This is a genomic window from Marinomonas profundimaris (assembly GCF_000508165.1).
Classification (GTDB): Bacteria; Pseudomonadota; Gammaproteobacteria; order Pseudomonadales; family Marinomonadaceae; genus Marinomonas; species Marinomonas profundimaris.
Genome location: NZ_AYOZ01000013.1, coordinates 1 through 53,328 on the forward strand (window position 1 = coordinate 1; position 53,328 = coordinate 53,328).

Here is a 53,328-nt window from a genome sequence, read left to right on the forward strand (position 1 = left end):
CGTAGGTTCGAATCCTGCTCCCGCAACCAATTAGAATCAGTCTAGTTTGGTTACATGATTTTATCTTATATTTCTGAAAATAAACTATATAAATCAATAGTTTAACTTGTCGCGGGACGGAGCAGTCTGGTAGCTCGTCGGGCTCATAACCCGAAGGTCGTAGGTTCGAATCCTGCTCCCGCAACCATTTCAGTTAAGATCGTAGGTTCACTTTTAAATTAAGATAAGTGCTCCCGCAACCAAATATTCAGAAATACATTACTAAAAAGTAAGCTATATCAATAGTTTAACTTGTCGCGGGGTGGAGCAGTCTGGTAGCTCGTCGGGCTCATAACCCGAAGGGCGTAGGTTCGAATCCTGCTCCCGCAACCATCTCAGTTAAGGTCGTAGGTTCACTTTTAACTTAAGATAAGTGCTCCCGCAACCATTTCAGTTAAGGTCGTAGGTTCACTTTTAAATTAAGATAAGTGCTCTCGCAACCATCTCAGTAAAGGTCGTAGGTTCACTTTTAAATTAAGATACGTGCTCCCGCAACCATCTCAGTAAAGTTCGTAGGTTCACTTTTAACTTAAGATAAATGCTCCCGCAACCATTTCAGTTAAGGTCGTAGGTTCCCTTTTAAATTAAGATAAGTGCTCCCGCAACCATCTCAGTAAAGATCGTAGGTTCATTTTTAAGTTACGATATACGTCCCTGAAACTACCTTTCAAAATTTCTTCTAGATCAATTCTAAGATCGTGGATTCACTGTTTAATTAAGATAAGTGCCGCCTCTACGGATTCTTATTTCTATCTCACTCAACACTCCGAAACTTTCCAGTCATTTTTAACGTTTGTTTTATGCTTTTACGGCTTTTACGGCTTTTACGGCCTTTTGCTTATATATCTCTCTCTTTTACTCGAAAAAACGGTGTCGTGAATCTTCTGCTAGGTTGTCCTATTTTCAGGTTTTAGGCCTATCTAGGCTTTACTAAACACCGATTAGTATTAAAATCTGCTTCTATAGAAAGTTATGACGCGTAGTAGTGGTTATATTTGTAGTGCTTGGCTATATTGAAAAAGATTTTTTTTACGCGTAAGGAAATCATGACGTTAATTGTGAAGTTGAGAGCTTATTTCGATGATAGAAGTAGTGACGAAAAATAATGAAATATTGAGAGTAGACAGTATTGATGGGCTCATGAAAGATGCTCATGATTTTAATTTTATGCATTTTATTGACTACAAGCCCAATGAGCTAAAGTGGATTACGGACGAATTTGGCATAGACTTTGAAATTATGAATCATTATAAAGATATTGAGATTAGTTCTCATTTTTTGGAAGATGATACACAAGCTGCTCTGCATATATCTCTGCCTTTTTACAATAGCGGTATGAAGTTTACAGAAGAACCAATATTTTTCGTTTTATCTGAGAAAACGGTATTTATGTTTACGAGTTCTGAATCAGATAAGTTCTTTGGGAAAAACTATAAAAACAAATCAACTATTATTAAAAACCTTTCAGACCCATGTTTGATATTTAAAGCGCTTATTGAATTTATTTCTGATTTGTACGCGGACATAACTGAAAATATAACCAAAAAAATCAAAATTCTTGCCAATAGAATATTAATAGAAAAACAGTACTTAAACTCTGATACGGATGTGACGACAGGGCTTAAGTTCAATAATTTATTACTTAAAGAGTCACTGATGGAAACAAGGCGCGTTTTTTCCATGTATAAAAAAAGTAGGATGGAGCGCATTTACAAAATCAAAGAGACGGTTGAAACTGAGCTAAGTGATCTTAATGTTGTTTCTGAACATATTCAGTTCAATTTTGATCGACTTGACGACTTAAAAGAAAATATTTCAAATAAAATTGAAATAGAGCAAAATCATATTTTTAAAATACTGACAATCACGACGATGTCTATATCTGTACCTACGCTTGTCGCTGCAATATACGGTATGAATTTTGAAAACATGCCTGAACTAAAAGCTGTTTATGGTTATCCTATTGTGATTGTGGTCATGCTTATTAGTATTTTATGTCCGCTTATATTTTTCAAAGTGAAGAAATGGTTTTAATCATATTGGTCCTAAATTCAGATGATAAATAATAAAGTGATAGGCTTGTTGTTTATACTTGGTAAGCAGTGCGAATCTTGCTGTCACTAGTATTTATTAAAGCCTGATTACCATGCCTTGTTACGAAATCTCTATCCGGTCTTAAGTGAAAAAATTCCTAATAGGCCTAGGGGGTGAAGTAAAAGAAAATACGGAAGACATGGAATTACAGGATTTTTTTGGCAGTCTTAGCCGTGTAGTAAATGGTTGAAGATAAAAAAGCCACCCGTATTTAATATGGATGGCTTTTGTTATTTTCTTGCTCAGGCTGTATTAGAACGGGTAGTGTTGGCTCGGATCTTCAATGGTGATCCAGCGTAAATCCGTGAACTCAGCGATTCCTGCTTTGCCTCCAAAGCGGCCGTAACCGGAATCCCCAACGCCACCAAAAGGCATGTGTGGTTCATCCGCTAAAGTGGGGCCATTGATATGGCAAATGCCACTTTTAATTGCGTTGGCGCAGGCCAAAGCACGATTGATATCTTGAGAGAATACCGCGGCAGACAACCCGTATTCGCTGTCGTTGGCGACCTGAATGGCTTCTTCATCACCATTCACTCGAATAATAGACTTAACAGGACCAAAGCTTTCTTCGTTGTAAATACGCATGTTGTTAGTAACGCCGTCGAGTAGTGTGGCAGAAAATATTGAACCATCATTGTCACCGCCGCAGGCAAGTTTTGCCCCCTTGCTTACCGCATCATTGATCAGCTCATGCATTTTTTCTGAGACTTGAGGGTTCACTAACGACCCCAATACCACAGCATCACGAGGATTTCCCCAAGGCAGCTTAGATGCTCTGGCCACTAGTTTTTCTACAAATTCATCGGCAATTTTTTCATCGACGATGACGCGTTCGGTCGACATGCATATTTGTCCTTGGTTCATAAAGGCGCCAAAAACAGCGGCGTTCACGGCGCCCTCAATATCCGCATCGGACAAGATAACCAACGGTGCTTTACCGCCAAGTTCCAATAAGGCAGGTTTTAAATTTTCACCCGCTAGACGACCGATAATACGTCCTACAGGGCTGGACCCTGTGAAGTTTACATGACGCACTTCTGGAGCTTCAATTAAAGCTTTCACGACACTTGGTGCGTCACTTGGGTCATTTGAAATTAGGTTGATCACACCTGCTGGAAAACCGGCTTCTAGGAAACAATCGATAATTAATCGATGAGTCAGAGGGCAAAATTCCGAGCTTTTAAAAATCACGGTATTGCCACACGCCAGCGGCGTAGCAATGGCTCGAGCCCCTAAAATGATAGGCGCGTTCCATGGTGCAATCGCCAAACAAACGCCTTTTGGTTTGTTCACTGACATTGCCAACGTGCCTGGTTTATTGGAAGGAATCACTTCACCGCCAATTTGGGTTGTCAGAGCCGCGGCTTCACGAATGTGACCTGCAGCCAGCATCACGTTAAACCCTGCCCAAGGACCTGTTGCACCGGTTTCGGTAATCATCGCGGCGATGAAATCGTCTTGCTTGGATTCCATGATGTCGGCGGTTTTATTTAATAAATTGCGACGTTCTATTGGACCTGTTTGCGCCCAAGCAGGAAAAGCGTTTTGCGCCGCTGTCGTGGCCGAGACAACATCGTCTAGTGTGGCAGCCGCGGAAACTGAGGCGACAGCGCCAGTGACTGGGTCTAAACGAGAATATTCTTTGTGGTTACTGGCTTTTAGGTCAAGACCACCGATGCTTAATAAAACCGTCATAATGTGTTTCCTTATTTTAAAAGTTACGTTTCTATACGTTATATTTTTTAAACTATGCTTGTTATAAGTTACGTTTTTGATAAACCAAGCGCTTCGACTGTCACGGAAGCTTCCAGTCCACCATCCGCTGCGATGTTGTTGCCATTTACCCAGCGAGCGGCGTCTGAGCAGAGGAATAAAATAACCGGCGCGATGTCCGCCGGTGTGCCCGCACGACCGACTCGATCCACATCAGAATTGACGCGCTGATCGCCAAGTACTTGGCGAAATTGTGTCAGAATTGGTGTTTCGACTGGACCCGGTGAGACGGCATTCACTCGGATGTTTCGTGATTTAAACATCGGTTGATGAGCGGCCAGCATGGTCCAAACTAAGAGTATTTCTTTTGAAATGGGGTAACCGAGTTCATTGGGAATCGCAAAATCTTCCATCAGTTTGCTAGGCTCTGGAAAGCCACTTAATTTCGCCATCACTGAGGCGCGCTGTGTGTTTTCACGCCAGCCGTATCCCGCCATTGACGCCACGTTAATAATGCTGCCGCCCGTTCGAATTTTGGTGGCCAACCCTTCTGAGAGCGCTTTTAAACCAAAGAAGTTAATCGCTAACGTCAGCGCCGCGCCACCGGTCCCAGAAACACCAGCGACATTACACAGTGCATCAATTCCGTCAGGAAGTGCATTGACGATTTCATCCACGCCTGCTTGAGTCGAAATATCACCCTGCAAAAACGTACCGATCGAATGACTCGGTTTGACAACATCGATGCCGATAACATCCGCCCCCATATGCGCAGCAAGTTCTGCGGTATGTTGGCCAATGCCGCTTGCAACGCCCGTCACAACGATTATTTTTCCGAATAACATCATGATCTCCTTATGTGTTTTTAGATTTTGTATCAACAATCAATCCGGTGACTTGATAGCCGACCGGAATCAAGGTGATACCCAAGCGGTTTTCAATGGCGCCCCAAAGGCCTTTCGGCAAAAATAGAGAGCAAAACATAGCCACAGCACCCAAACCGACGAGATACCAAACGCCCGTACTGGCAAACCATGTTTCTACCGCAAAGAACAACAGCGCGCCCAAAATGGCGCCTTCAAATCGACCTAATCCACCCACAAGCACCATGAAAATCATGTACGCCGTCCATTGAACCGAGAAGTAGGTTTTAGGTTGGAAGGACGATGCTTGGGCAAGCCACAATGCGCCCGCTAATGCCGTACCAAAGGCAGCAAAAATGAAGAACCATTTTTTGACTTTTTCCGCATCCACGCCGATAGAGTCGGCGGCTTCTTCGTTGTCTCGAATAGCTTGCATAGCAATGCCAGCGCGCGATCGAAGAATAAAGAACAAGCCCAGCAACAAACCTGACATGCCTAGCAGCGCAGAGAGGTAAATCAGCGTGCGACGGGTCTCTATGTCAAATTGGTTGAGCGCGATTAATGAAATGCCGGTTTCACCTTGAATCAAGGGGTCAAGGTTCACCAATAAGTGACCGATCGACGCGAGTACCCACATGCCAATGGCAAACTCGCCCGCTTTTAACCGCAACATGAAGGTGGAAATCGGCCAACTAAGCAATCCCACTAAACACGCCGCCATTAACAAAGCCGCAAAAGGGGAAACACCCAAATTAGTAATACGAATCGTGGCGTATGCCCCTAAGCCAAAAAACAATTGCTGACCAATGGAAATTAAGCCACCAAAGCCCGCCAGCGTATTCCACATTGCCGCCATGATGATGTAAATGAAGAGCACCGTTAGGCGTTCCATGACGTTATTAGACGCCAGCATAGGCATCATGATCAGGACAATAAACAACACAACGATGATGAAAATAGTCGCCTTAGAATAGGCATTAGAGCGTTTTATTTTCATAGAGAGTCTCCCTTATGACGACGTTTAATCAGCCAGTGTTTGAGAGAGAAAACATTGCTATTGAGATAAATACGGGCAAACAAAAACATCAGAAAGACCAAATGCCCACCTAATAAAAAACCTTGCGGGTGAATGAGTGCACCGACACTCTGTGCAATCGCCAGAATAATGCCGCCCATGAACACGCCCCACAAAGAGCCTGCACCACCAATGATGGTTGCTTCAAAAGCAAACAAGAGTTGAGGGCCGCCAGCATACGCATCGAACGTGCCACGCAAGCCAAGCGCGGTACCAGAAATGGCCACCGTCATCATGGCAATGGCGGCGGATATACCGGCAATTTTTCGAGAGTCGATACCAACCAGCCCTGCGGTTTCCGGGTCAAATGCGGTGGCGCGTATTTGTCGTCCTAGTGGTGTAAAACGCAGCACCAGATCCAACCCGCCGATCACCACAATAGCAGTGAGCAAAACGATGACAGGGAGCTTACCTACCCATAACCCAAAAATTTCATAAGAATCCCAGCTTAAATCGCCAAGATAAGGCGCCAGCGAACGGGTATTGGCACCAAATTGTTGGAACAACAAATTGTCGATCACAATGGCGAGGCCAAAGGTGGTTAGAACGGGTAACAGTTCTCCGCCTTTTGTTGCTCGCTCTAAGATGACGCGTTGCAGTAACAATCCCACCACCGCCATGATGGGAAGTACCATAAGTACCGAAATAAAAGGCGACAGCGCGAGTGCATCGGTGATTTCCCAAACTAAATACGCGCTTAAAATGGCCAGCGAGCCATGAGCCAGGTTGATGATTCGCATGACTTGAAACATAAAGGCTAGGCCGCAGGCGACCAAAGCGTAATAGCCGCCGAGCAAGATGGCTTGTACCAGACTATTGATCATGACGCCTCCTGTTGAGTGGCTTTATTCAGGCCAAAATAAGCTTGAGTGATTTCATCGCGATGGGTATCGGCGGTTAGCTTATCGAGCACGATACGACCTTCAAGCATGCAAATTGCTCGCTGAGAGAAGGTGATGGCACGTTCTAGGTCTTGTTCGACTAACAAAATAGTCGTGCCAGCGTCGCGTAAACTTTCGATCGAGGCATACACTTGATCGACCACCAGTGGCGATAATCCCAAGCTTACTTCGTCTAAAATCAGCAGTTCGGGATTCGCCATGAGTGCGCGGCCAATGGCCGTGGCTTGTTGCTCGCCACCGGATAAACTCCCCGTTTTAGAATGGCGACGTTTCACCAAATTGGGAAAAGTGGTAAAAATGCGTTCAATATCCCAATCGCCCTGTCGCTGAACGGTCTTGCCCAGCAACAGGTTCTCTTCCACCGTCATCTCGCTAAACAAACGACGGCCTTCTGGCACGAGTGATAAGCCTTGTTGAACGCGCGTGCTTGACGAGGTGTCGGTAATGTCTTGGTCTTTAAAAGACACGCGGCCCGAATAAATGGGCAAGGCACCGGCAATGGCTTTGAGAAAAGTGGATTTGCCTGCGCCATTGGCGCCAATTAGTGAAACAATGTCGCCTTGAGTGATCTCGATGGAAACGCCCTGTACCGCGCGGAACTGTCCATAACGTACGTCTAAATTATGCACTGACAGCATGGCTGGCTCCTCCCATATACGCTTTCATGACCTGTTGATTCGACATGACATCGTCAGGCGTGCCTTGGGCAATAATACGACCGCTGTCCATGCAAATAAGTGTTTTGGCCACGCGTAATAAGATGTGTACGATGTGTTCAATCCACACGATACCAATGCCACGCTCACGCAGCGTCAGAATGGTATCCACCAGTTGCAGGGCTTCCGCGTCGGTTAAACCGCCGCCAATTTCGTCTAAAAACAGCAGCTTTGGTTGGGTCGCGAGCGCCCGAGCCAGTTCTAAGCGCTTGCGATCGAGAAGGCCAATGCTGTCGGCTTCCCGATTTGCCAACGGCAACATGCCGCACAGTTTGATCGATTCAAGGGCGATGTCGTAGGCTTCTTCACGGTTACTGGTGGCAGAATGAATGGCCGCCACAAAGACATTTTCAAACACGCTAATACCTGAAAAAGGCTTCGGGATTTGGTGTGTTCTCACTAAACCTTGCTTGGCACGTTGTCGTGCGGGTTGATGAGTAATGTCTTGATCATTGAGTTTTATCTGTCCACTGGTGGGCGGTTGAGCACCAGACAGCACGCTTAATAGGGTGGATTTTCCGGCACCATTAGGTCCAACGATGCCAATGGCATCGTTGGTGTCCATGGTGAAATCAATTCCATTCAGCACTTGCACGCGACCAAAAGACTTATGAATGCCCGTCGCTTGAAGTTGTGAGTATGGCGTTATTATCACGATAGAATTCCTATTAACGGTTGTACTGAAGTAACGTGTGAGTCACAGGAACATTCGTGTCTGTGACGTTTTCAGTAATCACGTAATCGAGCTTAAATTTGCCGGTGCCTTTTACCCATTGCGCGCCAATGATGGGGCCGGAGGCAACATTGGGAACAGGGCCCGAGGTGAAGTCAACTTGGCCGCCAATTGTTGTGACATTGAGCTTTGCGATGGCATCCCGCACGGAAGTACGAGACATAGGGTTTTTGGACTGCTTCAGCGCTTCTGTACCAGCATCAAATAACGACAATGTGGCACCCAGTTGCTGAGTCCATTGCTCGCCGGTTTGCTTTTCCCACAGCGCGGCTAATTCTTCACCATTTTGACCCGTTAATGGGGACGTATAAGGGAAGGTTTTGTGCCAATAAGCGGCAGACGCAATCTTTGGTCCTAACGACCCTAATACTTCAATATCGGAAGGAAAAAGTCCGGTTTTGGCGATTTGGATGATTTTGATTTGACGATGCAAACCCTGTTGCGCGGCTTGTCGCCAGAAGGCTGCGAAATCCGGTGGAATAGGGAAAGAGTTGATGATCTCAACACCTTCGGATTTAAACAGCGCGATTTGGCTGGAAAAATCTGACGTACCGGTTTCGTAAGCGCCCGGATCAATCACCGTATAACCTGCTTTTTCAATACGCGGCTTAAGCACAGCGCGAATGGCGTTGCCATCGGCATCGTTCGGGTACATTACGCCGACTTTTTTGTTGGTATCGATCAAAGACCATTGAGAAAGGTAAGTGCGATAAAACTCGTCTGTGCCAAAACCAAAATGGTACGTCCATTTGAATGGGCTGGCTTCGCCGGGTTTTGCACCGCGCCCATAATACCAAGCTTCCCAAGGCATCACGGTTGAGATAAAAGGAATACCTGCGGCTTCACTGGCGTCGGCAACGGGGTTGATTACTTCCGGTGTTGAAATTGCCAACATCAAGTCCACATCTTGGTTAATCAACTCTTTGGCAAGTTGCGACGCTCGTGCTGGATCCGACTGGCTATCACGATCGATGATTTCCACCTGATAATGTTTGCCCGCTACCGTCATACCATTCGCTAACGCGAGGCGCGCTTGCTCTAAAATAAAACCATCTGTTTTACCAAAACTGGCCAAAGGGCCGGTTCTTGGACTGATAAAACCGATGCGAATGGTGTCGTCATCTTGCGCTGCGAGCATCTGACCGGTCCACATCAAGCTGCCGGCGGTGACGGCGCATAACATGAGTTTGGTTAAATTTGGCGCAAAGGGGGCCAATAGACGTGCTTTCATAAGAACCTCTTTTTATTTTTGTTGTTTGAATGGTTTGTCTTGAACCGCGTTATTTAGAACGGTTTAAGTCTGATGAGAAACATCAAGGGGGAGCGACGGTAATCCATCGCACTTCAGTGAATTCGTCCACACAAGCGTTACCGCCGAAACGACCATAGCCGCTCGACTTGAGCCCACCAAAAGGCATGGCAGGATCGTCTTTTACGGTAGATGAATTAATGTGGCACATGCCGGATTCAATACGGTTCGCCATGTCTTTGGCGAGCGTGAGATCGTTGGTGAAGATGGACGCGGCCAGCCCATATTCACAATTGTTGGCGACGGTAATGGCTTCTTCTGGGGAATCAACTCGATAAATACCGGCGATTGGTCCAAAGCATTCTTCTGAGTAAATGCGCATCATCGGCGTAATGTGATCCAGCAAAGTGGCATCAATAAATTGCCCTCTACGTGGTGTGCCAGCAAGCAGTGTGGCGCCTTTGTCTAGAGCGTCTTCGATGAGCGCAGATAAACGAGAAGCAATAGAAGGGCTGGCAACAGGTCCAAGCTTAACGCCGTTACGTCGAGGGTCGCCAGCAACGAGATCAACCATCATGCTTTTAAGAATGTCAATAAACTCATCCGCAATGGCTTGCTCAACAATAATTCGATCTGTCGCCATACAGATTTGGCCCTGATTTAAAAAAGCGCCATAAACGGCTTCTTTTGCGGCCAATTGTAGGTTGGCGTCTTTCAACACAATAAGAGGCGATTTTCCGCCTAGCTCTAAAAGGCAGCGTTTTAGGTGTTGGGCGGCAAGTCCCGCAATGATTTTTCCAATGCGCGTCGACCCGGTAAAGTTAACCCGTCTTACAGATGGGTTCGCGATCAGACTTGCAATCACTTCTTCTGAATGCTCTGGCGCATTGGTCATCACGGAAATAACGCCGTTCGGAACGCCTGCTTCATGCAGTAATTCGGCGATGAGTGAGTGTGTCGCAGGGGACAATTCAGACGCTTTTAAAATGACACAGTTGCCAAAGGCCAAGGGGAATACAACGGCGCGCATCGCCAGTACAATCGGAGCATTCCAAGGCGCAATGGCAAGACAAACACCAACGGGTTGGCGCACAGTGTATGAATCCAACGCATCCATTTTTGAGGGTACGAAAGGGTATCTGAGCGCCAGCTCCACGGCGGCCTCAATGGCTTCTGCCGCTACTTTTATATTGAAATCGACCCATTCATGAATGGCCCCAATTTCTTTTAACATCAATTGAGCAAAGCGATCTCGATATTTCGGCATTAGGGCTTTTGCGTGACGAAGAATGCGCGCTCGTTCAGTAACGTCGGTTGTCGACCATGTATGAAAGTTAGCCACCGCAACGGACGCCATGTGTTCTGCGTCTTCGCGTCGACCGCATGCCGCACGAGAAGCGACGAGGTCGGTACTTGGGTCTAACCTGTCAAAATAACCGCCTGCAATAGCAGGAGTCGAGCGACCGTCAATGAATAAATTGATGTCAGGCTCGGTTGTCAGGTCAATATTGTTGTACTCAATACTCAATTTTTCACCCTTACCATTATTAGATTTTTTGTCGGTAGCTGAGGAATTTTTAAAAGATTAACAGCTATCCACGCTACCAACATGTCAAATTATGGATTAATCTTGTCAATTTCTGGTTTATTCTAATAAATTAACCGAGGAGGATGCTTATGCTGACCAATATTATTGGTTCTATGGTGCGCTTTGAATCGATTCAGCCGGGTTTACAATCTCGAATATTCAGCACGGGAAATGATAATTTCACCGACTTTAATTTGCTCGGCATTGTTCAGCGTGGCGACGTGTCGGTTTCGATGGAAGAAATGCATCAGGTGACGGAATCTTCCATTTTTTGTCTTCCTCATAAGAAACAAGCCAAAGTGTTGGTGCCGCCAGGCAGTCAAATGTGGCTGTTAGGTTACAGTGATGAATTGATTTCCTTGGTGACAGGATCCGATCTCGACAGCGCGAAATTGGAAGTCTTAATGCGACAGTTCACCATCACGAATTGCGATAAAAAAGACATTGATGAAGCGTTTTTGCCGCTTTTACGTTTATTAAGTGCAGAAATAGCGGTAACGAAGAAGCGCTCACGAACGGTAATTTGCTCGATTATTCGTATCTTACTTATCAGTATTTATCGACTGAGCAACATTGAATCCATGCGATTAACGCATTCACCAGATGAACTAATATTGCAGCAATTTCGTCAGCTGGTGGAAGTCGAATATCGTAATAGAAGGGCAGTGTCTTACTATTGTCAGGAACTGATTATGACCTACGATCGCTTGCACGCTATTTGTCAGCGCAACCTCAAAAAGTCCCCTTTGCAGCTGATTAATAACCGCGTTTTGATAGAAGCGACTCTGAGATTGAAAAAGTCATCGGATTCGGTGCAAGCGATTGCCAATAGCTTGGGTTACAACGACGCGAGCCAATTTAGCCACTTTTTTAAAAAAGAAACAGGGCTCTCTCCTAGCCAATTTAAACGGAATTATGCAGAAAAAGGCGGTGGTCACACGGAACATGTCATGCAAGATTTTTCCGATTGGCCTTAAGAGGTAACATCCGTTATAGCGCAGGGTAAGAGGGTGTTGGTAGCCAACTTTCGGAACAATTAAAATATTAGGGCATGGTCTTTTATTGACACGTGTGGCAGGATTTTACGATGGTTTTTCATTTTATATTTCAAGTTGCAATACGCCATTTACTTGCCTATAGTCTTGCTTATTCGAAGTAGAGAACCTTGTTCATGCCACCATTTGTTTTAAATAACGTCAGTCTTTCAGCGAGAAAACACGGTATCGTGTGTTTGTTGCTGTTTGTGCTATCGCTATTTTCGATGGCAATGGCAACGAACAGTATGATGTCATCGGCTTCGAATATGATGTCTATGGAAACACACCAAATGTCGGACATGTCGGCCCATGATATGTCTTCTAATAGTGATTCTAGCTGCATGTCTGCTGCGGTTGACGACTGTTCCAGCCTGACATCGGAACACAATCACCAAAATTGCATGGACAATCATTGCAGTAGCTTTTCAAGCTTACTGGTCAGCTATCATTCGGATTCCGACAATATTTCGTCTGTTCACACGACGTTACCGTCTGAATCCTACGTTTCTACCCACCCAAATACGCCTTATTTCCCTCCGATAGTCCTTTCTTAAATTCGCTGTTTCACTCACCGCGGTTATTCGCGTTGAGGTTTTATGAATTTAACAATGAGTACTCGAGCCAATGGCCAAAAACAATCTTTTGGCATTCTGTCATGTATTACAGAGTGTCTATAGCCGTGATTTTTTCATCGGTAAAACGCATCGTATTGCCTCCGTTTCCTTATTATCGTTATTGCCGCTTGCTGTTAACGCAGAAGCGCTAAGCCTTCAGCAAGCGGTAGAAAAAGCCGTCTCACAAGATGATTGGTTGGTGTCCAGTCAGCAAAAAGAAAACGCCATGCGTGTGTTAAGCCAAGGCATGACGGCGCTGCCAGACCCAAAAATCAATGTTGGTTTATTGAATATGCCAACCGACAGTTTTGATGTAAACCAAGAAGCGATGACGCAATTTAATGTGTCGGTATCGCAGATGTTTCCAGCCGGAGATACCTTGCGTTTAGCAGGGGAAAAGTACACTGCACAAGGCGATCAGATGCCGTTGATGCGGGACAATCGTCGCGCAATGTTAGCGATGGAAGTGTCGAATATATGGCTAACGGCCTACCGATACGAAGAGAGCATCAAGCTTGTGAAGCAAAATAGAACCCTGTTTGAACAGCTTCATGAAGTAGTTGAAAGTGGGTATAGCTCGGCGTATGGGCGAGCCAAACAGCAAGATTTAGTACGCTCTGAATTGGAGTTGATTAAGTTAGATCATCGCCTTACGCAGCTTCGCCAAGCGAAAGAAAGTGCACTGAAAAAGCTGTCCCAATATATTCTTCCAACAATGATGAATCAGAACACAGCGGATCAAAACATCACGCTGAAAACAACGCGTGAACCCATCAAGTTAACCTCGTCGAATACGCTTACATCAAATGCCTTAGCGGCTCGTTTGAGTCAGCATCCATTGGTTCGTCTCGTAGACGTTCAATCCAATACCGCGCAGATAGACAAAGCGATGGCCGAGCAAAAATACAAACCAGAATGGGGCGTTACGCTGGGCTACGGTTATCGCGGTGATGACCTGAGCGGCAAAGACAGAGCGGATTTAGCGTCGATTGCCGTGAGTGTCAGTGTGCCGATTTTTTCGTCTCGTCGACAGGATGCTCAGGTGAAAGCCGCGTCCTTGCAAGTCGAATCCTTTCTTTCTGAAAAGCAATTGGTGCTGAATGAACTCATGGCCAAATACCGTGTTCTGACGTCTGATATTCGTCTGTTGGATCAACGCATCCGTCTTTATCAAACCAAGTTAATTCCCAGTTATCGAGAAAGTGCTCAAGCTATGTTAAATGCGTATACCAGCAACGATGGCGGTTTTTCGGATGTGGTTCAGGCGCGTATCGCGACATTGAATGCACACATCGAATTACTGGATATTCGTATCGAACGTTTCAAGCGTTTGGCAGAACTGAATTACGTGATGACACAAGGTGAAGAGGTAAAAAACACATGAAAGTAATCGGATATATCGGGGTGTTTGTATTAGGTGGTGTGCTTTCGGCTACGAGTTATCACTTTGGTCTTCAAGCATTTAATGTCATGAATGATGATATGAATAGCGAGATGAGCAGTGACATGAATGCGGGCTCATCAAACGCGAAAGGTGAAAAAACGCCTTTGTATTGGGTGGCACCAATGGACCCAAATTATCGCCGCGACAAACCGGGTCAATCGCCCATGGGCATGGATCTTATCCCTTTTTATGGCGCCGCTCAGGGTTCTGATAATGCTGGCGTTGGCACGGTGAGTATTTCGCCCGAAGTGGTGAATAACCTTGGTGTGCGAACAGGGAAAGTGTTTGAAGGCATGTTGAAACCTGACATTCGAACCGTGGGCTATTTGGCTTACAACGAAGACAAGATTGTTCATATTCATCCTCGCGTTGAAGGCTGGATCGAAAAGAGTTTTATAAAATCCAATGGCGACTCGGTTGAAAAAGGTCAGCCTTTGTTCGACCTGTATTCACCGACCTTGGTCAATGCGCAGGAAGAATTTGTCTTTGCGTTAGCGCGGAAAGACAAGCGCATGATCAACGCGGGCGAGGAGCGACTAAAAGCCTTGCAGGTGCCGAGCGATTTCATTCAAACGCTAAGAGCGAAGCGAAAAGTGTCTCAAACGGTACGATTCTTTGCGCCACAAAGTGGGGTGATTGATAACCTTGGGATTCAAGACGGTTTTTACATTAAACCAGGCACTACCTTGATGTCGATCGCGGATCTGAGTGAAGTCTGGCTGGACGCCGAAGTATTTGAACGCCAAGCGCATCGCGTTGCAGTGGGTCAAACTGTTGACGCCGTCATGGACTTCCTACCAGGGAAAACCTTCACCAGTAACGTGGACTTTATTTATCCGACGCTGAATGCCAAAAACCGAACCTTACGCGTTCGTATTCGTTTGGATAATTCAGAACAACTCTTGAAACCAGATATGTTTGCCCATGTGCGGATTGAAACCACAGAACCGGGTCAAAAACGCTTGATTCCAAAAGAAGCCCTGATACGTGGCGGCGAGCAAAATCGCGTGGTACTGGCATTGGGTGAAGGGCGTTATAAATCGATTGCTGTCGAAACCGGTGCTTTCGGTGATGATTACGTAGAAATCTTAGACGGCTTGGTATTAGGTGATGAGGTGGTGACATCAGCGCAGTTCTTGTTGGATTCTGAGTCCAGTAAAAGCTCCGATTTCAAGCGCATGAACGTAGACAGTCACCAGACGCCAATGTCTACCAGTGCTTTGTCTACCAGTGCTTTGTCTGTCAGTGATATGTCGGACAATGACATGTCAGAGCAAGCAGAACCAGAACCCGCTAACAATGTTTGGGTGGCCGCACGCATTAATCGTCTTGATGCGACAACGCGCATGGTGAATGTAAATCACGAAGCGATCTCAGATTGGCATTGGCCAAAAATGACGATGGACTTTGTGTTAGCGGATTGGTTGGAGTTGGATGAATTGCCAATAGGTAAAAATATTCAGCTTGAGATTACGCGTGAAAGCAGCGTGAAGTTTATTGTCACTGATTATTTTGACGCCGACACGGAGTAGGAGAGCATCATGATTGAAGCGATCATTCGTTGGTCCATTAACAACCGATTCATGGTGTTGTTGGCCAGTATTATTCTCGTTGGCGCCGGTTTGTATTCGTTAAAGAATACGCCAGTTGATGCGATTCCTGACTTGTCGGATGTGCAAGTCATTATTAAAACCAGCTATCCGGGGCAAGCGCCGCAAGTTGTCGAAGACCAAGTAACGTATCCGCTTACCACGGCGATGCTGTCTGTACCGGGTGCTCAAACGGTGCGTGGTTATTCTTTCTTTGGGGATTCATATGTCTATGTGATTTTTGATGAAGACACCGACATGTACTGGGCGCGAAGCCGAGTGTTGGAGTATTTGAGTCAAGTTGCGCCGTCCTTACCCAGCAACGCGAGGGCACAATTAGGACCAGACGCAACGGGCGTTGGCTGGGTGTATTTGTACGCTTTGGTGGATAAAACCGGTCAAAATGATTTGAGCCAGCTGCGTTCACTGCAAGACTGGTTCTTGAAGTATGAATTACAAACCGTGCCCGGCGTATCGGAAGTCGCGCCCATTGGCGGCATGGTGAAGCAATATCAGGTGAGTGTGAATCCCGACAAATTACGCGCGTTGAACATGCCATTGAGCCATATTCAAAATGCGATTAAACGCGGCAATCAGGAAGTCGGTGCGTCGGTCATTGAAATGGCCGAAGCCGAATACATGGTTCGAGCGTCGGGTTATATTCAGAGCATCGAAGACATCGAAATGATTCCGCTTGGCGTCAGTGAAAGTGGTACACCGGTGACAATCAAAGATGTGGCAGACGTCGGTGTTGGTCCACAAATGCGCCGAGGTTTGGCGGAACTAAATGGCGAAGGCGAAACCGTCGGCGGCGTGGTGGTCATGCGGTTTGGTGAAAATGCACAGAAGACCATCGAAGGCGTCAAGGCGAAACTGGAAACCCTGAAATCCAGCCTGCCAAAAGGGGTTGAAGTGGTGACGGTTTATGATCGTTCCGGTTTGATTGACCGCGCCGTGGAAAATTTATGGACCAAACTACTGGAAGAATTCCTTGTGGTGGCGCTGGTCTGTGTGGTGTTTCTTTTTCATGTGCGTTCTTCTTTGGTGGCGATCATCAGTTTACCCGTGGGGATTCTAACCGCTTTCATTGTAATGCATTGGCAAGGCATTAACGCCAACATCATGTCGCTTGGTGGTATCGCGATTGCCATTGGCGCCATGATAGACGGTGCTATTGTGATGATCGAAAACCTCCATAAGCACATGGAAAAGGTCGAAATGACCAAGGAAAACCGCTGGCAAATTGTCACCGCTGCGGCCACTGAAGTGGGTCCTGCTCTCTTCTTTAGTCTGCTGATTATCACCGTCAGTTTTGTGCCTGTGTTTACCTTGGAATCCCAAGAAGGACGGATGTTTGGACCCTTGGCGTACACAAAAACCTACGCCATGGCCGCGTCGGCGGCATTAGCCATCACACTCGTACCGGTTTTAATGGGCTATTTTGTACGGGGTAAAGTGTTACCCGAGCATAAAAACCCAATCAATCGCGCTTTGGTCGCGGTGTACATGCCGGCGTTAAAAGCGGTGTTAAGCTTTCCAAAAACAACCATCGTGGTGGCGATTGCTATTTTTGCTTTTGGTATGTGGCCGTTAAATAAATTGGGCAGCGAGTTTATTCCAAATCTAGACGAAGGCGATTTAATGTACATGCCAACGGCGTATCCGGGCATTTCCATCGGACAAGCCCGTCAGGTATTGCAGCAAACCAATAAATTGATTGCGACCTTGCCTGAGGTAGAAACTGTCTTTGGTAAAGTGGGTCGCGCGGAAACGGCGACTGATCCTGCGCCGCTGACCATGATTGAAACCTTCATACAGTTTAAGCCTCAGTCTGAATGGCGTGACGGCATGACCAGCGACAAAATCAAGCAAGAGCTGGATCAGATGGTGAAAATCCCAGGCATTACCAACGCCTGGGTGATGCCGATCAAAACGCGTATCGACATGCTTGCAACGGGCATCAAAACCCCTGTGGGCATTAAGATCGCAGGGCCGGATTTGAAAGTGATTCAAGGTATTGGTTTGCAGTTAGAAAAAATCCTGAAACCAGTCGAAGGCACGGCATCGGTGTATTCTGAACGTGTGGCGGGCGGTCGTTATGTCAACATCGATATTGATCGAGCAAAAGCTTCCCGATATGGAATGAACATTCAAGATGTTCAAGAGCTGATCTCATCAGCGGTGGGCGGTATGAATGTCACTAATACTATAGAAGGGCTGGAGCGCTACCCAATTAACGTGCGTTATCCGCAGGAATATCGAGATTCCCCCGAGCAGTTAGCCCTTTTGCCGATTGTGACGCCGACTGGTTTGCGAATCGCTTTGGGTGATATTGCTGATGTGTATGTGGAAGAAGGGCCGCCGGGACTAAAAAGCGAAAATGCTCGTTTGAATGGCTGGACTTTCGTGGACATTGAGGGTGTGGATATTGGCCGTTATGTTGAAAACGCGCAGAAAATCGTGGCAGAGCAAGTGCAATTGCCAGCCGGATATTCGTTAAATTGGTCTGGCCAATACGAATACATGCAACGAGCAAAAGAAAAACTCACGTATGTGGTGCCGCTGACATTGGCCATCATTATTGTCCTCTTATATATTAATTTTCGTAATTTTTCCGAGGTCGCCATCATTATGGGTACCTTGCCTTTTGCCATGGTGGGCAGTATTTGGCTGATGTATTTGTCTGGCTTCAACTTCTCGGTTGCGGTGGGCGTTGGTTTTATTGCGCTGGCTGGGGTCGCGGTGGAAATTGGTGTCATTATGCTGGTGTATTTGAATCAAGCGTGGTCTGAAACGCAGCGTAAATGCGCTGAAAAAGGCGTTTCACCGCGTGTAGACACGCTTTATCACGCGGTGCTTCACGGCGCTGGTATGCGAGTTCGTCCTGTGATGATGACGGCAGCAGCGATCATTATCGGTTTACTGCCGATTTTGTATGGCACGGGCACAGGTTCCGAAGTGATGAGCCGGATTGCAGCACCCATGGTTGGCGGTATGGTGAGCGCCGTCGTGCTGACGTTATTGGTCTTGCCAGCGGTGTATTTTCTCTGGAAAAAATCGTCGCTAAAGTAAGTGTGTTTTAACCGTAAATGAAAGCGCTGCAAAGGAAAAATGCCTCTGCACCGGGATCAAAAAAGTAATAATAAGCAATGAATTTCACATTAATCGATTTAACATGAATCAAACCATAAAAGGGCAATATTATGAGCAAACTAAAATTCGTACTTTCTGCGTTGGCAATGACCGCGTCTGTTAGCGTATTTGCACACGGTAAGATGATGGAAACTTACCCACAAGATGGCGCGATGCTAATGGATCAAGCACAGCGAGTCGAAATGCATTTTCAAAAGCCAATGCGCGTGGTGAGCTTGAAAGTCGTTGGGTCGGACAATAAACCGGTCGCGATTCAATACGACCGAAAAGCCAAAGCCACAGACAACTTTAAAGCGATGTTGCCTGAGTTAGCACCCGATAGTTATTCTGTTCAATGGAAGGCGATGGGAGACGATGGTCACATGATGAAAGGGTCTTATCATTTCATGCAGCATTAATGGTTTTCGACCCTGTATTTGACCCATAAAACGTAAGATAACGGAGGCTGTATGGCGTTAACGAATTGGGAAATTGCGCAATTACTAACACGTTGGTTGTTGTATTTTGGTGTATCAAGCGTGGTGGGTGGTTTGTTTGCGTTCAATTTGTTGCGCCATCAGCCTGAGTTTTTGCGTCGTATCAAAGGGTATGTTGTGACCGGTGTGCTGGTGGGGAGTGCGGCCACGGTGGCGTATTTCTTTATCTTAGTGGGTGCGACGATGGAGGAAGGGCTTTGGTCCATGTTTGATCCAGATATGGTCTCCATCTTTTGGGATTCTGCTGCAGGTAGCATTGTATTGGTCCGTTTGTCAGGCTACGCACTCGTGGCCCTGTCGTTGATTGTTCTTGGTAAGGCTTGCACACAAAATGCTTGGCCGTATTCGCCCCTGTCGTTGCTGATTGCACCGTTAGGTATTATCAGCTTGGTGTATTCCTTCTCCCTTTCTGGGCACGCGACGGAGCAAGCTTGGTATTACCAGTTAATATTTTTTATGCACATTTTAATTGCAGCTTGGTGGTTAGGATTGTTGTTTCCATTGTGGCTGGGGGGGCGCAATGCGACGGCGGATGCATCTAATAACGTGCTGGAATACTTCGGTCATTGGGCCGTGGTTGCGGTGTCGATCTTGTTGCTTTGTGGTGTTTGGATGAGCTATGAACTGACCGGATGGCAAGGTTTGCTGTCATCGGATTATGGCTTTTGGTTGTTCGTGAAGCTTGCTCTGGTTGCGGTGATTCTTGCGATGGCGGCGTATCATAAATTGCGTCTTGTACCGCTCATTTTAGAGCGTGGCAATGCGAATGTTATTCAAAAATCCATCTTAACCGAAAAGATTGTCGCGTCTGCGATCCTGGCGGTCACTGCCGTGTTTACCACCTTTGTTGGGCCGCCAATGCATTGAAGCCAAATGACGAGCCGAAGGTATTATCTAATCGACTCGTCAGGTGGCAAACGTTTACTGGGTTTTAAAAATATTTGCTTTGGTTTCGTAGGCTTTAGTGACGGAAGTGATGTTTTTACTGCTTTGTTGAAGGTTGATCATTAGATTGGACAGCGATTCAATGGATTTGGCGTTTTCGCCAATTTGATCGTTAATAAGCGAAATGACTTTTTCTTGTTCATGAGATTCTTTGGCAATCGTTTTACTGGCTGTCGCCACACTGCTTACCGATTGGGCTCTTTCGAACAAGGCTTTGGATATCTTATCGGCGTGCTCAACGCTGATCGACGTTCTTTCTTTGCTGGATTCCATTGAGTTGACAGTATTGTTGACGCTTCTGTTTAGGTTCTTTAGTACTTTTTCTATGTCATCTGTTGAATCGCTAGAGCGTTGCGCCAGCGTTCTTACTTCGTCGGCAACCACCGCAAAACCTCGACCTGTTTCACCTGCTCTGGCGGCTTCAATGGCGGCGTTCAATGCCAATAGGTTGGTCTGTTCTGAAATACTTCGAATGGAGCTAAGCAATTTTGTAATGGCTTCTACGTCAGATGTTAATGAGTTGAGTGAGTCTGCAACCGTCGATGTATTTTGTGACAATAGCGCCATATCTTCCATAATTTCTTGTGTTTTACTGCTGTCGCTTAAGATCCCTTGTTCTAACTCGCCAATAAGGTCTGCAGACTTTGAACTGCTGTGGGTGATTGATTTCATTGAGTGAGAAACATCTTCTGTTGAGGTGGCGACCAATTGCGCGCGTTGGTTACTCGTTACAACATGTCCGGTGACTTCTTCGCTGATTTTTTGAATCTTACCGCTGCTGGCAACCAAATCGTTCGCGATGCCTTTGTAGTCAGTGAACAAATTACCCAGCTTATCGAGGAGTAGATTAAACGCAATTTCAGCGTTTGATATAGGCTTGTCTAAGCGGATGGACAAATCATTGTTACTTGAGATGCGTTGAATCGCATTGGCAATTTTGATGTTTGAAGTTGATTCCTTTTTCATAATAAACGCCATGAAAATTAATAGACTTGCTTCTGAAATAGCAAACACACAATGAACCACCATCACCCATAGATTATGGGGTCCAGCAAAAATCATGACGGGTATCTCACCGATATGAACGCCAGCCATTTGAATAAACATAAAACCGATGTGATACACCGCAGTTGTTAGCAGCGCCGCAATGATTGGCTTCCAGCTTTGATAGATTAGAAAAACCACCATAGATGCAAAAATATGGAAGTGCATTTCAATCATGCCGAGTTGAGTTTGAATCAGCGCGGATGACGTTAGCATCATTAAAATGCCAGCTGAGATAGAAAAGGCGGTGTGGCCTTTGAAAAAAGTATAAGCAAGCTGAGTCAACGCAAATAGAGCGATTGAGCTCATCAATGCAAATGAAAATAACTTAGGTCCAACCAAACCGCTGATCAGTAAAATAGGAATTTGTACGAGTAGAAAACGATAAATGAGTAGATCGTTTTTTAGAGAGCTTTCAAGTGAGATGGTCATTATGAGTATTCCGGTTAATTTAATGCTGGTTTCATGTGTTTTTGATAGCAAGAATTTGAATAAGTTCCTAACGTGCGTAGGGCGTCTGTATCGATACGTTACAAAGCGGTATTTAGATTAAAAATAAGCCAAACATAAAAGGCTTTTTCACTTCATGGTGCTTGAAACAATCTAACACGACCCCCCCCCAAAAAAAACAGCATTAAGGTGGTGTTTTGAATCACAAAAAGACACAGGAAAAACAGCTGATTTGAATAAACAGGCGACTATTATTTAAATAAGCATTTTATGGTTTGGTTGGCGTTGCGAATGCATACATAGGTTTTTTTGTATGTTATTGTTTTATATAAATAATAATTATAATAGCTATGAGGTATCAATAAATACCATGTACAAACACTCAAAAATATTAAGCGGTTCATGGCGGCTACACTGGACTCATTGGGTTGTTATTGCATTGTCTCTGCTGCTTACTTTCAGTGCCTGGTTTATCACTTCTCAGCAAGTTCAACAGAAAACCAAGGCCCAATTTGATTTCCAAGCGGATCAAATAATTGAGTTAGTCCAAGAGCGGATGGCTAAGTACGAAGAAGCATTGTGGGCAGGCGTCGCCTTGCTACACGCTATGCCAAACAAGACGTCCCGAGATGACTGGAGAGTATTCGCCACCAGGTTAAAAATAGAGAGTCGATTCCCAGGGATTAATGGTTTAGGGGTTATTCACTACGTTTCAGAAGCATCTATGCCAGACTATCTGAATTGGCAGCGAGAAAGCATGCCAAATTACGCACTTCACCCGAAACATAATGAAGGCGAATATTGGCCAATTACCTATATTGAACCACTGGCCAGCAATCAAAAAGCCGTTGGATTAGACATGGCGCATGAAAAAAATCGATACAATGCGGCCAAAAAAGCGCGCGATACTGGTGAAGCAAATATTACCGGCCCTATCACCTTGGTTCAGGATGCTAAAAAAACGCCCGGTTTTCTCTTTTATGCTCCGTGGTATGGCGATGATCGATCTCCTATTCACGCTGTTAGCCAAGAAACGACCTTTTTAGGGTTGGTTTATGCTCAGTTTATTATGCATAAACTGATGGACGGTGCTTTAGCCAACACGAATCGTCAAGTGAACTTCAGTATTGATGACGGCGAAGAGGCGCTCTACAGTGAACTGAATGCAAACTCTGAAAACTATGATTCAAAACCGTTGTTTTTAGAAAAAATAGCCGTCGACATGTACGGTCGCCATTGGGTCTTTACAGTGCAATCCTCCAAGCTTTTCCGCGAACAACATTCACAAACGCAACCGATTATGATTCTGATCGGTGGCATTGTCATCGATGCATTACTTTTCTTTATATTTATACTCTTATCGCGAGCCAACCGACGTGCCGTCGCGTATGCAGATAAAGTAACTGAGGATTTAAAACAAAGTAATCAGGCGTTGATGGCTGCGCACAGTGATATTCAAATGCGTAATACCGAGCTGGTTGAAGCGAACAAAGACCTGGACCAATTCGCGTTTGTTGCCTCTCACGATTTGAAGGCCCCTTTACGAGGGATTAGCCAATTAGCGCAATGGATAGAAGAAGATTTGAAAGACAGTTTGACACCTCAAACGAGTGAATTTATGACTCTGTTGCAGGGTCGTGTTTCGCGTCTGGATAAGCTGTTAGACGCGTTGCTTAGTTATTCACGTATTGGCCGAGAAAAAGCCACATTCGAAACGTTTAATCTAGGCGGACGCGCCACAGAACTGTTTTCGTTTTTGAGTCCAGACCAGACCTTCGAGTTTCGTTGTGACGATGAAGTGGGAGACATTACAACAGTGGTTGTGCCACTTGAAATCGTCCTTAGAAATCTGATTGCCAATGCGTACAAACATCACCACAAAGACGCTGGGATCATCACATTTACCGCGAAGGTCAAAGACGATCATTATGTTATGACAATTGAAGACAACGGCCCAGGTATACCGCAAGAGCATCAACAAAAAATATTTGAATTGTTTCGGACACTCAAACCAAGAGATGAAGTAGAAGGCAGTGGTTTAGGCTTGTCGATGGTGAAAAAAATCTTAGAGCGTTATGGCTGCGAGTATCAGGTTGTATCTGATGGTAAAAATGGCACCACTTTCTGTTTTGATTGGCCTTCAGAGCAACAGTTGAAAGATATGTTAAGCAAACAATAATGCGCACATCGAAAATTAATAGGACTAGGTTGATAGCCTGAGTAGATTTATCAGAGGGAAATATGAATTTATTAATTATAGATGACGATGCAGTCGATCGAATGTCGGCTATCAGAACATTAAAAGATTCCGAGTTACAGCTAGAAACGGTCGATCAAGCCGTTTCAGCAGAAGAAGGGATAAGCCTAGCGTCGATGACGCGCTACGACATCATTTTGCTAGATTATCAGCTCCCAACTCAGAATGGCATTGAAGTGCTGCGTGAATTACGAGGCATTAAAGACTTTGCATCGGCCATCGTGATGTTAAGTCATAGCAGTGATGATGAGCTTGCGCTGATGTGTGTTGAAGCTGGCGCACAAGACTTCATTATGAAGAGTGAAATTACAGCACCTCGGTTGAAAAGAGCGATCCTTATCTCTGCCGAGCGATGTCAGTTAGAAAGACAGGTACGTGAAAGTCATGAAAAATTACGATACTTAGCAGAACAAGACAGTTTGACCGGACTGAGTAATCGTTATTTTTTTGATGTGGCGTTAAAAGACGCACTAATTCAAGCCTGTCGGGATAAAAGTCCACTGGCTTTACTGCTTGTGGATTTGGATAAGTTTAAGCACATCAACGACACTTTTGGTCATGTAGTGGGTGATGACGTGCTTAAAGAAATCGCACGACGACTTAAAGGCGTTATTGATGTTGGCGATAAAATATGTCGATTAGGCGGTGATGAATTTTCAATATTGGTTCATACGTTGGAAAATCCTAATCAAATTCGCTTGATGGTCGATCGTATTATTCAAGCGGTTTCTGCCCCGATGGAAATACAAGGTAAAACGGTACAACTGTCTATGAGTGTTGGGGTGGCAACGTACCCAGAATGCGCGACGGGTGCGGCAGAGTTGATGAAGTGTGCAGATGTGGCAATGTATCGTTCGAAAGGGTTGGGTGGAAAACAAGCTCAGTACTATTCCAAACGTTTCCATAAGCAAGTAGAAAGCCGGATACGCATTGAAAATGACTTAAAAACCGCCATCGAAAAAGATCAATTCATATTATATTACCAACCGCAAGTAGATGCAGAGACCTTTGATATAGTTGGTGTTGAAGCCTTAATTCGATGGGAGCACCCAGAGTTAGGTTTGATTCCTCCTGATGACTTTATTCCCATTGCCGAAGAGTCGGATTACATAAACGAATTAGGACGTTGGGTTCTGCATAAAGCCTGTGAGCAGTTTGGTCAGTGGATGAAATATCCTAACGTGGAGAAAATGACCTTCACCATTGCCGTCAATCTTTCTGCGCGCCAATTAAAAGACACTGGATTAGTCAAATATTTACTGGAATGCATAGAACGCTACCAAATCCCGCCAGAAAAGTTGGAACTCGAATTAACAGAAAGCAGCTTAGAAAGCAGTTTGGTCGCCTTGGCAATGCTTAAAAGCCTATCGGACCTTGGTGTTAAGTTGGCCTTGGACGACTTTGGTACAGGCTATTCGTCTTTATCGCACTTGAATAAATACCCATTCAATATTCTGAAAATTGATAAAAGCTTTGTACAGCACATTGAAAGCGAAGAGGAGGCAAGTCTATTGAAAGCGATTAGTTCGTTTGCTCATTCGTTGAATTACGAAACGGTTGCTGAGGGGGTTGAAACAGAGCTGCAGCGAGATATTTGTTGTCGACTTGGTGTTAAGCGTTTACAAGGCTATCTCTTCTCTCGACCTATTCCACCGGAAGATCTTGAGCGGAATTGGATTAAATAATTCCTCAATCATACTGAGCTAAGTTCTTTGCAGATCTTGGTTGAGTCGTGGTTTGATTTGAATTTTTAACCCAAAGAACCAGTGTCTTTAATAAGATACTGGTTTTTTTGTAGTTGGTTTTTTTGTAGTGAAAAGACAGGCGTAGGTTAACGCTACAGAAAGACGCCATTGACCAAAGAGCAAAGCAACCACATGAAAAGGGCATAATGGGCGCTGTTGGCAACAATGGTTCTTGTGGGAATGTGATAACGGCTGGTCATCAATAAACCGAGTCCGGTTAAGCCGCTGCTGCCTGCCGAAATGGCCCACGCGCTTAAAAACAAAAAGCCCAGTTGAGTCGTATCTGGGTTCAATGGCAATAACATGGGACTGGCGATGGCGATGCTCACCACAGGATGAATGCCAATCACCCCAGCCAAAATCATGCAGGCAAGAACGACTGAAAACAACAGCGCACTAAAAGTGAAATTGTCTAAATTGAAGTATTCCGGATAACTTAGAATGATTGCGCTAATGCCATTTGAAAAAATACCTGCGGCCAAAAATAAAGCAAATTGGCTGCCGATTTGGGGAAGTTTGTGGTTTACAAAGTGCGCTAAACTTTTGCGTCTTGAGTCGGTGCGCATTAACAAAATAGTGGCGCTGGGGGCGAGAATACAAATGAGCACGAGTATGCTGATATCTTGCCAAATGAAATGAAAAAGAATGACCGCTAACGCCAGAAAAAGTGGAATGAACAAACTTTCACGACGAATGGGGAAACCGTGAAAATCGCCTTTTGTTCGATAATAGGCTTCGGCAGTGGTGAAAATAACCGCAATAAATGCCATCGCAAGGCCAGGTACAAGTGTTTTTTGCCATTGCAATCCTGGCGCGTAAATCAAGGCGACGCCTGTGGCGACAAAAAATGGTGACCACCACGCCGCGGCGGCAAAGCTGCGAGTCAGGATCAGTTGTTGAACAGGTGTTAATTTAATGGCGGCTTTCATGCGATCGGCAAACACCATGATCACCGATAAATTAATCACCGCGCCTAACACCTGAACGCTCAGCGTGGTATTAAAAATGGCGCTCAACCCTTTGGGCAACGGTCGGTTTTTATCGGTCGAACTCGTGAGGTCTAAAAAGGACACCGCAACAAACATCGCCAACATGGGCACGTTCACGGCAAACACCTGTTGCCAAGACATCCAGATTCCTTTTGATCCGGCAAACAGTAGTGTCGCGATTCCAATGCCCATTAACCAAGACACTTGGCGTTTTGCGCTGGGTGCTAATGTGTGCCACATCGCAATGTTAGCGGCCCATGCTAGTAGCGTTGGTAGCAACACAGAAATACTTTGCGTAACGGACAGTAAATAAAAGATCAGCGTGCCAAGTACGAACCAACCAGTACACTTTTTAATGGAATCCATGGCGCGAGGTGAATCCTTTCCCAAAGAAGACGATGCTTGTGAGCCGATATACTAAGCCAAATAGCACCTAAAGTAAGTTCTCGCTGAAAAATAAAGTGAGCTTATTCATGGTTTTATCAAGGTGTTGTGACGCGGCACTGTCCTCGATATTTTCTGTGCTTGTGGTCACATGAATGGTTTTATTATGTGTTGTATGAGTTGAGAGATAAGGCAGAATCGTTGCGGAATAGGTGTTTATGTTTCTGTCGGATATTGGTCGAATCCGCAATACGCCAATCGAGTTGTGATCTTCTCCCAAATATTCACGAATAATACTGGCCATGGCACGAATGTCTTCCGAGCGATTAATATCAAGGCTTTTCAGTGCTGCCATGTTCTGACTCGATTCGGACGATGTGCTTTTCGTTTGAATGGCTGTCTTATTCGTCGTTATGATGGTGATGTAGCCGCGTTCTGCGAATCGTCTAGCATACAAAGTTTCTAATGAAAGCGCGTTTTGGTGACTCAGTTGGACAATCACAATGGTCGGATAATGCTGCATTTTATCGACGTTTTCTGGTGTAAAAATAGTAGCGGTGACGTCATTTCCCAAGAAACGATAAGTGACGGGGAAGGCGTGAATTTCGTCATTGATGCTCACCGTTATTTTGTGTTTCGGCGCAAGAGGGTCAGCCGATCGATGGTTCTCTAACAAGTCTGCGCTAACGACATACAGACAAACAAACAGAAAGACAAAGAAAAGAGAGATGGAAATAAAGTGTTTCAAAGACATTTTCTATTTCCTATAGAAAATAAGGACGACGCGTTCGTTGTGATAATTCCTGTACAGATCGCCCTATTCATGCTGATTAGCGGAGGAATAGGGCGAGAATTTTGGTCAATTAATCATTGTATTTTTTTAGGATATCACCAACGCGATCAATGGCATCGATGGCTTTTTCACTGTTGTTTGGTAGCGCTTCTGCCCAACGGCGTTGGTGCGATGCAAAGTCAGACGTGGTGGCCCACGCTTGAATTTCAGCGTCGGTTAGCTCTCTTGCAGAGTTGCCTTCCGCTTCGATGGTGCTAACCATGTCTGCATAGCTTTTATCCATCACATCGCCCAATAATCCGTAAGCGTATTCTGCCGCGCGGTTGAACGCGTGCTGGTCTTTTTTATCAAGCTTTGCCCACACATCGTTATTGATCGCGATAATGTACAAATGGCCTAACCAGAGTTTTTGAGAAATCAGTGAGTGTTTTGCTGTTTTATGCAAATCAAGGTTATAAGCACTGTCGATATTCACCAAAATACCATCCAAATGACCGTCTGATAATGCGTCATAGACTTCTGGGCCCCAGTGCATTCTGACTGGTTCTGCGCCCGCGCTTTTTAGAAAATCTAAATGCCAGAAGCTCGCAGAACGCCATTTCTGATCTTGGATTTGCTGTAAATTAGGCAAAGATTTCGTGCCAAAAAAGCTCGCCGGAAAACCCGTTGAAAGGAAAATAGGGCGAATATTATTGTCGTCTAACTCTTGGTTGAATTCTGGTACTTCATCGTATATTTCACGAAAAAATTTAACTTGTTGGGCGCCAGAAGGGCCAACTGGGAAGCCTTTGAATATTTGATGCAATGGCATTTCTTTGGCTTTGTATTCTGGAACGATAACGCTGATGTCTGTTTTCCCAGAACTCAAGGAAGGCAACGCCTCATAAGCGATGGCCAATTCACCATCCCAATGGGTTTCAATTTTGAGTCGACCATTGGATTCCCTTTCTACCGCAGGGAAAAAAACGTCATTAAGAAAATGCATTCTCATGCCGTTCAACGGTTGGTGGTCGCTGTAAGTCAAAACGGTTGGCGCTTTGGATTGAGCGTGTGTCTGCGCTGTGCCAAATAAAACACAACCAACGGTAACAAGTTTGGCGATGGTCATAATCGAGTGCTTGATCATGGTAATTCCTCAGGACAGTGATTAAATAAAGTAAGAACAAAAAACATTGTCATTAGGTGGTTAGCGAACGAATTCGCAAGGCCACCGCGTGCAATATTTAAGATGTACTCACTTTATCAAAGCGATCATGTCACTAAACTGACGTGTACCTTACTTTTTTGTCAGAATCGAGTGTTCTGGTTGAATGGCCAGCGTGAAACCAAAGGTATTGATTCCATTCTGACTGGTAGCAAACACAGAGCCCTGATGCATTAACGCGACGGCTTTCACAATAGAAAGCCCCAAACCATGGTGAGTTCGGCTGTCGCCTCGGGAAGAGTCAACACGGTAAAACCGTTCAAATAATCGATTGAGGTGAGTGTGTTCGATCGGCGTACCTTGATTGGAAACTGAAATAGAAACATGATGGCTTTGTTTTTCGATGGCAACCACAACGGTGGATTTGACGGTCGCGTATTGCACACAGTTGCCTAACAAATTGGCCAAAGCACGATGAAACAGGCGATGGTCGATACAGGCGACAGCATCGCCTTTTATCTCAACGTGAAGCGCACTTTCTTCTAGTAAGGGTTCCATGTAATCGACGGTTTTTAGGGCCTCTTGCTGTAACGACACCTCGGACGTTTGCGTAGCGGCTTCGCCGGCTTGCGCATGAGACAAAAACAACATGTCATTCACAATGGTTGTCATGCGTTCCAATTCTTCCAAGTTTGAACCGAGCAATTCTTCTAATTCTTCAATGTCGTGTTGATGGGAAAGGCTCAATTGAGTTTGCCCAATAAGATTCGTAAGTGGGGTTCTGAGTTCGTGTGCCACGTCTGCGTTGAAGCTTTCAAGTTGCTGCCATGCGACTTTCTGGCGATCGAGGACGCCATTGAATGACGCCGCCAAGGCAAGTAATTCATTCGGTAGATTTGTGGTGTCTAAACGTTGATCGTAATTCCCCGCCTCCAGCTTTTCGGCTTGTGAACTGAGTCGTTTTACTGGTTTCATGCCCATTCTTGAGATGGCAAAGCCCAGCAAGGCCACCAATAAAATCCCTAAAATACTGATGATAATCAGCGTACGGGTGAACTCATTTAAGGTGCCAACATACGCAGTTGAGTCAATGGAAACGGCAAAACGTAAGGCGGTATTTTCGCCATCAAACGACGTAAATGTAGTGTATAAGTAGCGATCAGACGACAACTCGTTATCGGATGGAATGCGAGTAAAACCGTTGTTAGAAGGAATTTGGCCTAAGTCAGACAAGCTGTTATCGCCCAGTAAAACGGTGGAGTCTGCATCAAAAATCCAATATTTCACTCGACCGCCTTCGGCTTCGGTGAGTTCCGCGAGTTTTTTGTCTAACCGTTGCCAGGCTTCTGGTGATGCACGGGAACCAATCCAAGGTTCAATTAAATTGGCGCGGAATATCAACTCATTGTGCATTTGCTTAGTGAGTGAATCGTCCAGTGATGACCGAAGAAATAGTCCGTAAACGGATAAAATCAACACCGCGCACAAGGCAAACATGACGGATAGTCGGCTGGAAATAGAGGTGGTTTTCATAAATACCTTGGGTTCAATGCTAGGATCTTGCTTCAAGAACGTAACCCATACCACGAACCGTATGGATTAATTTTTCAGTGTAAGGCGAGTCGATTTTGGTTCTGAGTCGTTTTATCGCCACTTCGACGACGTTTGTATCGCTGTCAAAATTCATGTCCCAGACCTGTTCGGCAATCATCATTTTGGACAAGATTTTGCCCTGATTTCTGGCCAACAAACACAACAGTGAAAATTCTTTCGCGGTCAGCTCCAAACGGTCTTCGCCGCGTTTAACTTTTCGTGCTAATAGATCGAGATGCAAATCGTCGATGTTCAGATGCGTGACTTCGGTGCCATCAGTTTGGTTTCTTCTTAATAGCGCCTGAATGCGAGCAACCAGTTCACTTAACGAAAACGGCTTACATAAATAATCATCCGCGCCATGTCGTAATCCTTTTACGCGTTCTTCAACCGACCCTTTTGCAGACAACATAATCACCGGCGTGTTTTTGCTTACCCGAAGTCGGTCTAAAATACCGTAGCCATCTAGACTGGGTAGCATGACATCCAGAATAATCGCGTCGTAATCGTATTCCATTGCAAAGTGTAAACCGTCTAAACCATCGGCCGTGACATCGACATTGAAGCCCAACTCCTTTAATGCACGCTTGACATAAGAGGAGGTTTTTTCTTCATCTTCAATTAAAAGTAATCTCATGCTCATTCCTATTGGGCCGATTGGTGTCGTCTTGTTGCATTATTCTAGTGCTTCGACGCGAACTAAGCATGGACATTTTTCTGACAATATTGTCAGAAAAGAGCGGAAGTGTTTTTTTTGCGAATTTATAAAAAACGCCACACACAAACAAAAAAAGATAATACCCCTTCTAAGAGCATCGATTTACATTCGACTGACTCCATACAGGAGCTCGTTCACTTAATAAAAATAACAAGGAATGACAAGATGAAAAAAATCGTTTCTATGAGTTTACTCGCCACCCTTTGCGCGGCGACTTCACTTCCTGCTTTGGCCGCTGGTGAAAAGATCGGTTTGTTAATGTCTGACTTGCGTTTAGAGCGCTGGCAGAAAGACCGAGACATATTCACTTCCGCAGCAGAAGCCATGGGCGCAAAAGTCTATACCCAATCTGCAAATGGTGACGTCACTACTCAAATCTCCCAAATCGAAAACATGATCTCGCGTGGCGTAGATGTGTTGGTTATCGTGCCTGAAAACGGCGAAGTGCTAGGCAATGTGTTGGCGGAAGCGAAAGCGGAAGGCATCAAAGTCTTGGCGTATGACCGATTGATCAAATTTGCTGACATTGACTTGTATGTGTCTTTTGACAACATCCGAGTGGGTGAGATGCAAGCCGAAGCACTATTGAAAAGAAAACCGACAGGGAATTACTTTTTGATGGGCGGTTCGCCAACCGATAACAACGCAAAAATGTTCCGTCAAGGGCAAATGAACGTGATTCAACCGGCTATTGATGCGAAACAAATTCAGATTGTTGGCGATCAATGGGCAATGGGTTGGTCTGCTGAAGCGGCATTGAACATTATGGAAAATGGTCTAACCGCCAACGCCAATAAAATCGATGCGGTTGTGGCGTCCAACGATTCCACCGCGGGCGGTGCGATTCAAGCGTTAGCGGCTCAAGGTTTGAGTGGCAAAGTGGTTATTTCTGGTCAAGACGCGGATCTCGCTGCCATGCGCCGTATTGTTGCTGGTACTCAAACCATGACGGTGTACAAACCGATTTCTAAACTGGCAACAGCCAGTGCTGAAATGGCGGTTAAACTGGCTCGTGGGGAAAAAATCCAGGTTACAGGTCACGTTAATAACGGCAAGAAAGATGTAGATGCTTTATTGTTAACGCCAATCGCTGTCACTAAAGACAACCTAGATTCCACCGTTATTGCTGACGGTTACCACACACGTAACGCTGTTTACAATCCTTAGTTCATTCCTATTAATGGCACTCGAAAGGGTGCCATTTGCTTTTCATAAAGGTGTAAATATGAAGCAACCATTATTGGACATGCGTGGGATTATAAAAAGTTTCTCCGGTGTCCGTGCATTAAATGGCGTGAGTATCCAGCTTGATCCTGGTGAAGCCTTGTCTATCTGTGGCGAGAATGGTTCTGGCAAATCCACATTGATGAAGGTACTCAGCGGCGTTTGGCCTTTTGGTTCTTATGAAGGCGAAATCTATTTTGAAGGGAATCTCGTCAAGGCATCTAGCATTCGAGATACCGAAGCGCTAGGGATTGTCATTATCCATCAGGAATTGGCACTCGTTAAAGAATTGACCGTCTTAGAAAATATCTTTCTTGGCAACGAACTTGGCTCGTTTGCACGACTCAATGACGAAGAAATGCATCGTCGTACTTCGGAACTTTTGGCACGGGTCAAACTGGATGTATTGCCCGATACGCCTATCAGAGATCTTGGTGTGGGTCAGCAGCAATTGGTCGAGATTGCCAAAGCGTTAAACAAAAACGTGAAGTTATTGATTCTGGATGAACCAACGTCTTCTCTGACCACCACAGAAATCGAGATTCTATTGAACATTGTGAGTGAGCTGAAACAACAGGGCATCGCTTGCATTTATATTTCTCATAAATTGGAAGAAGTGCTGGCCTTATCCAATTGGGTCACAGTGATTCGTGATGGCGACCATATCGACACGCGATCCGCTGAGAATCTGACGCAAAATGACATTATCAGCATGATGGTCGGACGCGAATTAGACGAGCTTTTCCCACGGGAAGAGCACGACATTGGCGACGTCATACTGAAAGTGAATCACGCGACGGCGAAACAAGCCGGTGCCTCGCGTGCTCAAGTAGAAGACGTAAGTTTTGAATTACGGCAAGGTGAAATTCTTGGCATCGCAGGGTTGATCGGTTCTGGTCGAACGGAGCTGATGCAATGTTTGTATGGTTCTTACGATGGTAACTACGAAGCAGAGGTTGAATTGCATGGCGAGTCGTTAGCAATTCGTTCTCAGCGCACAGCGTTAGAAGCCGGTATTGCCATGGTGCCAGAAGACCGAAAGCGTCACGGCATCGTGCCTATTATGAGCGTTGGACGAAACATCACCCTTTCGGTTTTAAGTCAATATTCGTCATGGTTTGGTGCGATCAATGAAGATCAAGAAAGCCAAGACATCGATAATTATATTGCACAACTGAAAGTAAAAACGGCGTCGTCTGAACTGTCTATTAAAAATTTGAGCGGTGGTAATCAGCAAAAAGCCATCATCGCCAAATGTTTATTAACGCATCCCAAAATTTTGATACTAGACGAGCCGACTCGTGGCATTGATGTGGGCGCCAAATACGAAATTTATAAACTGATGTTTGCGCTCGTCAAACAAGGTATGTCGATCATCATGGTGTCGTCTGAATTGTCCGAAGTCATAGGGATCAGTGACCGAGTATTGGTGATGCACGAAGGACGACTAAAAGGTCAATTTGACCATCAAGGTTTGACTCAAGAAATGATAATGAATTGCGCGATCAAAGAGGATACAGCGAATGTTTAAAACAATAAAAACCAGTCAATTACAACTGTTTGCCATGTTGGCGGCCATGTTGTTGATCGTCGTCTTCTTTTCATTTGCGACGGACGGTGCCTTTGTGTCACCGCGAAATATTTCTAACTTAATACGTCAAACGGCCATTGTGGGTGTGTTGGCAATTGGTATGGTGTTCGTGATTATCAGCGCCGAAATCGATTTGTCCGTAGGTTCCATGATGGGCTTATTGGGGGGCATTGCGGCGATTTTGGATGTTTGGTTTCACTTTCCAATTCTATTAACCGTCTTAATCACCGTGGTGTCTGGCTTAGTCTTGGGCTTGTTTAATGGCTGGTGGGTTGCGTATCAAAAAGTGCCATCGTTTATTGTGACCTTGGCCGGAATGTTGGCGTTTCGTGGCATCTTAGTGGGTTTAACCGATGGTGCGACCGTCGCACCAACGTCCAGTTCACTTGCCATTGTTGGGCAAAGTTACATACCTTCCGGTTGGGGCATTAGTGTCGTGGCGTTATTGTGCCTTGGTCTGGTAGCGCGTGTTTATACTCGTCGTCAAGCAAGACAAAAGCACGGTGTGGAAAATCAATCGGCGAAATTTGAATACGCCAAAGCCACGATTGCGGTGTCTGTGTTGATGGGCTTGTTGTTCATCTTGGAAAGCTATCGTGGTATTCCAACGCCAATTTTAATCATGGGCGGGCTAATTCTTATCGCCACTTACGTGGCAAAACGCACCTCATTTGGTCGTCGAGTGTACGCGATTGGTGGCAACATCGAGGCGACTCGCATGTCTGGCGTCAACGTTGAGCGTACCAAGATGTTGGTGTTTGGTTTTAACGGCATGATGGTGGCGGTCGCCGCTTTGATTCTAACCTCTCGTCTTGGCGCGGGTTCGCCAGCAGCTGGTAACATGGCTGAGTTGGATGCAATCGCCGCCTGTGTGATCGGCGGAACCAGTTTAGCTGGCGGTGTCGGTGCGGTATTCGGTGCCATTATGGGCGCACTGATCATGGCGAGTTTGGACAATGGTATGAGTATGTTGGACGTGCCGACGTTTTGGCAATTGATCGTCAAAGGCATGATTTTATTGCTCGCGGTTTGGTTGGACGTTAAGACCAAAAAAGCGCAGTAAGACGGTCTTTCATCATAGCGAATTTATGGATAGGTAATGTATGTATATCGGTATAGATCTCGGCACCTCAGGCGTAAAAGTCATTCTTATGGCGAAAGATGGACACGTCGTGGCGAGCTGCTCGTCACCTCTTTCCGTGTCGCGTCCTTTTGATCTCTGGTCTGAGCAAAACCCAGAAGACTGGTGGCAAGCAACGGATTTGGCCATGTTACAACTGGCTGCAGAAAATAACCTCCAAGAGGTAAAAGCCATTGGCTTATCAGGGCAAATGCATGGCGCGACCTTGCTAGGAAAGCTGGGCGAGGTGTTGCGTCCGGCGATTCTTTGGAACGACGGCCGTTCCTATGAAGAATGTTTGTTGCTGCAAAGGCGTTGTCCAGAAGTGCAATCGATCACGGGGAACTTGGTCATGCCAGGTTTTACCGCTCCGAAATTATTGTGGGTGAAACAGCACGAGCCAGATGTTTTTGCGCAAATTGATAAAGTGTTGCTGCCAAAAGATTATCTGCGTTTTAGGATGACAGGCGAGTTCGCGACGGATGTCTCGGATGCCTCAGGCACGCTTTGGTTGAACATGGAACAACGTGCTTGGAGCGACACCATGTTGCAAGCAACAGGTCTAAATGAACAACAAATGCCAAAGGTGTATGAAGGGACAGAAATCACGGGCACGATTAACGAGGCGTTAGCAAAACGTTGGTCCATGTCGGCTGTGTCTGTGGTGGCGGGTGGTGGGGATAACGCTGCAGGCGCGGTCGGCATGGGGATTATCAAACCGGAAGAAACCATGTTGTCGCTTGGTACGTCAGGCGTAATTTTCTCAGTAAGCGATGGTTTTACAGCGAATCCTGCGGTTGCGTTGCACAGTTTTGGCCATGCGATTCCAAATACATGGCACACCATGTCGGTGATGTTAAGTGCGGCGAGCTGCATTGATTGGGTTACTAAATTGACGCAATTTAACAGTGTGGAAGCCGCATTATTGGCCGCCGAAAACCGTGTTGATCATGCGAGTAACGTGACGTTTTTACCCTATTTAAGTGGGGAAAGAACCCCTCATAATGATGCCAATGCAAAGGGGGTTTTTTGGGGAATGACCCATGAAACTACGCCAGCGGATCTGGTTCATGCGGTGTTAGAAGGCGTGACCTTTGCCTTGCTTGATGGCTTAGACGCCGTGCGCTCGGCTCAGAATATTCATGACAGTATTGATGTGATTGGCGGTGGTGCAAAAAGTACCTATTGGTTGCAATTGCTGGCGGATGTATTTGCTATTCCGATGGATTACCGCGAAGGCGGAGAGGTTGGTCCTGCATTAGGTGCCGCACGATTGGCTGCGATAGGTGATCAAGGTCAGCAGGCGGTAAATGATGTTTGCGTGAAACCGACGTTGATAAAAAGGTATCAGCCAAACTTAGAAAACTCGGCGCGTTATGCGAAAAAACGAGAGCGTTTTCATGATTTATACCAAAGACTAAAAGGTCTTTAATCACGAAAAGCGGTACCGCCTTGTACCGCTTTTTCACTGTTTTACCACGGTGTTTTTTTCCTCCCCTTTCCCTTCCCGATGGTCTGTGTATTCAAAATTACGATTTTTATTAATTTGTTTCTGATTTTTGCTATTCCCTAGGACGGCTGAACCTTCTGAGGTTATGATTCTGATCGTAAAAATAAAAATTAGAGACGCTTTTGTATGTTTGAAAAACGCTACCGCCTTAACCTTGTGTTCAATGCCAATAAAGTCTACGACCGACAAGTCATTGAAGGCATCGGCGAATACCTGCAAGCCGCGCAATGCGATTGGGATGTGTACTTTGAAGATGACTTTCGCCATCGTTTGGATGGTTTAAACCATTGGAAGGGCGACGGCATTATTGCCGACTTTGATAACCCTGAAGTAGAAGCACTGTTAAGAAATACCGACATTCCGACCGTCGCCGTGGGCGGTTCTTATCATCATAAAAATGATTATCCTCGTTTACCATATGTCGCAACAGACAACGCCGCGTTAGTGAAATGCGCGTATGAGCATTTAAAGCGCAAAGGTCTGCCGCAGTTCGCGTTTTATGGTGTGCCAAGCACAGACTACAGTCGTTGGGCGAGCGAGCGCGAACACGCATTTATCGAGCAAGTGGGTTCTGATGGTTTTGAACCCCATGTTCACCAAGGCTTGTTTACCACTGCAGAGCTTTGGGAAACAGCGCAACATGATCTAGAAACGTGGCTGCAAGGGCTGCCTAAGCCGATTGGTATTGTCGCGGTGACGGATTCCCGCGCGCGTCACTTACTGCAAGCCTGTGACCATTTGAACATTATGGTGCCGGAGCAGGTTGCTATTGTCGGGATCGACAATGAAAACATGGCGCGCTATTTAAATCGCACCGCGCTGTCTTCTGTCGAACAAGGCTGCAAGCAAATGGGCTATGAAGCCGCGAAGATGCTGCATCGCATGTTGCTGGGTTACCCTGTGGAAGACTCGTTGGTGGTGGTCGATCCGATTGGTGTAGAAGAAAGGCAGTCGTCTGACTATCGAGCGTTGCGCGATCCTTATGTGATTCAAGCCATGCATTTTATACGTCATAACGCCTGTCGAGGTGTGAAAGTCGCGCAAGTGGTGGATTACATAGGCATTTCCAGAACCAACCTAGAAACTCGCTTTATCGACGAGATCGGCTGCTCCATGCATGAGCAATTGCACATGACCAAGTTTTATCGAGCGTGCGAATTGATCACCTCGACCAATCTCCCATTTGACGAAATCGCCCGCACTTGCGGTTATCCTTCCGTGCAATACATGTACACTGTGTCGCGGAAAAACTTAGGCATGACGCCAGGGGAATACAGAGTGTCGTCACGGCTTGGTAAAGACGCTTAATGCATTTGAAAAATAAATGAGACGATAATATCAAGCATAAAAAAACACAGGTCAGTGTCACTGGCCTGTGTTTTTTATTTTGTACTGAATGTTTCGGTGTTATTTATAGATAAAACCGTTCACTACATTTTCTAGCATTTCTTGACGGCCAGAAACGGCTTTAGGGTCAAGATTATTTTTCTCTGCGTAAGCCGCAAGGTCTTGCAAAGTATGCTTGCCAGCTAAAATGTCTGCACCCAAAGAGTCGTTCCATTTCGCATAGCGTTGATCGACCATTTTCGACAAGCTTTCGTCTTCGATCATTTTCACTGCGCGTTCTAATGACAGCGCCAAGGTATCCATGGCTCCAATATGACCGTGAAATAAATCTTCCAGATCCATCGACTGACGGCGCAGTTTGGTGTCAAACATGTAGCCGCCGTTTTGGAAACCGCCGTTTTTCAGAATCTCATACGTCACCAATGTGTATTCTTCTACGCTGGTCGGGAATTGGTCTGTATCCCAGCCTAATTGCGCGTCGCCTTGGTTGGCATCGACTGAGCCGAGAAGACCCAAAGAGCATGCAGTGGCGATTTCATGATGGAAACTGTGACCCGCTAATGTGGCGTGGTTGGCTTCAATGTTGACCTTGATCTCTTTTTCAAGACCAAACTCTTTCAAGAAACCGTACACCGTCGCGGTATCGTAATCGTACTGATGTTTGGTTGGCTCAGCCGGTTTTGGTTCGATCAATAAGGTGCCTTTGAAACCGATTTTGTATTTATGTTCAACCACCATTTGCATGAAACGACCAAGTTGGGCGCGTTCACGTTTCAAATCGGTATTTAGTAGGGTTTCATAACCTTCACGACCGCCCCACAAGACATAGTTTTGCCCGCCTAATGCTTTGGTCGCATTCATCGCATGAAACACCTGAGTCGCCGCGTAAGCGAAGATCTCTGGGTTCGGATTTGACGCCGCGCCAGACATGTATCTTGGGTTGGAAAAGGCATTTGCCGTCCCCCATAAAAGCTTCACGCCAGTAGCTTCTTGCTTAGCTTGAAGGACATCGACCATTTCTGCGAAGTTGTTAATGTATTCTTTTAACGAACGGCCTTCTGGGCTGACATCAATGTCGTGAAAGCTGTAATAAGAAATGCCCAATTTTGTGAAGAATTCAAACGCCGCATCGGCTTTTAGCTTCGCTGCGTCCATTTCGGATGCCGCTTTATACCAAGGTCGATCAAAGGTATTTGCCCCAAAGACATCGCTTCCTTGCCAACAGAAATTGTGCCAATAACAGGCCGCCATTCTCAAATGCTCTGCCATGGTTTTGCCCATTAGCACCTTATTCGCATCGTAATGTTTGAAAGCAAAAGGGTTAGTTGAATTTGCGCCTTCGTATTTTACAAATGGCACTGTCTTAAAAAATTCGCTCATATCAGAACTCCTGACTGTTGTTATTTTTGTCCCTACGAATGATTGGTTTTTTGAGCGATTGCTTCAATTACGAAATTTCTTGAGGGCGTTATTGAATTTGTTGAGGAGGCTTGTTGAACAGTATTAGCTGATGAACTCAAAGGCTCTATGTTTGAACTTCTTAAGGATTTAACTGAGCTCCAGAATGTCACTGTCGATCCAGAGCTAGAGACTATTGTTTAGCCGAATGGCGCAGATTTAGCACCAGAGTTTTTAAAGGCATTGCAGAGCAAGCAGATAAATTTGTGCTAAATAATAATTTTATCCCGCTTAAAAGTTGTCCCTGCTTGGGGTGTTATGCCTAGAAGGTAATGATGGAATCGATATACGAAATAATACAGAACAACCCCGAGTATCTTGTGTGGGCATTACCCCTTCACACAAACATACACTGAGTTGGTCGATTGTCCGCCTTGAAACGGGTTATCGAATGACACTAGGTGTGAATCGACGTTCTGAAATACGGTTTTTAGCAATTCAATGAAGTTGTTTTCTGGTGGGTTTTGCGACCACATGGCGAATACACCGTTTGGTTTCAGTTGTTCTGCCATGCGTGATAGGTTTTCTGTGGTGTAGAAACCGGCGTTGCTTGGGTTTAGGTATTCGGTAGGGGAATGGTCGATGTCGAGCAAGATAGCATCGAACTTTTTACCAGCATGGCTTGGGTCAAATCCAGTACTAGGGTCTGTGGCGAGGTCGAAAAAGCTGCCCAAAATATAACGGTTGCGTTTGTCTGCGTTGAGTATTTTTCCCAGTGGAACGAGCTCTTTTTGATGCCAGCTGATGACGGTGTCTAACGCATCAACCACAAGCAGCTCGGTAATACGTTCGTCTTCTAACGCAGCCACGGCGGTGTAACCTAAGCCCAATCCACCGACAACCACACTCAAGTTATCGCCTTGTACTTGCGCTAAGCCAAGGGTGGATAACGCTTCTTCTGCATCGACAAACATGCTCGACATCAGAAATTCTTCGCCCAGTTTTACTTCGTAGATATCTCTGTCGCCAAACGCGGGGATGCGACGTCTGCGCAGGGAAATTTCACCTAAAGGGGATTCTTGGCTGTCGATTTCTTCGAACAATAACGGCATGATTGGGGTGTCCTAATAGCATGAGAGTTGATACGAGCGACCTTCTTGGAAAAGCCTGGTGTTGGTGCTTTTTCCGTTGGCGATTTTAAGGAATAATCGGCTTTGAAATCGGTCGTGTTCGTATTTGATTTTCCGTATTTTACAACAGCTACTTATCAATAAGCTGATAGCAGTCTAAAAAAACCTTCTTTTATTCAAAAATTAATGAATACTTGAAACATTACAGTAGGATTCCCCCCAACCTTACGTGAATGGAGTCATTATGCCTTTACTAGTTCCCATGTCTAAACCGTTTTTTTCATCCTACATTGAAGAATTGATCGTGCAGTATGCAAAAGAAAATGTCGAATCAGGCCGATGGCAGAAAGCGGGGTCCTTAACGCGCTCCCGACGTGATACAGAGCGATTGTTGCCACTTGGTATCGAGACGGAAAACAACCATTTTTTTGAAATGAAAGTGCCAGACGTGCATGAGTCGGTTGGCAGCATATGGTTGTCGCTTGAAAACAGTGCGACCACGGGCACGGTTTTCATTTATGATTTAGAAATTAAGCAGGAATATCGCCGAAAGGGTTATGCCAAGCTTGCCCTGAAGGAAATCGAAGAATTTGCCGCGACACACAATATTGTCAATATTGGCTTGCATGTCTTTTCTAACAACGAAGCGGCTCAAACGCTTTACGCCGACATGGGATTTCAAACCGTGAGTCTGAATATGGTGAAGAGGCTTGAGCCATCTCATTAATATTTGTATAAAAAATAGTTAAAAAAACGGTCTAAACCTGCGCTCTAAAATAGGCATTCTGCAAAGAAGAGCCATCAAAATCCAGTTCAATAAAGAAGTGAGTACATTGGAACATCAAGAAGGTTGTTGGGCGGTTTGTCCTGAATGTTTGGGGCTCGGTAAAAAGAGCCGAAAGCTGCGCAAGAAAGTGAAGCTGCGTTACCAGAAAGCATTGGACGCGTTCGAAAAATCGAATGGTGAAGGGCTTGCTCCTGTTCGTCCGCAAGGCCATCTTGAAGACTGTGTGAAATGCGCGGGTTCTGGCTTGCTTGCTATGGCGACTTTCCCGGTTGCCGATACAGAAAACTTCCCACATGTTGCGATTGTTGGTGGCGGTATTGGCGGTGTGGCGCTGGCCGTGGCGTGTTTGCACCGTGGTATTCCCTTTACGCTCTATGAGCGCGATAGCGGTTTTGAAGCCCGTTCTCAGGGTTATGGATTGACGTTGCAGCAAGCCACTAAAGCGGTTGAAGGCTTGGGCTTGTTTTCATTAGAAGCGGGCGTGGTGTCTACTCGTCATTTGGTTCATACCACACAAGGCGAAGTGGTCGGCGAATGGGGCATGCGCAAGTGGATGCAGTCCGATGAGCAAACGCCGCAGAAATTGTCTTCGTCGAAACGTACCAATGTTCACATCGCGCGTCAGTCTTTGCGTTTAGCCTTGCTTGGTCAGTTAGACGGTCAGTTGAATGATCCATTAGGCGATCAAGTGCGCGTGCAATGGAATCATCAATTGGTGGATTTCAAAGAAACAGAAGCCGACGGTGTTGAGCTGATGTTTCATGTGAAGAATCCACAAAAGGGTTCGGTAAACGAAGAGCGCAAAGTTGTTAAGGCCGATTTATTGGTCGGTGCCGATGGCATCCGCAGCGTGGTTCGAAAACAACTGATTGGTGAAAAGACAACACCGCTGCGTTATTTAGGCTGTATTGTGATTCTCGGCATTTGTCCGTTAAAAGATCTGAATGGGTTTGAGAGCGATTTGCTGGATTCAGCCACGGTTTTTCAAACCGCCAATGGCAATGAACGAATTTACATCATGCCGTATGACGCGGAATCTGTGATGTGGCAATTGAGTTTCCCCATGCCCGAAGAGGACGCGAAAGCGCTGAGTGCGCAAGGCGTGACGGCATTGAAAGAAGAAGCGTGCAAACGTACGCAATGGCACGATCCGATTCCTCAGATCTTAGCGGCCACGTTAGAAACGCATATATCAGGTTACCCTGTGTACGACCGTACTTTGTTGGACGCGGCATTATTGGCGAAAGGCAAAAGCATTACCTTGATAGGCGATGCGGCGCATCCAATGAGCCCATTTAAAGGTCAAGGGGCGAATCAAGCATTATTAGACGCGCTGGCATTGGCTCGAAGCATCACCAAAGGTTGTCAGCCGCCGTCTGAGTGGCAGGAAGATTGGCGAAAAATCGGCATTAGAGACAGTGTGTTAACAGATTTTGAAGCCGAAATGTTAGCGCGCAGTGCGGTCAAGGTAAAAGGGTCGGCCGAGGCGGCAGAATTCTTGCATTCTGATGTTGTGCTCCATGAAGGCAATGAACCAAGAGGGCGCTGTCTAAATCGAAATGAAGGGTGATGACGGAATCATTAGCACGATCGCCTTCGTGGTCGGCTGTAAATATCACCTATTTTAAAATCACTTTATAAGAGCCATTGGTCAATATTATGACGAGAAAAATACTCAGCCTGAAAGGCAAGAGATCAAAAGACGTAGAACCTGAGCCGCAGGCGGTTGAAGATCCGTTTTCTAATGATCCTATTAAACGTTTTATGAATGGCGTTGTGATTCATCCTGCGCCTTGTATTCGATTAGAGTCGGGTTCTAATCAGCTTTCAATGCGTGCAATGGATCTGATCTCGCCAATTGGAATGGGCCAACGTGGGTTGATTGTTGCCCCGCCGGGATCGGGTAAAACCACCACGCTGAAGCATATTTGTCAGGCAGTGAGTAACGCGTACCCTGCGATCAAACTCTACGCTTTGCTGATTGATGAACGACCAGAAGAAGTGACCGATTTCAAACGCAGTGTTTTGGCGGAGGTTCACGCTTCATCTTCGGACGAAAGTTACACACAACACGTTAAAGTCGCTGATGAGCTGCTTGAAAAAGCACGTAAAGAAGCAGGCGAAGGTCACGATGTGATGATCGTGATTGATTCTCTCACACGGCTTTCTCGAGTTCATAATGCGGGACAAAAAAGCAGCGGGCGTACCATGTCTGGCGGGCTAGACACCCGAGCCTTAGAAATACCGCGAAAGTTGTTTGGTGCCGCGAGAAACATTGAAAACGGCGGATCGCTGACGATCCTCGCGACCATCTTGGTTGATACGGGCAGTCGGATGGATCAGGTGATTTTTGAAGAGTTCAAGGGCACGGGTAATATGGAGGTGGTGTTGTCGCGCGATGTGGCGAGTCATCGTATTTTCCCTGCGTTGGACATTGCGAAAAGCGGTACGCGCCGTGAAGAACTGTTGATTGATGCCAAAGACATTGAAAAGGTAAGGGCATTGCGCCGATCGTTGACGGATCTTAAGCCTGTTGATGGTACGAAGCAGCTGGTGGATCTGCTCAATGAGTTTCCGACCAATGCTGAGCTGTTGAAGGTGTTTTCACCGGCATAACTGTTAAGTGCTTTGGACGGTAACATAAAAAAGGGCTTGGATTTCTTACAGGATAGTGTAAGACGCTCAAGCCCTTTTTTCATTTGATATTACAGCGGTGGATCGTTGCTGATTAAATTGATGTTGTCTGTTAGGTCGGGTATGTCTTCTTGTATCGAGACGGTTGCTTCGGACGGGTTGGTTACCCCCATAAACTTACCGCCAGCTTCAATGCTTAGATTGTCGCTAAAGACGGTTCCGCTAACGTGACCACAGCTTAAAATTTCAATGCGTGTGGCGTGACAAATACCTTCAAAATGGCCGTTTATGATCAGGTGTTCAGTGATGATTTCACCCACGACATTACCTGATGCGCTAATTTTTATTTGGTTAGCGGCTTTAATTTGGCCTTCAACTTGTCCATCAATTTGCAGCTGATTCGCTACTATAAGGTGCCCGTTAATTGTGCAGCCTTCTGCGATGAGAGTTGTAGTTGATGACTGACTCTTAACTCTATTTTGCCCACCAAAGATTCCCATCCTATCCCTCTTACATTTTTGAAAATTGCATCAAAGTTATCCATATCCCAATCCAAAAATGATTTTGGATCTAACGGGCGTCCTACAAACCTTACTTCATAGTGAAGATGTGGCCCAGAAGTTAATCCACTGTTTCCTGAATAAGCGATCAAATCGCCTTTTTTAACAAAGTCGCCTTTGCTCACGACAAACTTGCTTAAATGCGAATACGAGCTTGAGAATCCGTAAGAGTGCAGTATACGAAGAAAGTTGCCAGAGCCTTTGTTGCTTGGGCGTACGGCTTCGATCGCACCATCCGCTGGCGCATAAATTGGGGTGCCAGTGTTTACGGCAAAATCTTGTCCACGGTGATACTTCATTATGCCCGTTACAGGATGGATACGTTTTCCATAGCCTGACGAGGTTCTTGCGTTTTTGACTGGCGGCCCGCTTGGAATTTGCGTCAACATGGCCACTCGAATCGAGGAGTTGATGGTGGCGGTGTCTAAGCGTGATTCAAGCTCGTCGCGGTTGTTTTCTTCGCCACTATTGCTTTCCATGCCGAGAAGATTTTCTAAATCCCCCAATCGATCCGACACCAATTGCATGCGCTCTTCACGTTCCGATAAATCTTGTTCCAAGCTTACTTTTAGCGCGGTTAGCGAGGTTATTTCTCTGCTTAACGAGGTGGATTTGTCTTCCAGCTCGCGCAATTTTAATTTTGAAAATTCAGCATCATTGAGTAAATAATAGATGATTCCGGCCGCAAGCAAGATAGACAGCAAAATAATGCCGCTAGCCACTTTAAAGGTATGGCGCGTTTTCTTTCCAAAGCTAAAGTGCTTTGTGCCATGAATTGAAGAAACGGATACTGTTACATTGTCTTTCATCGCTTTGCTTTCTAACCAACATCGTATTTTTATTTAGGGGTATAACATACTATCTAGGTTTGTGTGTTTTTGTAACTTAAAATTCAGTTAATACGGTCGGCATGAAGCAATAAAGGGCGAGGTTAAAAACCACGGAGAATCGTGAGAAAAAACAAAAGGATCGGATCGAAGGGGATTTTTCATAAAGCTATATAAAGAAACGCCCTTCGAACACGGTATAAATGGCTGTGTTCAAAGGGCGATTTAACGAAGGTTAAGCTAGAACTCGTCGTTGAACGAGTTACTTAACGGTTTGCTTTACGCACGTAATTTAAGATAGAAACCGGCACGACTTTTCTGACTGGAAAACCGGCAATCTCTTTACGGACGATAATGTGTTTTAAGCGGCTTTCAATGGCGATTAGGTTTTTAAAGTCCCCCATGGCAACAAAAGAAATCGCTTCACCTGCAGCGCCAGCACGGCCAGTACGACCAATACGGTGAACGTATTCTTCTGGCTTAAACGGTAGGTCGTAATTCACGACGCGACTCAGTTCACCAATATCGATACCACGTGCGGCAACGCCTGTTGCGACAAGGTACTTGAGCTTGCCAGATTTGAAATCGGCAAGGATTTTTTCACGCATGGCTTGGCTTCGATCCCCATGAATGGAATCGGCTTCAATGCCACGTTTGGCAAGCTGGGCAACCAGTTTGGCCGCACCGTGTTTTTTCTCGATAAAAATAAGCGCCTGATCCCATTCTTGTTCTTTAATCAAATGGCTCAATAAGGCAGATTTTGTGTCTTTATCGACGGTGATTAACCATTGTTTGATATTCGGCGCGGTTTTGCTTTTTGGCGATATGGTGATTTCTTCGGCTTGGTCGCTGACTTTGCTGTCGGAAAATTCATTTGCCAGCGCGCGAACGCTGTCTGTCATGGTCGCAGAAAATAAGAGATTTTGGCGACGCTCTGGTAGACGATCCAGAATTTTGTACAGATTCTCGGCAAAGCCCATGTCGATCATTCTGTCGGCTTCATCCAACACTAAAACTTCCAGTTCATCAAAGTGCAATGCACGCTGATGCGCTAGATCTAGCAATCGACCTGGTGTGGCAACAAGAATATCAACGCCTTCAATCAGACGTTCTTTTTGTGCTTCCATGTCTACGCCACCATAAACGGCCATAGAGGTCAGTTTTAAGTGTTTGCTGTACAGAGCAACATTGGCTTCCACTTGCACCGCTAATTCGCGTGTTGGCGTTAGAATCAGTGCGCGGATGCGTTTACCGCGTAATGTGCCGACTTTATTGAATCGCTCAAGTGTGGGTAGCACAAACGCTGCGGTTTTACCGGTGCCGGTTTGCGCGGTCGCAATAAGGTCTTTGCCCGAAAGAATGATAGGAATGGCTTGTTCTTGTACAGGCGTCGGTTTTTTGTAACCGAGTTCTTTGATCGCTTTAACGATAGGACTTGATAATCCTAATTTTGAAAATGGCATAAGGAGCTCTGACAGATTGTCGTAAGGGGTGCTTTAAGGAGCGTCTTAAGGCTTACCGTAAGACGAATGCGCGCAGTATAGCGCAAAAGCCTGTGTTTGTTGCTCTAAGCGCATTAAAAACATTTTTGTCATGGGTTGAGTGAATGATCTAGAGTCCGTTCAAATCCGTTGCGCCGCATCCGTTTATGAGAGCGACATCAAAACGAGGCATTATTTTGTGTCAGCCGCAGTTCGCGTCCGTAAGGTTAGGCTGATGGGGTAGTGATCAGACGAGTGAATGTGCGTATGCACGTGCGCATCGACAACGTCTAAACCACGATAGTAAACATGGTCGAGGTGGCGGAACAAATGACTCAGCCTTGGCTGTCGTATCATGGTCGCTTCTGTTAATGAAAATAAGAGCGCGAGCGCATTAAAATATCGCATCCTTTTACCATTCCATGTGTTGAAATCTCCTGCGAGTAAAACTGGTCCGTCATGGTGTTCCAGCGTTTGGAAAACTTGGTCTAGGTGGGCTTTGAATTTATTGAATGACACAAAATTTATCAGGTGAGAATTCACAACGAGCAGGGCTTGTTCATGGCCATCGAGAGGGTATTCGGTTGCCAGCAACATTTTTTTGGTCTTTGATAAAGGTTCACAATGTTCTGAAGCGGAAAAATAGTGTTTATTTGCCGCCACACTCGCACCCGTTTTTACACCTGTTTCTATATTGGTTTTCACGTGTCTGAAGCTGCGTGCCATGACCCATTGGTGCTGAAAAGATTTTTCAAAATGGCCATCAAAAGGCGAGTTTAGAATCGCTTCCTGCAAGAGCACTAAATCTTTGTTGCTAATGAGTTGCTTGAAGTCTTCTTGCCATCCTTTTTTTTGGCATTTAAAAACATTCCACAGCAAGACATCGATATTTTCCCCCAGGCTTTGTTTTGGCGCATGCCCCATTATTTTTATGGACTCGACGGCGTTGTAACGGCTTTTAATCATGGAAAATGGCCTTCAATAAACGTTTGGCGTTCAGGTGATGAAGCGAGTTCATTACAGGTAAGGTGAAAATAAACGAAACAAGTTATTACGCACCCTTTTATAAAGCGGCTTACTGTTTAGTTGCTCGTTTAGGATGAGCGCCGAATTTTGTTTTTTTAAGGCAAACAGCGTCGTCAGCTCTTTGTTTAGGGTTTTATCAAAACATTCTAGGTTGATTTCGAAATTGAACTCCAGACTTCGGGCGTCCCAATTGGTGGAGCCGACAAATGACCAAATATCGTCTATGAGGACGATTTTACTGTGGTCAAAGGGCCTTTTGTTTTTGTAAATTCTGATGCCATATTCCATCATTCTGGCGAAATTGGCTTCCATCACCCAGTCTAAAAATGGAATGTTGCTGTTTTTTGGCACAATGATTTCGACTGATATACCTCGTAATGCCGCAGCATGAAGCGACGTCATGAGTGTTTGGTCGGGAATGAAATAGGGTGTCATAATTTTAACGCTCTTTTGAGCACAGACTAAGGCGTTGATTAATGTCCAGCGTATTTTATTGTGGTGTTCATCTGGACCATCTTGAATGACACGAGCAATGACGGATGATTCGCTTTCCGGTGTCAGTGGATGTGGTTTAAAAGCGGGGAATTGTATTAACTCGCCGGTGGCAAAATACCAATCTTCCATAAAGACCTGACTAATTTGATCAATCACTGGGCCTTTTACTTTGAACTGCACGTCATCAACGGGATGTTTTGCCGATCCAACCATGTTGCTTTGACTGATGTTCATGCCGCCAATGTACGCTACGTCACCGTCCACGCAGAGTATTTTTCGGTGATTTCTTAGGTTAATAAAACGGATGCCAGTCAGCGAAATGGCGGGTAAAAAACGACTGGCTTTTACGCCGCGTTTTTTTAATGCTCGATCCGATTTATGCCAGCTATAGCCAACGCCAATGCCGTCTAATAAGACGTTTACTATCACGCCTCGTTGGTGCGCTTCGGCCAACGCATTCACAAATTGGCGTCCAACGGCGTCGTAATCAAAAATATAGCTTGATAACACGACATAGTGTGTTGCGTTGTGGATGGATTCAATCATTTCTGGGTAGGCGGTGTCGCCATTTATCAGTGGTTCAATACGGTTGTTTTCTAGGTGATTAACAGGGTGAATGGTATGACCTGCGATAATGGAGGAGTGCCAGTTTTTCGGCAGGTTATGAAACTCGATGCCTTTTTTCGGATGGCGGATATCTTGTTTGCGGGTTTGAGGGTGTTTTTTTTGCGCTAAGCGCTTGATGCGATTGATGCCAAACAACCAATAGAACAGACTTCCAATAATGGGGGAAAGTATCGCAAGGCCAATCCAAGCCAAAGAGGTCCGTTCGTTCTCTTTGAAAAGCAGTACATGCAAGGATGTCAGAATAGAAAGGCTGATGTGAAAAACAACAATGATGGTGACCCAATGGACGTTAACCCATTCAAACACGATTTCAAATAATGACATAAAATCCAACTCAAAAAACAGGTTGCTACATAGATGACATCATTACACTAATGGCTGGACGATGCTATTCATCATAAAGCGCCTGCAAAGCGAGAGGGAAGTAGAGCAGGTCATAAACGCCGCTGATAAATTGAATAAGCCGTTGAAAAAATGGGCTTAAAAAGCATAATGGCATGCTTCTAACCGTTTTTATGTTGTCCATCATGCGTCTTGATAAATTTGTGTGTAAAAGTACCGAACTCAGCAAAAAGGACGCTATTCAATGTATTCAGAATGGCGATGTTTGTGTGAATGGCGACATTACGATAAACGAAGCCACGCAAGTGCATGAAAACAACACCATCCTCTTCAATGGCGTGACGTTAAAGGCGCGCGCTTTTCGTTATATTCTCTTGCATAAGCCTGCAGGAACCATCTGTTCCAATATCGATGAAGTGTATCCATCACTGTTCAATGGTTTAGACATCGATCACGCCTCAGAACTTCATATCGCGGGGCGTTTGGACGCCGATACAACAGGATTGGTATTGATCACAGATGACGGGCGTTGGTCGTTTCATATTACGCAGCCAGTGAACGACTGCCGTAAAGTGTATCGTGTGACATTGTCCAGAGCACTAGGCGATGATGTCGCGATGAAATTCAAACAAGGTGTACAATTGCAAGGCGAGCAAGGTTTAACTCGTCCCGCTGAACTGGTCAATGTGTCGCCAAGAGAAGTGCTGTTAACCATTACCGAAGGCAAGTTTCATCAAGTAAAGCGTATGTTCGCCGCGGTTGGCAATCGTGTGGTTGGTTTGCATCGAGAAAAAATTGGCGAAGTTCAGTTGGATGTCGATGTCGGTCAATGGCGGTATTTAACCGAAGATGAAATTAGGTCTTTTGGTTAGTTATAAAAAAACGGCGTCTATAAAATAGGCGCCGTTTTTTTATGCCTCGAGATCTTTAAGAAAGCGGTTTAACCGTCTTTAAGCAAAGCGGGTTTCAAGATAACGAATGATGTCTGAAGATTCATACATCCATTCGACTTTGCCATCTTCTTCGATGCGTAGGCAAGGGACTTTAATTTGACCGCCGCCAGTCAAGAGTTCTTCGCGGTGAGGTGAACCTTCAGACGCGCTGCGCATTTCAATTGGTAGATTGAGTTTGTAGATGGTACGACGAGTTTTGATGCAAAAAGGGCAAGCAAAAAATTGATAAAGCGCCATGCTTTTTACGTCATTGTTCACCTGTTGTTGTTTCTCAGGAGTGCGTTTTAGCTTTGTGCCTCGGGTTGCGAGATCTAGGATCACTATGATGCAACCGAGTAGGTTGCGGATAAGGCTAATGAGTATTTTCATGGGATCGCTCGCTGCTTTCAAATAAATGAGGAATATCAAATCGCGGCTATTCTAGCGGTAAAGCGTCGATGGTTTAAGTGCCAGAGCAGAATGTTTTTAAAAGATGACGTTATTTGTGCCATGATCATCGCACTGCGGTCACAATACATCGATTTTTTTTAATAAAAGGATGCGCTATATTATGAAGTTTCTCCTATTTTTAGGAACGGTTAGAAACAGCACACCGCCGCGACCTGCTCGTTTAGGTGAACGCGTAGCGAAAGCCAGTTTTGCGTGTTTTCTTAGTCAGCATTCTGAGCATGAAATCGAATTGGTTGATGCGTTAGATTATCCATTAGAACCTGTATTTAAGCCGCATTTTTCCTACTCGAAAAGTCAGGTGCCACCAAAGCTGGAGGCGTTGGCCCAGAAAATAGCGTCTGCAGATGGCTATATTATGGTGAGCCCTGAATACAATCATTCGATGAGCCCGGCGTTGGCGAATTTGCTCAACCACTTTGGCAGTTCCTTGTTTTCATACAAGCCGAGCGCGATCGTGACGTATTCGGCGGGGCAATGGGGCGGTATGCGAGCGGCAATTGGCATGCGTAGTTTCTTATCTGAGTTGGGTTGTTTGCCTGTTTCTGCGATGATTCATGTGCCTAAAGCTCAGGCAATTTTTTCAGCAGAGGGGAAGGTGCAATCTGGAGAAGACGAGGCCGAATGGTTTGGGTATTTTGGTCGCACTTTGAACCAGTTGGTGTGGTGGGCGCAAGCGGCGAAGGTGAATCGAGATGTTGTGGATCCTCAAACTCTAGCCAGCGCATTTAAACGCGATCCTTCTCAACGAGACGCGCCTTAGTGTGTCGATCGAATTAGAAAAAAAAGGGTTGTCTGTTCGTCGGATGACCCTTTTTTATGGGTATTTTTTATGACAGTGATCAATAGGGCGATAAGAAAGACTGAGTAAACTGTGCTTTATGGCGTGATTTTCGCAACCGATAGGGTCAATACCGGATCAATCGATTGGCTATACTTCTAAAAAAATCCAAGGAAAAACATGAATACACTCGTGTCTGGTTTGCCCATTTTGTTATTGATTTGGGCGATGACAAAGCACAAGGCGGTGCCATCCCATATTGCGTTGCCTATGACGGCGCTGTTGATTGCGTTGATTCAGTTATTGTTCTTTGAGGCGGATGTTCGGTTACTCAGCGCGAATATCATTGCGGGTGTTTTATCGGTTTCTACGCCCATTTCGATTGTCGCGGGCGCTATTTTATTGAATCGTATACTTTTTTATTCCGGTGCCGAATCGGTACTGAGCCAGTGGCTGAAAAGTATCAGTGCGAATAAAGTGGCGCAGTTGATGATCATCGGTTGGGCATTTGCGTTCATGTTAGAAGGTGCGTCTGGTTTTGGCACGCCTGCCGCGATAGCCGCTCCGATTTTAGTCGGCTTGGGTTTTCCTGCCATTTCGGTGGCCATTTTTGCTCTAGTGATGAATTCGGTACCTGTGTCGTTTGGCGCGGTCGGTACACCAATTTGGTTTGGTTTGTCGGGCCTGTCTCTGTCAGACACTCAGTTTATGGAGATAGCAAAACAAACCGCGTTATTGAACAGTTTGGCGGCGTTGGTGATTCCCTTTATAGCGTTACGTTTTTTGCTCGGCTGGCAGGAAATACGTCAAAATACGGGTTTTATCTTTCTCAGTGTTCTTTCTTGTACTGTGCCTTATGTGTTGTTCGCACAGTGGAATTACGAGTTTCCTGCATTGATTGGCGGCGCGATTGGCCTGACGCTGAGTGTGGTGTTGGCGAAAAATGGCATTGGATTAACGTCGTCGCTGGATGATGTTTTTGTCGACGGTAATGCATCGAAATGGGCTGTGGCAAAGGTGTTTATTCCCTTTGTTTTGCTGATTGTGATCCTGATTGTGACGCGTGTTCCTCAATGGGGGCTGAAAGACGTGCTGAACACGTTATCGCCATGGTGGACGGCGTCGCTTGGTAATGCGGAATTTGAGGTGAGTAAAGCACTGGTTTTCAGTCTTACCGGTATTTTAGGAACCGAGGTAAGCTGGCAATACAAAAGTCTTTATGTACCAGCGATGATTCCATTTTTGATTGTGTCGTTACTTTGTATTCCTCTTTTTGCTATGTCTCGGACCCGTGTTGTGAGTGCGTTTCGTGATACAGGGCGGCGGTTGTTTTTGCCCATGTTGTCGTTGATGGGTGCATTGATGATGGTGAATTTGATGATGCAAGGTGGAAACGACGCGCCGATGTTACTGTTAGCGCAAGCGTTCGCTGGATTGCTCGGTGATAGTTGGGGTTACGCCGCGGCGTTACTGGGTGCGTTAGGGTCGTTCTTTTCTGGGTCAGCGACGGTGTCAAATTTAACCTTTGGTGGCATTCAATTGGGAATAGCGGAACAAGTCGGGCTGCCGGTAACACTTGTGCTGGCGTTGCAATCGGCCGGTGCTGCGATGGGCAATATGGTGTGTATAAATAACATTATTGCTGTGTCGACCATTTTGGGTATAGCGAATAAAGAAGGCTTTATTATAAAACGAACC

General features: G+C 45.5%; 43 protein-coding genes and 2 tRNA genes. 23 read left to right on the plus strand and 22 right to left on the minus strand.

Going from position 1 to position 53,328, the window contains the following annotated elements:
- Positions 1-110 precede the first annotated feature (110 nt).
- The 3 genes from D104_RS27845 (at position 111) to D104_RS27855 (ending at position 2,073) form a co-directional block, all read left to right on the plus strand.
- Positions 111-187: transfer RNA gene (locus D104_RS27845), tRNA-Met, on the plus strand.
- A gap of 108 nt (positions 188-295) precedes the next feature.
- Positions 296-372: transfer RNA gene (locus tag D104_RS27850), tRNA-Met, on the plus strand.
- 747 nt (positions 373-1,119) lie between these two features.
- Positions 1,120-2,073: a CorA family divalent cation transporter gene (locus D104_RS27855; protein ID WP_024023945.1), complete on the plus strand. Its 954-nt coding sequence runs from the start codon at positions 1,120-1,122 to the stop codon at positions 2,071-2,073.
- A gap of 312 nt (positions 2,074-2,385) precedes the next feature.
- On the opposite strand, the gene D104_RS27860 is transcribed toward D104_RS27855, so the two are convergent.
- From D104_RS27860 to D104_RS27895, 8 genes are all read right to left on the minus strand, one after another.
- Positions 2,386-3,831, minus strand: a complete 1,446-nt coding sequence (locus tag D104_RS27860) for an aldehyde dehydrogenase (RefSeq protein ID WP_024023946.1) — start codon at positions 3,829-3,831, stop codon at positions 2,386-2,388.
- A 68-nt stretch (positions 3,832-3,899) separates the two neighbouring features.
- Positions 3,900-4,697, minus strand: a complete 798-nt coding sequence (locus tag D104_RS27865; RefSeq protein WP_235075920.1) for a coniferyl-alcohol dehydrogenase — start codon at positions 4,695-4,697, stop codon at positions 3,900-3,902.
- Positions 4,698-4,704: 7 nt separating this feature from the next.
- The gene (locus tag D104_RS27870; protein ID WP_024023948.1) at positions 4,705-5,709 is read right to left on the minus strand and encodes a branched-chain amino acid ABC transporter permease; all 1,005 of its coding nucleotides are present in this window, start codon (positions 5,707-5,709) and stop codon (positions 4,705-4,707) included.
- Positions 5,706-6,611, minus strand: coding sequence for a branched-chain amino acid ABC transporter permease (locus D104_RS27875; protein WP_024023949.1), 906 nt, complete (start codon positions 6,609-6,611; stop codon positions 5,706-5,708). Before D104_RS27875 ends, D104_RS27870 begins: the two co-directional genes overlap by 4 nt.
- Positions 6,608-7,327 carry an ABC transporter ATP-binding protein gene (locus D104_RS27880; RefSeq protein WP_024023950.1) on the minus strand — a complete coding sequence of 240 codons (720 nt, stop codon included), beginning with the start codon at positions 7,325-7,327 and terminating at the stop codon, positions 6,608-6,610. The genes D104_RS27875 and D104_RS27880 overlap by 4 nt, the downstream gene beginning before the upstream one ends.
- A complete protein-coding gene (locus D104_RS27885) occupies positions 7,311-8,060 on the minus strand; it encodes an ABC transporter ATP-binding protein (RefSeq protein WP_024023951.1) in 750 nt (249 codons plus the stop codon). The genes D104_RS27880 and D104_RS27885 overlap by 17 nt, the downstream gene beginning before the upstream one ends.
- Before the next feature lie 13 nt (positions 8,061-8,073).
- Positions 8,074-9,369, minus strand: a complete 1,296-nt coding sequence (locus tag D104_RS27890) for an ABC transporter substrate-binding protein (protein WP_024023952.1) — start codon at positions 9,367-9,369, stop codon at positions 8,074-8,076.
- A gap of 82 nt (positions 9,370-9,451) precedes the next feature.
- Entirely contained in the window at positions 9,452-10,915 is a 1,464-nt protein-coding gene (locus D104_RS27895; RefSeq protein ID WP_024023953.1) for an aldehyde dehydrogenase, read from the minus strand.
- A gap of 149 nt (positions 10,916-11,064) precedes the next feature.
- Here D104_RS27895 and D104_RS37000 point away from each other — a divergent pair, with 149 nt between their 5' ends.
- The 7 genes from D104_RS37000 (at position 11,065) to D104_RS27925 (ending at position 20,155) form a co-directional block, all read left to right on the plus strand.
- Positions 11,065-11,952 carry a helix-turn-helix domain-containing protein gene (locus tag D104_RS37000; protein WP_024023954.1) on the plus strand — a complete coding sequence of 296 codons (888 nt, stop codon included), beginning with the start codon at positions 11,065-11,067 and terminating at the stop codon, positions 11,950-11,952.
- A 194-nt stretch (positions 11,953-12,146) separates the two neighbouring features.
- Complete coding sequence (locus D104_RS37325) at positions 12,147-12,566, plus strand: hypothetical protein (RefSeq protein ID WP_152531149.1); 420 nt, start codon at positions 12,147-12,149, stop codon at positions 12,564-12,566.
- Positions 12,567-12,636: 70 nt separating this feature from the next.
- Positions 12,637-14,010, plus strand: coding sequence for a TolC family protein (locus tag D104_RS27905; RefSeq protein WP_024023956.1), 1,374 nt, complete (start codon positions 12,637-12,639; stop codon positions 14,008-14,010).
- On the plus strand, positions 14,007-15,602 hold the full coding sequence (locus tag D104_RS27910; RefSeq protein ID WP_024023957.1) for an efflux RND transporter periplasmic adaptor subunit: 1,596 nt from the start codon (positions 14,007-14,009) through the stop codon (positions 15,600-15,602). The genes D104_RS27905 and D104_RS27910 overlap by 4 nt, the downstream gene beginning before the upstream one ends.
- 9 nt (positions 15,603-15,611) lie before the next feature.
- Positions 15,612-18,731: an efflux RND transporter permease subunit gene (locus D104_RS27915; RefSeq protein ID WP_024023958.1), complete on the plus strand. Its 3,120-nt coding sequence runs from the start codon at positions 15,612-15,614 to the stop codon at positions 18,729-18,731.
- Between the two features lie 131 nt (positions 18,732-18,862).
- A complete protein-coding gene (locus D104_RS27920; protein ID WP_024023959.1) occupies positions 18,863-19,210 on the plus strand; it encodes a copper resistance CopC family protein in 348 nt (115 codons plus the stop codon).
- Between the two features lie 51 nt (positions 19,211-19,261).
- A complete protein-coding gene (locus D104_RS27925) occupies positions 19,262-20,155 on the plus strand; it encodes a copper resistance D family protein (RefSeq protein WP_024023960.1) in 894 nt (297 codons plus the stop codon).
- Positions 20,156-20,209: 54 nt separating this feature from the next.
- Here D104_RS27925 and D104_RS27930 read toward each other — a convergent pair whose 3' ends face one another.
- On the minus strand, positions 20,210-21,709 hold the full coding sequence (locus D104_RS27930; RefSeq protein ID WP_024023961.1) for a methyl-accepting chemotaxis protein: 1,500 nt from the start codon (positions 21,707-21,709) through the stop codon (positions 20,210-20,212).
- A 388-nt stretch (positions 21,710-22,097) separates the two neighbouring features.
- Here D104_RS27930 and D104_RS27935 point away from each other — a divergent pair, with 388 nt between their 5' ends.
- Entirely contained in the window at positions 22,098-23,906 is a 1,809-nt protein-coding gene (locus tag D104_RS27935) for a sensor histidine kinase (RefSeq protein WP_024023962.1), read from the plus strand.
- A gap of 62 nt (positions 23,907-23,968) precedes the next feature.
- On the plus strand, positions 23,969-25,669 hold the full coding sequence (locus D104_RS27940; RefSeq protein ID WP_024023963.1) for a putative bifunctional diguanylate cyclase/phosphodiesterase: 1,701 nt from the start codon (positions 23,969-23,971) through the stop codon (positions 25,667-25,669).
- 152 nt (positions 25,670-25,821) lie between these two features.
- On the opposite strand, the gene D104_RS27945 is transcribed toward D104_RS27940, so the two are convergent.
- The 5 genes from D104_RS27945 to D104_RS27965 all read right to left on the minus strand — a co-directional run bounded on the left by D104_RS27945 (position 25,822) and on the right by D104_RS27965 (position 31,269).
- Positions 25,822-27,084: a hypothetical protein gene (locus D104_RS27945; RefSeq protein WP_024023964.1), complete on the minus strand. Its 1,263-nt coding sequence runs from the start codon at positions 27,082-27,084 to the stop codon at positions 25,822-25,824.
- A gap of 67 nt (positions 27,085-27,151) precedes the next feature.
- Positions 27,152-27,856 (minus strand): alpha/beta hydrolase family protein, encoded by a 705-nt coding sequence (locus D104_RS27950; protein WP_024023965.1) that lies wholly within the window; start codon positions 27,854-27,856, stop codon positions 27,152-27,154.
- A gap of 109 nt (positions 27,857-27,965) precedes the next feature.
- Entirely contained in the window at positions 27,966-29,021 is a 1,056-nt protein-coding gene (gene dctP / locus D104_RS27955) for a TRAP transporter substrate-binding protein DctP (protein ID WP_024023966.1), read from the minus strand.
- A gap of 150 nt (positions 29,022-29,171) precedes the next feature.
- On the minus strand, positions 29,172-30,572 hold the full coding sequence (locus tag D104_RS27960) for a heavy metal sensor histidine kinase (RefSeq protein ID WP_024023967.1): 1,401 nt from the start codon (positions 30,570-30,572) through the stop codon (positions 29,172-29,174).
- A gap of 19 nt (positions 30,573-30,591) precedes the next feature.
- Positions 30,592-31,269, minus strand: coding sequence for a heavy metal response regulator transcription factor (locus D104_RS27965; protein WP_024023968.1), 678 nt, complete (start codon positions 31,267-31,269; stop codon positions 30,592-30,594).
- Between the two features lie 246 nt (positions 31,270-31,515).
- On the opposite strand from D104_RS27965, the gene xylF reads away from it, so the two are divergent.
- The 5 genes from xylF to D104_RS27990 all read left to right on the plus strand — a co-directional run bounded on the left by xylF (position 31,516) and on the right by D104_RS27990 (position 38,103).
- Positions 31,516-32,517, plus strand: coding sequence for a D-xylose ABC transporter substrate-binding protein (xylF, locus tag D104_RS27970; protein WP_024023969.1), 1,002 nt, complete (start codon positions 31,516-31,518; stop codon positions 32,515-32,517).
- A gap of 58 nt (positions 32,518-32,575) precedes the next feature.
- The gene (locus tag D104_RS27975) at positions 32,576-34,105 is read left to right on the plus strand and encodes a xylose ABC transporter ATP-binding protein (protein ID WP_024023970.1); all 1,530 of its coding nucleotides are present in this window, start codon (positions 32,576-32,578) and stop codon (positions 34,103-34,105) included.
- Positions 34,098-35,228: a sugar ABC transporter permease gene (locus D104_RS27980; protein ID WP_024023971.1), complete on the plus strand. Its 1,131-nt coding sequence runs from the start codon at positions 34,098-34,100 to the stop codon at positions 35,226-35,228. Before D104_RS27975 ends, D104_RS27980 begins: the two co-directional genes overlap by 8 nt.
- A 40-nt stretch (positions 35,229-35,268) precedes the next feature.
- Entirely contained in the window at positions 35,269-36,717 is a 1,449-nt protein-coding gene (xylB, locus tag D104_RS27985; RefSeq protein WP_024023972.1) for a xylulokinase, read from the plus strand.
- Positions 36,718-36,921: 204 nt separating this feature from the next.
- Positions 36,922-38,103, plus strand: coding sequence for a XylR family transcriptional regulator (locus D104_RS27990; protein WP_024023973.1), 1,182 nt, complete (start codon positions 36,922-36,924; stop codon positions 38,101-38,103).
- A gap of 99 nt (positions 38,104-38,202) precedes the next feature.
- Here D104_RS27990 and xylA read toward each other — a convergent pair whose 3' ends face one another.
- Both xylA and D104_RS28000 read right to left on the minus strand, forming a co-directional pair.
- The gene (xylA, locus tag D104_RS27995) at positions 38,203-39,522 is read right to left on the minus strand and encodes a xylose isomerase (protein WP_024023974.1); all 1,320 of its coding nucleotides are present in this window, start codon (positions 39,520-39,522) and stop codon (positions 38,203-38,205) included.
- Positions 39,523-39,929: 407 nt separating this feature from the next.
- Complete coding sequence (locus tag D104_RS28000) at positions 39,930-40,652, minus strand: polyamine aminopropyltransferase (RefSeq protein ID WP_024023975.1); 723 nt, start codon at positions 40,650-40,652, stop codon at positions 39,930-39,932.
- Between the two features lie 262 nt (positions 40,653-40,914).
- On the opposite strand from D104_RS28000, the gene D104_RS28005 reads away from it, so the two are divergent.
- From D104_RS28005 to rho, 3 genes are all read left to right on the plus strand, one after another.
- Positions 40,915-41,397, plus strand: a complete 483-nt coding sequence (locus D104_RS28005; RefSeq protein WP_024023976.1) for a GNAT family N-acetyltransferase — start codon at positions 40,915-40,917, stop codon at positions 41,395-41,397.
- A 106-nt stretch (positions 41,398-41,503) separates the two neighbouring features.
- The gene (locus D104_RS28010) at positions 41,504-43,027 is read left to right on the plus strand and encodes an FAD-dependent monooxygenase (protein ID WP_024023977.1); all 1,524 of its coding nucleotides are present in this window, start codon (positions 41,504-41,506) and stop codon (positions 43,025-43,027) included.
- 89 nt (positions 43,028-43,116) lie between these two features.
- A complete protein-coding gene (gene rho, locus D104_RS28015; protein ID WP_024023978.1) occupies positions 43,117-44,073 on the plus strand; it encodes a transcription termination factor Rho in 957 nt (318 codons plus the stop codon).
- Between the two features lie 89 nt (positions 44,074-44,162).
- Here rho and D104_RS28020 read toward each other — a convergent pair whose 3' ends face one another.
- The 5 genes from D104_RS28020 to cls all read right to left on the minus strand — a co-directional run bounded on the left by D104_RS28020 (position 44,163) and on the right by cls (position 49,431).
- Entirely contained in the window at positions 44,163-44,591 is a 429-nt protein-coding gene (locus D104_RS28020) for a bactofilin family protein (RefSeq protein WP_024023979.1), read from the minus strand.
- Positions 44,498-45,460, minus strand: a complete 963-nt coding sequence (locus tag D104_RS28025) for a peptidoglycan DD-metalloendopeptidase family protein (protein WP_024023980.1) — start codon at positions 45,458-45,460, stop codon at positions 44,498-44,500. The genes D104_RS28020 and D104_RS28025 overlap by 94 nt, the downstream gene beginning before the upstream one ends.
- A 284-nt stretch (positions 45,461-45,744) precedes the next feature.
- Positions 45,745-46,941 (minus strand): DEAD/DEAH box helicase, encoded by a 1,197-nt coding sequence (locus D104_RS28030; protein ID WP_024023981.1) that lies wholly within the window; start codon positions 46,939-46,941, stop codon positions 45,745-45,747.
- A gap of 210 nt (positions 46,942-47,151) precedes the next feature.
- Positions 47,152-47,925 (minus strand): endonuclease/exonuclease/phosphatase family protein, encoded by a 774-nt coding sequence (locus tag D104_RS28035; protein ID WP_024023982.1) that lies wholly within the window; start codon positions 47,923-47,925, stop codon positions 47,152-47,154.
- A gap of 51 nt (positions 47,926-47,976) precedes the next feature.
- Positions 47,977-49,431 (minus strand): cardiolipin synthase, encoded by a 1,455-nt coding sequence (gene cls, locus D104_RS28040; RefSeq protein WP_024023983.1) that lies wholly within the window; start codon positions 49,429-49,431, stop codon positions 47,977-47,979.
- Between the two features lie 173 nt (positions 49,432-49,604).
- On the opposite strand from cls, the gene D104_RS28045 reads away from it, so the two are divergent.
- Entirely contained in the window at positions 49,605-50,321 is a 717-nt protein-coding gene (locus D104_RS28045) for a pseudouridine synthase (protein WP_024023985.1), read from the plus strand.
- 78 nt (positions 50,322-50,399) lie between these two features.
- Here the strand turns inward: D104_RS28045 and D104_RS28050 are convergent, their stop codons facing one another.
- Positions 50,400-50,771 (minus strand): glutathione S-transferase N-terminal domain-containing protein, encoded by a 372-nt coding sequence (locus tag D104_RS28050; RefSeq protein WP_024023986.1) that lies wholly within the window; start codon positions 50,769-50,771, stop codon positions 50,400-50,402.
- Between the two features lie 181 nt (positions 50,772-50,952).
- Here D104_RS28050 and D104_RS28055 point away from each other — a divergent pair, with 181 nt between their 5' ends.
- Both D104_RS28055 and D104_RS28060 read left to right on the plus strand, forming a co-directional pair.
- A complete protein-coding gene (locus tag D104_RS28055) occupies positions 50,953-51,612 on the plus strand; it encodes an NADPH-dependent FMN reductase (RefSeq protein WP_024023987.1) in 660 nt (219 codons plus the stop codon).
- 198 nt (positions 51,613-51,810) lie between these two features.
- On the plus strand, positions 51,811-53,328 hold a 1,518-nt coding region (locus D104_RS28060; RefSeq protein WP_024023988.1), incomplete at its 3' end, for an L-lactate permease.

Excerpts from the sequence above, each read along its gene's own strand:
- D104_RS27990 (WP_024023973.1), top strand. The coding sequence starts at position 36,922 with ATGTTTGAAAAACGCTACCGCCTTAACCTTGTGTTCAATGCCAATAAA.
- D104_RS28055 (WP_024023987.1), top strand. The coding sequence starts at position 50,953 with ATGAAGTTTCTCCTATTTTTAGGAACGGTTAGAAACAGCACACCGCCG.
- D104_RS27975 (WP_024023970.1), top strand. The coding sequence starts at position 32,576 with ATGAAGCAACCATTATTGGACATGCGTGGGATTATAAAAAGTTTCTCC.
- D104_RS28005 (WP_024023976.1), top strand. The coding sequence starts at position 40,915 with ATGCCTTTACTAGTTCCCATGTCTAAACCGTTTTTTTCATCCTACATT.
- D104_RS27960 (WP_024023967.1), bottom strand. The coding sequence starts at position 30,572 with ATGAAAACCACCTCTATTTCCAGCCGACTATCCGTCATGTTTGCCTTG.
- D104_RS27905 (WP_024023956.1), top strand. The coding sequence starts at position 12,637 with ATGGCCAAAAACAATCTTTTGGCATTCTGTCATGTATTACAGAGTGTC.
- D104_RS37000 (WP_024023954.1), top strand. The coding sequence starts at position 11,065 with ATGCTGACCAATATTATTGGTTCTATGGTGCGCTTTGAATCGATTCAG.
- D104_RS27870 (WP_024023948.1), bottom strand. The coding sequence starts at position 5,709 with ATGAAAATAAAACGCTCTAATGCCTATTCTAAGGCGACTATTTTCATC.
- D104_RS37325 (WP_152531149.1), top strand. The coding sequence starts at position 12,147 with ATGCCACCATTTGTTTTAAATAACGTCAGTCTTTCAGCGAGAAAACAC.
- D104_RS27980 (WP_024023971.1), top strand. The coding sequence starts at position 34,098 with ATGTTTAAAACAATAAAAACCAGTCAATTACAACTGTTTGCCATGTTG.
- D104_RS27860 (WP_024023946.1), bottom strand. The coding sequence starts at position 3,831 with ATGACGGTTTTATTAAGCATCGGTGGTCTTGACCTAAAAGCCAGTAAC.
- xylB (WP_024023972.1), top strand. The coding sequence starts at position 35,269 with ATGTATATCGGTATAGATCTCGGCACCTCAGGCGTAAAAGTCATTCTT.
- cls (WP_024023983.1), bottom strand. The coding sequence starts at position 49,431 with ATGTCATTATTTGAAATCGTGTTTGAATGGGTTAACGTCCATTGGGTC.
- D104_RS27890 (WP_024023952.1), bottom strand. The coding sequence starts at position 9,369 with ATGAAAGCACGTCTATTGGCCCCCTTTGCGCCAAATTTAACCAAACTC.
- D104_RS27925 (WP_024023960.1), top strand. The coding sequence starts at position 19,262 with ATGGCGTTAACGAATTGGGAAATTGCGCAATTACTAACACGTTGGTTG.
- D104_RS27950 (WP_024023965.1), bottom strand. The coding sequence starts at position 27,856 with ATGTCTTTGAAACACTTTATTTCCATCTCTCTTTTCTTTGTCTTTCTG.
- D104_RS28030 (WP_024023981.1), bottom strand. The coding sequence starts at position 46,941 with ATGCCATTTTCAAAATTAGGATTATCAAGTCCTATCGTTAAAGCGATC.
- rho (WP_024023978.1), top strand. The coding sequence starts at position 43,117 with ATGACGAGAAAAATACTCAGCCTGAAAGGCAAGAGATCAAAAGACGTA.
- D104_RS28035 (WP_024023982.1), bottom strand. The coding sequence starts at position 47,925 with ATGATTAAAAGCCGTTACAACGCCGTCGAGTCCATAAAAATAATGGGG.
- D104_RS27930 (WP_024023961.1), bottom strand. The coding sequence starts at position 21,709 with ATGACCATCTCACTTGAAAGCTCTCTAAAAAACGATCTACTCATTTAT.
- D104_RS27915 (WP_024023958.1), top strand. The coding sequence starts at position 15,612 with ATGATTGAAGCGATCATTCGTTGGTCCATTAACAACCGATTCATGGTG.
- xylA (WP_024023974.1), bottom strand. The coding sequence starts at position 39,522 with ATGAGCGAATTTTTTAAGACAGTGCCATTTGTAAAATACGAAGGCGCA.
- dctP (WP_024023966.1), bottom strand. The coding sequence starts at position 29,021 with ATGATCAAGCACTCGATTATGACCATCGCCAAACTTGTTACCGTTGGT.
- D104_RS27965 (WP_024023968.1), bottom strand. The coding sequence starts at position 31,269 with ATGAGATTACTTTTAATTGAAGATGAAGAAAAAACCTCCTCTTATGTC.
- D104_RS27935 (WP_024023962.1), top strand. The coding sequence starts at position 22,098 with ATGTACAAACACTCAAAAATATTAAGCGGTTCATGGCGGCTACACTGG.
- D104_RS28025 (WP_024023980.1), bottom strand. The coding sequence starts at position 45,460 with ATGAAAGACAATGTAACAGTATCCGTTTCTTCAATTCATGGCACAAAG.
- D104_RS27855 (WP_024023945.1), top strand. The coding sequence starts at position 1,120 with ATGATAGAAGTAGTGACGAAAAATAATGAAATATTGAGAGTAGACAGT.
- D104_RS27940 (WP_024023963.1), top strand. The coding sequence starts at position 23,969 with ATGAATTTATTAATTATAGATGACGATGCAGTCGATCGAATGTCGGCT.
- D104_RS27875 (WP_024023949.1), bottom strand. The coding sequence starts at position 6,611 with ATGATCAATAGTCTGGTACAAGCCATCTTGCTCGGCGGCTATTACGCT.
- D104_RS28020 (WP_024023979.1), bottom strand. The coding sequence starts at position 44,591 with ATGGGAATCTTTGGTGGGCAAAATAGAGTTAAGAGTCAGTCATCAACT.
- xylF (WP_024023969.1), top strand. The coding sequence starts at position 31,516 with ATGAAAAAAATCGTTTCTATGAGTTTACTCGCCACCCTTTGCGCGGCG.
- D104_RS27910 (WP_024023957.1), top strand. The coding sequence starts at position 14,007 with ATGAAAGTAATCGGATATATCGGGGTGTTTGTATTAGGTGGTGTGCTT.
- D104_RS28000 (WP_024023975.1), bottom strand. The coding sequence starts at position 40,652 with ATGCCGTTATTGTTCGAAGAAATCGACAGCCAAGAATCCCCTTTAGGT.
- D104_RS28050 (WP_024023986.1), bottom strand. The coding sequence starts at position 50,771 with ATGAAAATACTCATTAGCCTTATCCGCAACCTACTCGGTTGCATCATA.
- D104_RS27945 (WP_024023964.1), bottom strand. The coding sequence starts at position 27,084 with ATGGATTCCATTAAAAAGTGTACTGGTTGGTTCGTACTTGGCACGCTG.
- D104_RS27880 (WP_024023950.1), bottom strand. The coding sequence starts at position 7,327 with ATGCTGTCAGTGCATAATTTAGACGTACGTTATGGACAGTTCCGCGCG.
- D104_RS27865 (WP_235075920.1), bottom strand. The coding sequence starts at position 4,697 with ATGATGTTATTCGGAAAAATAATCGTTGTGACGGGCGTTGCAAGCGGC.
- D104_RS27920 (WP_024023959.1), top strand. The coding sequence starts at position 18,863 with ATGAGCAAACTAAAATTCGTACTTTCTGCGTTGGCAATGACCGCGTCT.
- D104_RS28045 (WP_024023985.1), top strand. The coding sequence starts at position 49,605 with ATGCTTCTAACCGTTTTTATGTTGTCCATCATGCGTCTTGATAAATTT.